Origin of the sequence: Streptomyces sp. NPDC005181 (assembly GCF_040608395.1) — a bacterium.
Lineage (GTDB): Bacteria > Actinomycetota > Actinomycetes > Streptomycetales > Streptomycetaceae > Streptomyces.
Genome location: NZ_JBEXID010000037.1, coordinates 1 through 57,671, shown reverse-complemented (window position 1 = coordinate 57,671; position 57,671 = coordinate 1). Strand labels below are relative to the sequence as shown.

Below are 57,671 nucleotides of genomic sequence, written 5' to 3'. Positions count from 1 at the left end.
AGGTTGTCGCAGGCCAGACCGAAGCCGCGCTCCAGCCAGCCGGAGCCGCCGCCGAGCACGAAGCCGCCCACGCCGGTGGTGGATACCCGGCCGCCGGTGGTCGCCAGGCCGTACGCCTGGGTGGCCCGGTCCAGATCCCTCATGAGGGTGCCACCGCCGATACGTGCCGCCTGGTCGGCCGGGGAGACGGTCACGTCGTTCATACGGCGCAGGTCGACCACCAGGCCGCCGTCCGTGGACGACATGCCCGCGACGCTGTGGCCGCCGCCACGGACCGCGATCTCCAGACCGTGCTCGCGCGCGTACCGCACGGACCGTGCCACGTCGGACTCCGACGCGCACTGGGCGACCACCGCGGGCCGCCGGTCGATCATGCTGTTGAAGACCGTGCGCGCCGCGTCGTATCCGGGGTCACCGGGAGCGAAGGCCTCGCCGGTGAAGTCCCGGCGCAGACCGTCCAGGGCGCTGTCCGTCGTACTGCTGATGCCGGTGGTGCGGGGCGTCATGATGCCCCCTTCCGAGGGCGTGACAGGTCCTTTCCATCCTAGGTCCGTGTCCGCGAAGTCTCGCCCGGCCCAGGCCGGCGCACACGGTCCTGCCACGCCGTCCGTCGGTCAGCCCACGTACGCCCCGCTCGCGGTCAGCCGCAGCGCCGTGTCGATCAGAGGGACGTGGCTGAATGCCTGCGGGAAGTTCCCCACCTGACGCTGCAGCCGCGAATCCCACTCCTCCGCCAGCAGCCCCAGATCGTTGCGCAGCGACAGCAGCCGCTCGAACAGCTGGCGTGCCTCGTCGACCCGCCCGATCATCGCCAGGTCGTCCGCCAGCCAGAACGAGCACGCCAGGAACGCTCCCTCGTCGCCCTCCAGGCCGTCGACGCCCGCGTCCTCGCCCGTGGTGGGGTAGCGCAGCACGAACCCGTCCTCCGTGGACAGCTCCCGCTGGATCGCCTCGATCGTGCCGATCACACGCTTGTCGTCCGGCGGCAGGAAGCCCATCTGCGGGATCAGCAGCAGAGACGCGTCCAGCTCCTTCGACCCGTAGGACTGGGTGAAGGTGTTCCGTTCCTTGTCGTAGCCGTTCTCGCAGACGTCGCGGTGGATGTCGTCGCGCAGCTCGCGCCACCGCTCCAGCGGCCCGTCGGTGTCCCCGGACTCGATCAGCTTGATGGTGCGGTCGACGGCGACCCAGGCCATCACCTTGGAGTGGACGAAGTGGCGGCGCGGCCCGCGCACCTCCCAGATGCCCTCGTCCGGCTCGTCCCAGTGGTTCTCCAGGTACTCGATCAGCTTGAGCTGGAGCCCTGTTGCGTAGTCGTTGCGGGTCAGGCCCGTCATGTGCGCGAGGTGCAGAGCCTCGGTGACCTCGCCGTACACATCGAGCTGCAGCTGGTTCGCCGCGCCGTTGCCGACCCGGACCGGGCCGGAGTTCTCGTAACCGGGCAGCCAGTCCAGCTCGGCCTCGCCCAGCTCGCGCTCGCCCGCGATGCCGTACATGATCTGCAGGTTCTCCGGGTCGCCCGCGACCGCCCGCAGCAGCCACTCACGCCAGGCGCGGGCCTCCTCGCGGTAGCCGGTGCGCAGCAGCGAGGAGAGGGTGATCGCGGCGTCGCGCAGCCAGGTGTAGCGGTAGTCCCAGTTGCGCGAGCCGCCGATGTCCTCCGGCAGCGAGGTGGTCGGCGCGGCGACGATGCCGCCGGTCGGGGCGTACGTCAGGGCCTTCAGAGTGATCAGCGAGCGGACCACCGCCTCCCGGTACGGGCCGTGGTACGTGCACTGCTCGACCCACTCGCGCCAGAAGTCCTCGGTCGCCTCCAGCGCGCCCTCGGGGTCCGGCAGCGCGGGCGGCTCCCGGTGCGAGGGCTGCCAGCTGAGGGTGAACTCGATCCGGTCGCCCGGTGCGACGGTGAAGTCGGAGTACGTCGTCAGGTTCTCGCCGAACGTGTCGGCGGGCGTGTCCAGCCAGACGGAGTCCGGGCCGGCCACCGCGACGGTACGGCTGTCGACCCGGTGCACCCACGGGATCACCCGCCCGTAGCTGAACCGCATCCGCAGCTCGGAGCGCATCGACACCCGGCCGCTGATCCCTTCCACGATCCGGATCAGTTGCGGTGCACTGTCACGTGGGGGCATGAAATCGGTCACCCGGACCGTGCCGCGCGGCGTGTCCCACTCCGATTCCAGGATCAGGGAGTCGCCGCGATAGCGCCGCCGGTCCGCGCGCGGCGGTTCGGACCCCGCCGCGTGCGCGGGGCCCAGGCGCCAGAAGCCGTGCTCCTCGGTACCCAGCAGTCCCGCGAAGACGGCATGCGAATCGAAGCGGGGCAGGCAGAGCCAGTCCGCCGTACCGTCCCGGCAGACCAGGGCGGCGGTCTGCATGTCTCCGATGAGTGCGTAATCCTCGATGCGCCCGGCCACGTGCATCTCCAGTCGAACGGCCACGTCGCCCCGTGGGGCGCTTACTGCGGGTAAAAAGGTCGTTGCAAGGGGTTGTTGTGGGGAGCCGAGGGCTCGAATGGGTCGCCCGGCTGCGAGTGTCCGAGCAGGATACGACGCACGCCCATGATCCGCGCGACGGTCCAGGTAACACCTCTGAGCCGATCGGGTGGGGCCCGAACACAATGTGGTGATCTTGCGAGGCCGGTGCGCCGGGCGTGGCCGGAAGCAGGCTCCCCGAGTCGCTGATACCCTGGTAGCCCGTGGACCGGTGGTCGTCAGCAACAGCGGACGAGGCCCCCGAACCGCAGCGACGGCACCTTCGGAGTCTCCGGATGGCAACGCCGGTACGCACCTCAAGATCCGCGACCACGGGAGCCCCCTTTGGCTATGCAGCCCACATCCACGACGACCAAGCACATCTTCGTCACCGGGGGTGTCGCCTCCTCCCTCGGCAAGGGTCTGACTGCCTCCAGCCTGGGTGCCCTGCTCAAGGCGCGGGGCCTTCGGGTCACGATGCAGAAGCTCGACCCGTACCTCAACGTCGACCCGGGCACGATGAACCCGTTCCAGCACGGCGAGGTGTTCGTCACCAACGACGGCGCCGAGACCGACCTGGACATCGGCCACTACGAGCGCTTCCTCGACGTCGACCTCGACGGCTCCGCCAACGTCACGACCGGCCAGGTGTACTCGCAGGTCATCGCCAAGGAGCGGCGCGGTGAGTACCTCGGTGACACCGTCCAGGTCATCCCGCACATCACCAACGAGATCAAGCACCGCATCCGCCGCATGGCGACCGACGACGTCGACGTCGTCATCACCGAGGTCGGCGGCACGGTCGGCGACATCGAGTCGCTGCCTTTCCTGGAGACCGTCCGCCAGGTCCGTCACGAGGTCGGCCGGGACAACGTCTTCGTCGTGCACATCTCGCTGCTGCCGTACATCGGCCCGTCCGGCGAGCTGAAGACCAAGCCCACCCAGCACTCGGTCGCGGCGCTGCGGAACATCGGTATTCAGCCGGACGCGATCGTGCTGCGCGCCGACCGTGACGTACCGACCGCCATCAAGCGCAAGATCTCGCTGATGTGCGACGTCGACGAGGCCGCCGTGGTGGCCTGTGTGGACGCCAAGTCGATCTACGACATCCCGAAGGTGCTGCACACCGAGGGCCTGGACGCGTACGTCGTGCGCAAGCTCGACCTGCCGTTCCGCGACGTCGACTGGACCACCTGGGACGACCTGCTGGACCGTGTCCACAACCCCGACCACGAGGTCTCCGTCGCGCTCGTCGGCAAGTACATCGACCTGCCCGACGCGTATCTCTCGGTCACCGAGGCCATCCGGGCCGGCGGCTTCGCGAACAAGGCCCGCGTCAAGGTCAAGTGGGTCGCCTCCGACGACTGCAAGACCCCGGTCGGCGCCGCCAGGCAGCTCTCCGACGTCGACGCGATCTGCGTGCCCGGCGGGTTCGGCGACCGCGGTGTCAACGGCAAGATCGGCGCCATCCAGTACGCCCGCGAGAACAAGGTGCCGCTGCTCGGTCTCTGCCTCGGCCTGCAGTGCATCGTGATCGAGGCGGCGCGCAACCTCGCCGAGATCCCCGACGCCAACTCCACCGAGTTCGACGCCGCCACCTCCCACCCGGTCATCTCGACGATGGAGGAGCAGCTCGCGTACGTCGAGGGCGCCGGCGACCTGGGCGGCACCATGCGGCTCGGCCTGTACCCGGCGAAGCTCGCCGAGGGCTCGCTGGTCCGTGAGGCGTACGACGACCAGCCGTACGTGGAGGAGCGTCACCGCCACCGCTACGAGGTCAACAACGCCTACCGTGCCGAGCTGCAGAAGAAGGCCGGTCTGGTCTTCTCCGGCACGTCCCCGGACAACAAGCTCGTCGAGTACGTCGAGTACCCGCGCGAGATCCACCCCTACCTGGTCGCCACCCAGGCGCACCCGGAGCTCCGGTCCCGGCCGACCCGCCCGCACCCGCTCTTCGCGGGCCTGGTCAAGGCGGCTGTCGAGCGCAAGACCGGCAGCAAGCAGGGCACCACGTCGGGCAAGTAGTCCGACGGCAGGCAGGCGTTACCGTTGACCGGGGTACGGATCCACTGAGGGTCCGTACCCCGGTTTCTGTTTTTTTGTGGGAGGACGTAGATGGGTATCCAGGACACGCCCGAGGAGTGGCCGGTCACCGCGACCGAGACCCCTTTCACGGGCAACAAGACCAGCGTCCGCACCGACGACGTGGTGATGCCCGATGGCTCCGTCGTACGCCGCGACTACCAGGTCCACCCCGGATCGGTCGCCGTGCTCGCGCTGGACGACGCGGGCCGGGTCCTCGTACTGCGGCAGTACCGGCACCCCGTGCGGCACAAGCTCTGGGAGATCCCGGCCGGACTGCTCGACATCCCCGGTGAGAACCCGCTGCACGCGGCGCAGCGCGAGCTCTACGAGGAGGCGTACGTCAAGGCCGAGGACTGGCGGGTGCTGACCGACGTCTACACCACGCCCGGCGGCTGCGACGAAGCGGTACGGATCTTCCTCGCCCGGAATCTCTCCGAGGCCGACGGCGAGCGCTTCGAGGTCTCCGAGGAGGAGGCCGACATGGAGCTGGCCCGGGTGGAGCTCAAGGAGCTCGTGCGGGGGGTGCTCGCCGGGGAGCTGCACAACAACTGTCTGGTGGTGGGGGTCCTCTCGCTCGCGGCGGTGCTCGGCGGCGACGGGATCGACTCGCTGCGGCCGGCGGAGGCGCCATGGCCGGCCAGGCCGTTCGAGGTCTGAGGTCCCGTCGGTTCGTCGGCCGCGACGGTCAGTTGCGACGAACGGGGGTCCTTTGATCGGACAAAATGCTGATCCGATCGGGGGACCTCCCCGCCGCGCTCCACCCTGCTCGCACATCCGCCTGAACTACGCTCGGAACGCCCTGGCCGGAGTCCCGGCGGGCAACGCGTGCAGCGAAGTGGAGCGTGGCCCGTGACGGATCAGGCGGTGGACACCAGCGGCCCGGCAACGGCAGCGGGGACCGAGGGGCCGTCCGTCGCCGCCCCACGCCAATTCTTCGGCCGCGAACGCGAGTTGAAGGCACTGAAGGCCGACATCGAACGCGCCGGACTGGACACCCTGGCCGGTCGCAAAGCGGCCCGTGCCCGAGTCCTGCTGATCGCCGGACGCCCCGGCTCCGGGCGCACCGCACTCGCCGAGGAACTCACCCGCGTACTGCTGGACACCGGCGACTACCCCGACGGGCTGCTCCGGGCCCGGCTCACCGACCTCGGCGGCGCCCCTGTCCCCACCGAGCGCATCGCCCGCGACCTGCTCGACCAGCTGGAGGTCGCCGGCCCGCCCGGCGCGGACGGGGACGAACTGTCCCAGCTGGTCCGCGAGGCCCTCGTCGGCCGCCACGTCCTGCTGCTGCTCGACGACGCGGCCGACGCCGAACAGGTCGACCCGCTGCTGCCGGACAATCCGGACTGCCTGGTGGTCGCCACTGCCCAGGGCCCGCTCACCGGCATCCCCGGTGTCCGCCCCTGCACCATCGGCGGCCTCGATGCGGCCTCCGCGGTCCAGCTGCTGGCCGGCGCCATCGGCCAGGTCAGGATCACGGTGGACCCGCGGACCGCCGAGAGCCTCGCCGAGGAGTGCGGCGGACAGCCCGCCGCTCTGGTCATGATCGGCGGCTGGCTCGCCGCCCACCCCATGGCATCGGTCGCCGATGTCACCAAGCAGCTGCGCGAGCTGCCGGACGACGAGCAGCCCACCGGCGCCCGCCCGCTGGCCCGCGCCTTCCGGCTGGTCTACGAGTCCCTGCCGCAGACCGCGGGCCTGATACTGCGACTGCTCGCGCTCGCCCCCGCCGGGCTCGCCGACGCCCACACCGCGTCCGCGCTGGCCGGCTGCTCGGTCTCGGCCGCCCAGTCGACCCTCGACGACTTCGTCCGGCTGGGCCTGCTGCGTACCAATGGCGCGGAGCTGCCGCAGTACGAGGTGCCCGGCTGCCTAGCCCCGCTGCTCCGGGCGCTGCTCGCCGACCGGGACCGGCCGGCCGAGATCCAACTCGCCAGGGCCCGGATGCTGGAGCGGACCGTGCGCCAGCTCCAGTCCTGCCGGGCCATCACCGAACCGGATAGTTCCACGGCCCGTCGGAAGCTTGCCGGCCTGCCGAGCTCGCTGCGCTTTCCGCACCCCGAGGCGGCCGCCGCCTGGCTGCGGATCCGCCGGCCTGCCCTGCTCGCCTCCGCCCGGATCGCCGTCGAGGACGGTGAACTCGACACCCTGGCGCGAAGGCTGGTGGCCGCGCTGGTGCGGGCGCTGGCCGTGCACCAGGGCACCGAGGCCGCCGCATCCGATCTGTACGGACTGCACGGACTGGTCCTGGCCGTCGCCGAGCGGCGCGAGCTGCCCCGCGAACGGGCCGCCGCACTGCTCAATCTCGCCGATCTGGACGCCAGGACCGGCCGTACGCGGGAGGCGCTGGCCCGCTACCGGGCGGCGCTGGACGCCGGACGGACGGCGAAGGACCCGTACGCGACCGGCAGGGCGATGGAATCCGTAGGCGGCGCCTACGCCGAGCTGGGGGACTTCCACCGGGCCTCCGACTGGTACGGCCGGGCGCTCGCGCAGCGGCTCACCCATGGTGAGCTCGCCGACGAGGCGCGGCTGTACGGGCGGCTCGGCTCCGTCCACACCTACGCCGGGCGGTACGGCGAGGCGCTGCGGAACTGGCGGGCCGCGGCGGCCGGGTACCGCAGGCTCGGCGACCTGGCCGCCCAGGCGCGGGCGCTCAGCGAGGCCGCGCGGGTGCAGGAGTACGCGGGGCGGCCGCAGGAGTCGCTGCGCACCTGTCAGGAGGCCGTCGAGTGGGCTCGTCAGGCCAAGGACGTACGGCTGCAGGCCGCGCTGGAGCTCCGGCTGGCGGACACGCTCGACCGGCTCGGCGACCCGGCTGCGGCCCGGTTGCACCGCGGTACGGCGCAGAGACTGCTGGACAAGGAGGGGTCCACCTACGAAATCCGTAGTGTGCCCACTGAAAATTAATGCTTTGTAAGGCTAGACAGCGGGAAGCCCTTCATTAAACTGGCCCTGCCGCGTACGATCGCGGTGTCTCCATTTACACTGTGTGTATCCGGGTATGCACCTCTATGCCCGGAGAGCCCTCTGAGTCAAGGACCGTGATCGACGTGAAGGTCGGTATCCCCCGCGAAGTCAAGAACAACGAGTTCCGCGTGGCCATCACGCCCGCCGGTGTGCATGAGCTCGTCCGCAACGGCCACCAGGTCGTCGTCGAGCAGAACGCCGGTGCCGGGTCCTCGATCATGGACGAGGAGTACATCGCCGCGGGGGCGCAGATCCTTCCCACCGCCGACGAGGTCTGGGCCACCGCCGACCTGCTCCTGAAGGTCAAGGAGCCGGTTGCCGAGGAGTACCACCGCCTCCGCAAGGACCAGACGCTCTTCACCTACCTGCACCTCGCCGCCTCCCGCGAGTGCACGGACGCGCTGCTGGAGTCCGGCACCACGGCGATTGCGTACGAGACCGTCGAGACCGCGAACCGCGCGCTGCCGCTGCTCGCCCCGATGTCCGAGGTCGCGGGCCGGCTGGCCCCGCAGGTCGGTGCGTACCACCTGATGCGCTCGGTCGGCGGCCGCGGCGTACTGCCGGGCGGCGTCCCGGGTACCGCGCCCGCCGAGGCCGTCGTCATCGGTGGCGGCGTCTCCGGCTGGAACGCCACGCAGATCGCCGTCGGTCTCGGCTTCCATGTCACGCTGCTCGACAAGGACATCAACAAGCTGCGCGAGGCCGACAAGGTCTTCGGTACCAGGGTGAAGACGGTCGTCTCCAACGCCTTCGAGCTGGAGAGGGCGGTCATCGAGGCCGACCTCGTCATCGGTGCCGTGCTGATCCCCGGCGCGAAGGCCCCGAAGCTGGTCACCAACGAGCTCGTCGCCAAGATGAAGCCCGGAAGTGTACTTGTCGACATTGCAATCGATCAGGGCGGCTGCTTCGAGGACTCGCACCCGACGACGCACGCCGAGCCGACCTTCACGGTCCACAACTCGGTCTTCTACTGCGTCGCCAACATGCCGGGTGCGGTGCCGAACACCTCCACGTACGCGCTCACCAACGCCACGCTGCCGTACATCCTGGAGCTCGCCAACCGCGGCTGGACGGAGGCGCTTCGCCGCGACGCCGCGCTCGCCAAGGGCCTCAACACCCATGAGGGCCAGGTCGTTTACCGCGAGGTGGCGCAGGCGCACGGTCTGGAGCACGTCGAGCTGAGCACGCTTCTCGGCTGACGGGTCAACACCTTTCGTCAACCTCACGCGTCCGGCCGGACCTTGCCGAGCAAGGTCCGGCCGGACGCGTGTCGGGCCCCTGTGGGAGCATTGTCCAACTCGCCTCGAACGTAACCCTTTACCCGTTTCGTGCAGCGGTGAAATGTGCGCCGGAGTGACCTTGCGCCCTTGACAGAGGGGTGTTCGATTGCCGACACATCGGGCCGGGTCCGGCGGATTGTGTTGCTGCGAACCGGTGACACGCCATAGAGTCGCCAATCGTCGGCATGGTGTCACGCTGACCTATCGATAAGTTTCCTGGTCACGTCCAAGGAGGTAAGACGACTTGTGAATGAGTCGACATTTACTCCCGGGGGTGTTCAACCAGGGATGCCTGCACGGGGCCAGAGCCCGATCGGGCTGGAGGCTGTCGGCTCCGTCGCTGTCCGCACCTTCGCCACCCACCAGCACATGACGACAGCCCCCCAGATGATGGACGGCCTAAACGTGAACGCCATGGCCGGCAACGAGAGTGGCCGAGAGACCGCCCACTTCGCCGACTTCGACGAGGTGCCCCAGGGGCACTTCTACGACCCCGACGCCGAGTACGAGCCCGATCCGGAGTACGCGGCCACCCTCGCGCCCGACGCTGCCCGTCAGCGCCGCGAGCGGATCGGCCCGACCGGCCGGCCCCTGCCCTACTTCCCGATCCCGGGCCCGCTGACCGATCACGGTCCCGCGAAGATCATCGCGATGTGCAACCAGAAGGGTGGCGTCGGCAAGACCACGTCGACCATCAACCTCGGTGCCGCACTCGCGGAGTACGGACGCCGTGTCCTGCTCGTCGACTTCGACCCGCAGGGAGCCCTGTCGGTCGGTCTCGGCGTCAACCCGATGGAGCTCGACCTCACCGTCTACAACCTGCTCATGGAGCGGGGCATGGCGGCCGATGAGGTCCTCCTGAAGACCGCCGTGCCCAACATGGACCTCCTGCCGAGCAACATCGACCTGTCGGCCGCCGAAGTGCAGCTGGTCAGTGAGGTGGCCCGGGAGTCCACGCTGCAGCGCGCCCTGAGGCCGCTGATGGCCGACTACGACTACATCGTGATCGACTGTCAGCCCTCGCTGGGCCTGCTCACGGTGAACGCCCTGACGGCGGCTCACAAGGTGATAGTGCCGCTCGAGTGCGAGTTCTTCGCACTCCGTGGTGTGGCGCTGCTCACCGAGACCATCGAGAAGGTGCAGGAGCGGCTCAACCCGGAGCTGGAGCTCGACGGCATTCTCGCCACCATGTACGACTCCCGTACGGTGCACAGCCGCGAGGTCCTCGCGCGGGTCGTCGAGGCCTTCGACGAGCACGTCTACCACACGGTGATCGGGCGCACGGTGCGCTTCCCGGAGACCACGGTCGCCGGTGAGCCCATCACCACGTACGCCTCCAACTCGGTCGGTGCAGCCGCCTATCGCCAGCTCGCCAGGGAGGTGCTCGCCCGGTGTCACGCCGAGTGAGTCTGCCCGGGGCCGACGAACTGTTCCGCACCACCGGGGGGATGGGGCTGCAGTCCTCGTCCCCCGCGGACCGGCGGCGCAAGGCGAACGGCGAGGCGCGGGTGCCGGCTCCGGCCGGTGAGAGCGATTCCGCGGCGGACGGATCCGGGGCGTCCGGGAGCGCGACCGAGACCGGTCGAGCCGGGACCGTACCGTCCGGGGAGGAGCACTCGGCGGCGGACGCCGACGCGGGGGACTCCCGCAGCCGGGGCGGGGAGAACGACCGGGGGGCGGCCGCTCAGGCGGGCCGTCGGCCCCAGCCCTCGTCCGGGACACCGTCCGCCACGCAGCAGGAGGCCGTTCCGGCCGTCCAGCAGCAGCGCAGGCGCGGAGGCGGACGCGGGGCGAACCGGCGGCCCAGCGGCCGGGAACGCCACGACGAGAAGATCACCGTCTATGTCTCGGCCGAGGAACTGATGGACCTCGAACACGCGCGGCTCGTACTGCGCGGCGAGCACGGGCTCGCCGTCGACCGCGGGCGGATCGTCCGCGAGGCGGTCGCCGTCGTTCTCGCGGACCTGGAGTCGCGGGGCGACGCGAGCATCCTCGTACGGCGGCTGCGCGGCCGCTGACCGGTACGGCGGGCCGGTAGCCTGCCCGGGGGGCCGTCGCCGAGCGGCCCGGCCTCCGTACGGCCCACCGCCCGCCCGTATCCGCCGCCGCACCCTGGACCCCCATGCCGACGACCGACGAGCCCGCCCGCACGCCCCGGCGCCCCCTGGGGCGCGGTCCGGGGGACCGGCCTGCGCCGTCCGCGGCCGGGGCCGCGGTGGTGGAGGGCTCCGCAGGTGTGTCCCCCGCCCCGGCCCTCCCCGGCACCGTGGAGGCGTCCCCGGGCCCCTCGACCGCCGTCACGGAGGCCGCCGCGACGCCTGCGGCCCCCGCCGACACCGTCGGCCCTTCGGCCCCCGCTGAAACCGCCGCCTCCGGGGCCCCCGCCGACGACGGACGGTTCACCGTTCGGCTGGCCAACTTCGAGGGGCCGTTCGATCTTCTTCTGCAGCTCATCTCCAAGCACAAGCTCGATGTGACCGAGGTCGCCCTCTCCAAGGTCACCGACGAGTTCATGGTCCACATCCGGGCCATGGGGGTGGACTGGGATCTCGACCAGACCACCGAGTTCCTCGTGGTCGCCGCGACTCTGCTCGATCTCAAGGCCGCGCGGCTGCTGCCCACCGCCGAGGTGGAGGACGAGGCCGATCTCGCGCTGCTCGAAGCGCGGGACCTGCTCTTCGCGAGGCTCCTGCAGTACCGCGCGTACAAACGCATCGCGGAGATCTTCAGCGCCCGCCTGGAGTCCGAGGGGCGGCGCTTTCCCCGGACCGTGGGGCTGGAGCCGCACCATGCCGAGCTGCTGCCCGAGGTGGTGATCAGCATCGGCGCCGAGGGGTTCGCCCGGCTCGCCGTGAAAGCGATGCAGCCGAAGCCCAAGCCGCAGGTGTACGTCGATCACATCCACGCCCCGCTGGTCAGCGTGCGCGAGCAGGCCGAGATCGTCGTGGCGCGGCTGCGGGAAGCGGGGGAGATCACTTTCCGGGGGCTCACCGAGGACGCCCCGGACACCCTCACCGTCGTCGCCCGGTTCCTGGCGCTGCTGGAGCTGTACCGGGAGAAGGTCGTCACCCTCGACCAGGAGGAGGCGCTCGGCGAGCTCATGGTGCGCTGGGCCGGGGGAGAGGAGGCCGAGCCCGTGGTGACGGACGAGTTCGATCAAGAGGTGCAGGACATGGACGTACAAGAGGATGTGCAGGCATGAGCGAGCAGCGCCCCACCGGTGCGAGCACCGTCGCGGATCTTGAGCTCAAGCCCGCCCTGGAGGCCGTTCTCATGGTCGTCGACGAACCCGCCACCGAGGAACACCTCGCCAAGGTGCTGGAGCGGCCCCGGCGGGCCGTCGCCGACGCGCTGCGGGAGCTGGCCGACGAGTACACCGTGCAGCGCCGCGGTTTCGATCTCCGGCTGGTCGCGGGCGGCTGGCGCTTCTACACGCGCCCGGAGTACGCGGAGGCCGTCGAGGGCTTTGTGCTGGACGGCCAGCAGGCCCGGCTCACCCAGGCGGCTCTGGAGACCCTCGCGGTGGTCGCCTACCGCCAGCCGGTCAGCCGTTCACGCGTCTCCGCGGTGCGCGGTGTGAACTGTGACGGCGTGATGCGGACCCTCCTGCAGAGGGGCCTGGTCGAGGAAGCGGGCGCGGAACCCGAAACAGGTGCGATCCTGTACAGGACGACGAACTACTTTCTGGAGCGGATGGGCCTGCGTGGCCTGGATGAGCTCCCGGAGCTCGCGCCCTTCCTCCCCGAGGCGGACGCGATCGAGGCTGAGACGCTAGAGGGTGTGCCGTCGTTCGATCCGGACGCACCGGACACCCCGGATACTCACGCAGACGACAAGACGGAATTTTGATGCGAAGCAGTGGCAGGAACAGCGGAAGCGGCAGCGGCAAGAGCGGCGGCAACCGGAACCCCCGGGGTGGCGGCGCCGGGCGCGACGACAGGCAGGACAAGCGTCCCCGCCGGCCCCGCCCCGAGGAGCGCCGCTACGACGTGGGCGGCACCGGCGCCGGCGAGCAGAGCGGTGACGGCCCCCGCAAGGGCCGCGGCGCCACGGCCCGCGGTGGCGCCAAGGGCGGCCCGAAGCCCCCGCAGGGCGGCGCGCGGACCGGCGGCCCGCGGCGCGGACCGCAGGGCGCCCCGTCCCGCTCGCGCGAGCTCGACGCCAAGATCGAGCAGCGCAACCGGGACAGGTACGCGAACAAGCCCGACATCAAGACGCCCAAGACCCACCCCGGCGCCGAGCAGGAGGGCGAGCGTCTGCAGAAGGTCCTGGCCAGGGCCGGCATGGGCTCGCGCCGTGCGTGCGAGGAGCTGATCGAGCAGTCCCGCGTCGAGGTCAACGGCGAGATCGTCGTCGAGCAGGGCATGCGCGTCGATGTGCACAAGGACGAGATCAAGGTCGACGGCCTGACCGTCGCCGCCCAGTCGTATCTCTTCTTCGCGCTGAACAAGCCCGCAGGTGTCGTCTCCTCGATGGAGGACCCGGAGGGCCGCCAGTGCCTCGGCGACTACGTCACCAACCGTGAGACGCGGCTCTTCCACGTCGGCCGGCTGGACACCGAGACCGAGGGCATCATCCTGCTCACCAACCACGGCGAGCTGGCCCACCGGCTGACCCACCCGAAGTACGGCGTGAAGAAGACCTACCTGGCCGCCATCCAGGGACCGCTCCCGCGCGACCTGGGCAAGCAGCTCAAGGACGGCATCCAGCTGGAGGACGGGTACGCCCGCGCCGACCACTTCCGCGTCGTCGAGAACATCGGCAAGAACTACCTGGTCGAGGTGACCCTCCACGAGGGCCGCAAGCACATCGTCCGCCGGATGCTGGCCGAGGCCGGCTTCCCGGTCGAGCGACTGGTGCGGACGTCCTTCGGGCCGATCCCGCTGGGCGACCAGAAGTCCGGCTGGCTGCGCCGCCTCACCAACACCGAGGTGGGCATGCTGATGGGCGAGGTCGGTCTGTAGTCCACGTCCGGCGTCCGCTGTACGGCCCGCGGCCGGTTCCTGGTTTCGAATTTCGAACAGGAAACCGGCCGCGGGCCTTTTGCTGCCCCCGGATCGCCTTTATAGTCAGAATGACTATTAAGGAGGCGGGTGTGAGTCTCGCGGACATCCTCGATCCCCTGCAGCAACCCCTGGTGACAGTCCTGGGCACCCCGGTCAGCTGGACCGAGGTGCTCGGCTTCGGCAGCGGAGCGCTGTGCGTCTGGCTCGTGGCCCGCCAGCATCTCGCCAACTGGCCTATCGGCATCGCCAACAACCTCTTCTTCATCCTGCTGTTCACCCAGTCCGGTCTGTACGCCGACGCCGGCCTGCAGATCGTCTTCATCACCCTTGCCGCGTACGGCTGGTGGACCTGGACCCACGGGGGTGGACCAGGCTCCCCGGACCTGCCGGTGCGGAGCACCACCCGCACCGAATGGATCCGGCTGTGCGCGGCAGGGGTGTTGGGGACTGGCTCACTGACCGTTCTCCTCAGCCACGCCACCGACTCGACCGTGCCGTTCTGGGACGCCCTGACGACCGCGCTGTCCTTGGCTGCGACGTACGGGCAGTGCCGGAAGCTCGTCGAGTCGTGGTGGCTGTGGATCGCCGCCGATGTGGTGTACATCCCGCTGTACGCGTACAAGGAGCTCTATCTGACCTCCCTGCTGTACGCCGGCTTCCTGACGCTGTGCCTGGTCGGGCTGCGCAACTGGAAGCGCGATCTCTACGTCCCGCAGCGGGAGTTGGCGGAGGTGGCAGGGTGACGCGGTTCCGGCACGGGCTCGTGCTCGGCAAGTTCTATCCGCCGCACGCCGGGCATCACCACCTCGTCCGCACCGCCCAGGACCGCTGCGAGCGGCTGACCGTCCTGGTCTGCGCCGCCTCGGTCGAGTCCGTCCCCCTCGCCGACCGGGTGGCCTGGATGCGGGAGGTGCACCCGGACGTACGGGTCGTCGGCGCCGTCGACGACATCCCGATGGATCTCCATGACCCGGCGATCTGGGACGCCCATATGACTGTCTTCGAGGGAGCCGTCCCGGAGAAGGTCGACGCCGTCTTCACCTCGGAGCCGTACGGGAACGAACTGGCCCGCCGGTTCGGTGCCGAACCCGTCTGCGTCGACCCCGGCCGTACGGTCTTCCCGGTCTCCGGCACCGCCGTCCGCAAGGACCCGGTCGGCTGCTGGGACTTCCTCGAGCCGCCCGTACGGGCCGCGCTCACGCGCCGCATCGTCGTCCTCGGCGCCGAGTCCACCGGCACCACCACGATGGCCCGCGCCCTCGCCGACCACTACCGCCGGCGCGGTGGCGTCTGGGCGCAGACCCGGTATGTCGCCGAGTACGGGCGGGAGTTCAGCGAGCAGAAGCTGGCCGCGCTGCGCGCCGGGTGGCCCGGGGCCCAGTGGGAGGACGTCGCCTTCACCACCGACGACTTCCCGCTGATCGCCGCGACCCAGAACGCCAAGGAGGAGGCGGCCGCCCGGACCGGGTCCCCGGTGCTCTTCTGCGACACCGACTCCTTCGCCACCACCGTCTGGCACGAGCGGTACATCGGCGGCCGCAACCCGCGCGTCGAGGAGACCGCCGACCGGGTCGCCCACCACCTGTGGCTGCTCACCGACCACAAGGGCGTCGCCTTCGAGGACGACGGGCTGCGCGACGGTGAGGAGCTGCGGCCCTGGATGACCGACCGCTTCCGGGCCGAACTCATCCGTACGGGACGAGAGTTCATCGAGCTCACCGGACCCCGTCGGCAACGCCTGGACACCGCGGTCGCCGCCGTCGACGCCGTGCTCGCCGCGGGCTGGGACTTCGCCGCACCCCTCCCGGAGCGACGATGAGCACCGGCGCCCCCGAGGGCTACGACCCGCATGCTTTCGAACCGTTCGCGGTCACCGTCGACCTCGCCGTCTTCACCGTCCGCGACGGCCGGCTGCACGTCCTGCTCGTCGAACGCGGCGAGGACCCGTACAAGGGCCACTGGGCCCTGCCCGGCGGCTTCGTGCTGCCCCGTGAGTCCGCCGAGACTGCCGCCCGTCGGGAGCTCGCCGAGGAGACCGGGTTGACCGAGGCCACCGTGTCCGCCCTTCACCTGGAACAGTTGCGTACCTACAGCGATCCGGACCGCGACCCCAGGATGCGGGTCGTGTCCGTCGCGTACACCGCACTCGTTCCCGATCTGCCCGAGCCGCGCGGCGGCGGGGACGCGGCCAACGCCCGCTGGTGGGACGCCGGAGCCCTCGGCGCGCTCGCCTTCGACCACGACCGCATCCTCACCGATGCGCACGACCGGATCGGCGCCAAACTCGAGTACACCTGCCTGGCGACAGCCTTCTGCCCGGCCGAGTTCACCCTGGGCGAGCTCCAGCAGGTGTACGAGACGGTCTGGGGCGTCGAGCTCGACCGGCCCAACTTCCGGCGCAAGGTCCTCACCACGCCCGGCTTCGTCCAGGCCGTGGAGGGATCACCGCGCCGCACCGGCGGACGGGGGAAACCGGCCGCTCTGTACCGGGCGGGTGTCGCCACCGCCCTGCACCCTCCACTTCTGCGACCGGACGGACGAAGCGCATGATCGTGACCCGGACCATCACCAAACAGGCCGCCACCGGCGCACTGACGGGCCTCGCGCTCGGCGACGCGCTGGGCTTCCCGACCGAGTTCAACAACGTGCCGTCGATCCTCGCCAAGTGCGGGCCGTGGCGGCAGATGCGGCTGCCGAACCCCGCGTTCGTCAGCGACGACACCCAGATGACGCTGGCCCTCGCGCGGGGCATCCGCACCGCCATGGACCGCGGACTGCTCACCCCGCTGCGGCTGGTCCGGCCGGTACGTGAGGAGTTCGTCGACTGGTACCACTCGCCGGACAACAACCGCGCCCCCGGCCGCACCTGCATGAGCGCCTGCCGGCTGCTCGACAGCGACCGGCCCTGGCAGGAGGCCAGCCAGACCGGCTCCAAGGGCTGCGGCGCCAATATGCGGGTGGCGCCGGTCGGGCTCGTACCGGGACTGAGCGAGGAACAGCGCTCCGGTGCGGCGCAGTTGCAGGCCGCCCTCACGCACGGCCACCCCACGGCGCTCGCCGCCTCCGACCTGATGGCGCGCGCGGTGTACCTGCTGGCGCAGGGCGCGGAGCCGACGGGGCTGATCGGGCAGCTGCGTTCGTACGCGTACGAGAACAGCAGCCGCTACCCGACGCGCTGGCTCGGCGACCTGTGGCGGTACGCGGGCGACGACTCGGGCGAGAGCTACATCCAGCGCGGCTGGGACGAGTGCCTGACCGCACTGGCCCGTGTCCAGGACGCCCTGCGCGACCCGTCACCGGAGACCGACCCGTGCGAGGCGACCGGCGACGGCTGGATCGCCGAGGACGCTCTCGCCACGGCTCTGCACTGCTTCCTGCTCTTCCCCGACGAACCGGTCACCGCACTGCGCCGGGCCGCCTGCACCCGCGGTGACTCGGACTCCATCGGCTGCCTGACCGGGGCGCTGGCCGGGGCGCATCTGGGGGCCGGGGCGTGGCCCAAGGAGTGGTCGGAGCGGATCGAATACCGGAGCGATCTGCTCTCGCTGGGGGCGCTCTGGGACTCTTGACCCATGCGTACGGAAACGATTCACCTCCACGCGGCCGGGCTGCCGGTCACGGACTTCGGCCCGGTCCTCGCCGAAGAGGCCGGCCCGCTGCTGTTCGCCACGGTTTCCGGGGCGCACCTGTACGGGTTCCCGTCCCGGGACTCGGACGTGGACCTGCGGGGGGTCCACCTCCTGCCCGCCGAGGAGCTGGTGGGACTGCGCGAACCGGACGAGACGCGCTCGCGGATGTGGGACCGGGATGGGGTCGAGATGGACCTCGTCACCCACGATCTGCGGAAGTTCGTCCGGTTGATGCTGAAGCCGAACGGCTACGTGCTGGAGCAGCTGTTGTCGCCGCTGGTGTTGCACACGAGTGAGCTGCACGCGGAGCTGGTCGAGCTGGCGCCCGCGGTAGTGACGCGCAACCACGCGCACCACTACCGGGGGTTCGCGAACACACAGTGGCGGCTGTTCGAGAAGACCGGCGAACTGAAGCCGCTGCTCTACACGTTCCGGGCGCTGCTGACCGGAATCCACCTGATGCGCAGCGGCGAGGTGCTGGCGCATTTGCCGACGCTGCTGGGGAAGGTGACGTCGCCGGGATATCTGCCCGATCTGATCGCGGCGAAGGCGGAGGCGGAGCACGCGGGTGCGCAGGGCCTGAGCGGGGGAGCCGTGCAGGGGGACGTGGAGGCGCTGCACCAGGTGCTCGACGAGGCACAGGGGGAGTCGGGGCTGCCCGATGCGGCGGGCGGGTTCGACGGGCTGCACGAGCTTGTGGTGCGTGCGCGGTTGGGGGCGGGTCCGGTCAGCCGGTGACGGGTGACTGCGCCGACGCCCGGCGGGTGCGGACCAGGAAGTCCTCCACCCGGGCCCGGTCCGGCTCCGGTGGGAGCGGGGAGCCCGGTGCCGACTCGTCGTTCTCCTCGGCCAGCCGCGTCATGCGGCGCTCCACCTCCGGCCACGGAATCTCGCCCCGTTTCACCGCGAGCAGTTCCTCCCTGGCCTCGCCCACCTCGATCGTCAGCTCGCCCGTGCGCAGCAGATCCCGGCCGCTCGCCAGCAGCCGCAGCAGATGCATGGCGTGCTTCCAGCGCGGCGCACCGTGTTGCCGGACATCCGCGTCCAGCTTCTTGCGCTGCCCCAGCGCATAGCGGATGAAGGTTTCGTGGGCGAGCCGGGACAGGAACGCGCCGCGCAGGGAGAGGAGTTCACGGCCCACCGCGTCGGTCTGTTCCACCAGGGGCGAGTGGAGGCACTCCAGCACATTGGGGTTGGCGCGCAGCGCCAGTTCACAGAACCGCTCCAGCTCCCAGGAGAACTGCTCCTGCGCCGGGCCCTCGACATGCGTCGGCGGCTTGTCGAACCGCCAGAACAGCGGGGTCGGCGCCAGGAAGACACCGCGCCGGTCGGTGTCGCTGTCGTCCGTGGCGAGCCCGAACGCGCGTGAGCCCATCACACAGGAGTAGACCGTGTGATCGCGTACGAGAGTCTCGGCATCGGGAGTGATCATGCGGGCGAGGGTACGCGAGGGGCTTCGGGGGGAAGCGCGTTGCGGCAGGGGAGTTCCGCACTGGACACCAGGGATCCCGATGAACGCCCGATCGCCCTGTTCCTGGCCGGCCCCGAGTGGCAGAAGCCCTGGTTCTGATCGACATTGTCGATAATCCATCCCCTTCGGAAGGGAAGAGCCATGGCAGGAAACGACCTCGGCAGTCTGCTGGGCAGCTTGCTGGGTGGCGGGAGCCAGGGCGGAGGTTCCGGGCAGTGCCGGGAACATCCTCGGAGTGCTGCTGGGCACGCTGGGCGGCAACACGGGCGGCGGGGCCGGGGGCGGTGCGAACGCTCTTGAGGGCCTGATCGGGATGCTCACCAAGTCCGGCCTCCTCGACCAGGCCCAGTCCTGGGTCGGCACCGGCGAGAACAAGCCGGTGAGCGGTGCCCAGATCGCGCAGGCGCTGCCGGACGAGACCCTGCAGAAGGTTGCGCAGGAGGCGGGTGTGTCGACGGAGCAGGCGGCCGACGACATCGCCAGGTCGCTGCCCGAGGCGGTCGACAAGCTGACCCCCGCGGGCGAGGTCCCGAAGGGCGGCTCGCTCGAGGACCTGATTCGCGCGCAGGCGCTCTGAGCGTCCCCGGGCGGCCGGACCCGGTATCGAGTTCCTGTACAGTTGTCCAGGAACTCGATACGGGAGGCCGTCCGCCATGCACACCGCAGCCCAAGTGCTGGTCGCACTGGTCGCGCTGATCCACGCCTATTTCCTGGTCCTCGAAATGTTCCTGTGGGACACCACGCGCGGCCGGAAGGTCTTCGCCACCACCCCGGAGTTCTCCCGGGAGAGCGCCCCGCTCGCCGCGAACCAGGGCCTCTACAACGGGTTCATGGCCGCCGGACTCGTCTGGAGTCTGATCGCGGGCGACCCTGTCGCGTACCAGGCGCAGATCTTCTTCCTCGGCTGCCTGATCGTCGCCGGGGTGTACGGAGCGGCCACCGTGAACCGCAAGATCCTGTTCGTCCAGGCGGTCCCCGCCGCCGCGGCCCTCGTCCTCGTCCTGCTCGCGGGCTGAGCCCATGACGCCCGCAGTGACGGCAGGCAGCGGCGACCCCCGCACCGCACGCACCCGCGGCAAGCTCCGCGAGGCGCTCCTCGCGGCCTGCGAGGAACAGCCACTCGACCAAGTCAGCGTCTCCGACGTGGCCCGCAGGGCCGGCGTCGGCCGGGCCACCTTCTATCTGCACTACGACGATCTGCGCGCCCTGGCCGTCGACGCCTGCGCGGAGCTCGTCCGGCAGGCGGTCGAGGCCCTGCACGCCTGGGACGAGGTGCCGCCCGGTCCCGAGGCGCCCCCTGCCGACCTCGTCACCCTGCTGGATACCGTCCGCACCCGGGCCGAGGTCTACCGGAGCCTGCTGCGCGCGGGCGGCGGCGGACCGCTCGGCGAGCTGCTTCACCAGGAGCTGCGGCAGCGCAGCATCGGCGAACTGCACCGGCGCCGCCCGCCGGACTCCGGGGAGGATCTGATCGCGAGCGCCGTCGCCGGACTGTTCACCGGCGTCCTGGCCGACTGGGTGCACGGCCGGACCGACGCCACACCGGCGCAGCTGGCGGGCGGGATCTGGAAGATGCTGCTCGCCGTGCACACCGCCGCCGCCCCCGCTGACCTCGCGTCTCACCCACAGAGCACCCCGGTCGCCCATCGCCCTGCCCCTCTAGGCTGAAATCGCGCAGGCGGGCACAGAGCAGGCGCGACGAGTACGAAGCGGCACGAAGAGAAGCGCACGAAGAAGTGAGGAGCCAGACGTGGCGGTACGAGCGGTCCGTGGAGCAGTCCAGCTGGAGCGGGACGAAGCCGGACACATGGAAGAGCAGGTCAGCGCCCTGCTCACCGCCGTCCTGGAGCGCAATGGCCTCGTTGCCGACGACCTGATCAGCATCTGGTTCACCGCCACCCCCGATCTGCACAGCGACTTCCCGGCCGCCGCCGCCCGGGGCATCGGCATCGTCGACGTACCGCTGATCTGCGCCCAGGAGCTCGACATCGTGGGGGCGATGCCCCGCGTGGTGCGCATCCTCGCCCATGTCGAGACGTACCTTGCCAAGTCCGAGATACAGCATGTCTACCTCGGTGCCACCGCCTCCCTCCGCAAGGACATTGCCCAGTGAGAACCGCCGTCGTCATCGGAACCGGCCTGGTCGGCACCTCCGCAGCCCTCGCCCTCGCCGGGCGTGGCATCCACGTCCACCTCGTCGACCACGACCCGGCATCGGCCCGTACGGCGGCCGCGCTCGGCGCCGGTACGGACGAGGCGCCCGAGGGACGCGTCGACCTGGCGATCGTCGCCGTACCGCCCGCCCATGTGGCCTCGGTGCTCGCCACCGCCATGCGGGACGGCATCGCCCGCGGCTACCTCGACGTCGCCAGCGTCAAGGGTGGCCCCCGCCGCGAGCTGGAAGCCCTCGGCGTCGACCTCACGCCGTACATCGGTACGCACCCGATGGCGGGCAAGGAGCGTTCGGGCCCCCTTGCCGCCACCGCCGACCTCTTCGAGGGCCGTCCCTGGGTCCTCACGCCGACCCGGGACACCGACACCGAGGTCCTCAACCTCGCCCTGGAGCTGGTCGCGCTCTGCCGCGCCGTCCCGGTCGTCATGGACGCCGACGCCCACGACCGGGCCGTCGCCCTCGTCTCCCACACCCCGCAGCTGATCTCGTCGATGGTCGCCGCCCGCCTGGAGGAGGCCGACGAGACGGCCGTACGCCTCTGTGGCCAGGGCATAAGGGACGTCACCCGGATCGCGGCCTCCGATCCGCGGATGTGGGTGGAGATCCTCTCCGCGAACCCCGGACCGGTCGCCGATGTGCTCGCCGGGGTCGCCGCCGATCTGGAGGGGACGGTCCGGGCGCTGCGCAGCCTCCAGTCCGGTGACGACGACAAGCGCCGCGAGGGCACCGACTCCATCGAGGACGTCCTGCGCCGCGGGAACGCGGGCCGGATCAGGGTCCCCGGGAAGCACGGGGCGGCCCCGGCGGCATACGACATCGTGGCCGTGCTCATCAGCGACCGGCCGGGCGAACTGGCCGGGATCTTCGCGGACGCGGGCAAGGCCGGGATCAACGTCGAGGACGTCCGTATCGAGCACGCCACCGGGCAGCAGGCCGGCCTGGTGCAGCTGATGGTCGAGCCGAGCGCGGCCCCGGCACTGGCCGCGGCGCTTCGCGAGCGGGGCTGGTCGATCCGCCAGTAGGCCCCCGGCCGCCGGGGTACGCGGCAGTTGTCCACAGGGGTGCAAAGGACCGTCCCGACACTCGGTAACCTTGTGCGGGGCGGGTTCGCGCGCCCTTGTCCCGCCCACCCCGTGTACCAGGAAGGTGTCCACCACCGTGGAAACCGTAAGCGCCGCAGCCCGGACGGCCCCGGCCGCAGTGATCGTCGCCATCGACGGGCCCTCGGGCACCGGCAAGTCGAGCACGTCGAAGGCCGTCGCCGCCAAGCTCGGCCTGAGCTACCTGGACACCGGCGCCCAGTACCGGGCCATCACCTGGTGGATGCTGAACAACGGCATCGACGTGCAGGACGCCGTGGAGGTCGCGACCGCCGCGGCGAAGCCGGTCATCGTCTCCGGCACGGACCCGGCCGCCCCGACGATCACGGTCGACGGCGAGGACGCCGCGGGCCCGATCCGTACGCAGGAGGTCACCTCGAAGGTCAGCGCCGTCAGCGCGGTCCCCGAAGTGCGTGCCCGGATCACCGAGCTGCAGCGGTCCATCGCCGCCGGCGCCGAGATCGGCATCGTCGTCGAGGGCCGTGACATCGGCACCACCGTGCTGCCGGACGCCGACCTCAAGATCTTCCTGACCGCCTCCCCGGAGGCCCGCGCGGCCCGCCGCAGCGGAGAGCTGAAGGGCGCCGATCTCGCCACCACCAAGGAGGCGCTGATAAAGCGGGACACCGCGGACTCCAGCCGCAAGACCTCGCCGCTCGCCAAGGCGGACGACGCGGTCGAGGTGGACACCACCGACCTGACCCTGCAGCAGGTCATCGAGTGCGTCGTCACCCTTGTCGAGGAGAAGCGGGCCGCGAAGTGACCGCAGCCTCTGGCACGCCCACGCTGCGCGGAGCGGCGGTCGGGCGCGGGATCGGGATCGGGCTGATGTACGGGCTGTGGAGGCCCCGCGTCCTCGGTGCGTGGCGGGTACCCGCCTCCGGACCCGTCATACTCGCGGTGAACCACTCCCACAACATCGACGGGCCGATGCTGATGGGCACCGCGCCCCGGCCCGTCCACTTCCTGATCAAGAAGGAGGCGTTCGTCGGCCCCCTCGACCCGTTCCTGCGCGGAATCGGTCAGCTGAAGGTGGACCGTACGAGCGCCGACCGCACCGCCATCACCCAGGCCCTCGGTGTGCTGGAGAACGGTGGGGTGCTCGGGATCTTCCCGGAGGGCACCCGGGGCGAAGGAGACTTCGCGTCGCTGCGGGCCGGGCTCGCGTACTTCGCGGTACGCAGCGGGGCGCCGATCGTGCCTGTGGCCGTCATGGGAAGCACCGAGCGCCGCGGACGGTTGATATCGGCACTGCCGCCGTTGCGCAGCGGGGTCGATGTCGTCTTCGGCGATGCCTTCGACGCGGGCGACGGAAGTGGCCTGCGGACCCGGAAGGCGCTGGACGAGGCGACCGTGCGGATCCAGGCACGGCTGACCTCGCACCTGGAGAACGCCAGACGTTTCACCGGGCGCTAGGTAAGACTTGAGTAGTGGGCCGCGTGATCGTGGTCCATCGATGATGATGCAAAGAGGAACGGACTTCATGAACGACCAGATTCACTCCGACGGCTCGGACCACGAGCACGGAGCGCTTGGCGACGCCGAGTACGCGGAGTTCATGGAGCTCGCCGCGCAGGAGGGCTTCGACGTCGAGGACGTCGAGGGCGCGATCGACGAAGCGGGTCATGGCCCGCTGCCCGTCCTTGCCGTCGTCGGCCGCCCCAACGTCGGCAAGTCGACCCTGGTGAACCGGATCATCGGCCGCCGTGAGGCGGTCGTCGAGGACAAGCCCGGCGTCACCCGGGACCGTGTCACGTACGAGGCCGAATGGGCCGGCCGCCGCTTCAAGGTCGTCGACACAGGCGGCTGGGAGCAGGACGTGCTGGGCATCGACGCCTCCGTCGCCGCCCAGGCCGAGTACGCGATCGAGGCCGCCGACGCGGTCGTCTTCGTCGTCGACTCGACCGTCGGCGCGACCGACACCGACGAGGCCGTCGTCAAGCTGCTGCGCCGGGCCGGCAAGCCCGTCGTGCTGTGTGCCAACAAGGTCGACGGCCAGAGCGGCGAGGCCGACGCCACCGCGCTCTGGTCGCTCGGTCTCGGCGAGCCGCACCCGGTCTCCTCGCTGCACGGCCGTGGCACCGGCGACCTGCTCGACGCCGTCCTCGAAGCACTGCCCGAGGCCCCGGCCCAGCGCTTCGGCATCGCGCTCGGCGGCCCGCGCCGCATCGCGCTCATCGGCCGTCCGAACGTCGGCAAGTCCTCGCTGCTGAACAAGGTGGCGAACGAGGACCGGGTCGTCGTCAACGAAATGGCCGGCACCACCCGTGACCCGGTCGACGAGCTGATCCAGCTCGGCGGCATCACCTGGAAGTTCATCGACACGGCCGGTATCCGCCGCCGCGTCCACCTCCAGGAGGGCGCGGACTACTACGCCTCGCTGCGTACCGCGGCCGCCGTCGAGAAGGCCGAGGTCGCCGTCGTCCTGATCGACGCCAGCGAGTCCATCAGCGTCCAGGACCAGCGCATCATCACCATGGCCGTGGAGGCCGGGCGCGCGCTCGTGGTCGCGTACAACAAGTGGGACACCCTCGACGAGGAGCGCCGCTACTACCTGGAGCGCGAGATCGAGACGGAGCTCGCGCAGATCGCGTGGGCCCCCCGGGTCAACGTCTCGGCCCTCACCGGCCGCCACATGGAGAAGCTGGTCCCGGCGATCGAGACCGCGATCGAGGGCTGGGAGACCCGGATCCCGACCGGTCGGCTGAACGCCTTCCTCGGTGAGATCGTCGCCTCCCACCCGCACCCGGTCCGCGGCGGCAAGCAGCCCCGCATCCTCTTCGGTACCCAGGCAGGCACCAAGCCGCCGCGGTTCGTGCTCTTCTCCTCCGGCTTCCTGGAGCACGGCTACCGCCGCTTCGTCGAGCGTCGGCTGCGCGAGGAGTTCGGCTTCGAGGGCACCCCGATCCACATCTCGGTGCGGGTCCGCGAGAAGCGAGGCCGCAAGAAGTGACGCTGGCCTGATCCGTCCCGTCCCGGCCATGGCGCCGGACATGACGAAGCCCCGCACCGTTCCTGTTGTGGACGGTGCGGGGCTTCGTCATGTCCGGGCTTCGCCGTGCGGTCAGGCTCCCCGGGATCCCGGGGGCAGCGCCGCCGGCTGGGGGCGCCCTGCGTGCCGGCCGACCCGCTGCCAGGACCCGAGGCTTCCGGTGTGCGTACCCGGGCTGGAGTGGCCTGAATGACCCGAGTGGCTGGAGTGGCTGCTCAGCGGGACCCGGCTGCCGAACATACCGGTCCCGAACGTCACAAAGGCCAGGTTCTCCTCGCCGCTCCGATCACCTGGCAGCGCCCGGAACGACCTGCGGTACTCGGAGTACAGCGCGTCGTAGATGGGGGTGGGGGACTGACCGCCCGAGGGGTCCTGCGACGGGCGCATGGCAGGGATCGGGCTCGGACGCTGGTGGGAGGGGTCGTATGCGTGCACGTATGTGCCAACGACCCCATCAGCCGTCGGATGCGGGCCCGGCGGAGAAATAGCTGATCGCCGGGGGTGCGAGGAGCGTACGGACACGATCAGGTCCCGGCCAGCGGCATCGCGGCCGCGACCAGGAGGCCGCCGGCCGCGGCCTTCTCCAGGGCGTCGCGCAGCAGGTCCTCACGGGGCTGCTGGCCGATCGATCCGGCCGGGGCGGCGAAGACGAGCACGGTCTGCGACTTGTTGGCCGCGGCCCGCCAGCCCTCGGTGACCTGCAGTGGTGCATGGGCCTGCCACCAGGCGACCGGGGCGCCGCCGCCCGTACCCGGCTGGAGCACGGCGTGCAGCTGGCCCATGGCGAGCAGGATCGACCAGCCGTGCAGCACGGCGGGCACCCGGTCCATCCGGTGGACCGGGTGGAAACCCTGCTCCAGCAGGAGCTGCAGGAACTCGTCGCCCCTGCTGCCGTCCGTGCCGGGTCGGGCGATCGCGCCGGTCGGCTCGACGACCAGCGCCGGGTGGAGCTCGTCGTCGATCAGGACGAGTCCGCTGGTGATGCCCAGGACGGCCTGCTCGGGCATGAGGCCCTCCGGGGTCTCCGGCTCGCTTCCGGTGATGCTGCGCACAGCGCCCTGCAGCTGCTCCTCGGAGACCTGGACGACCTGGGAGGGGATGCAGGTCGCGTGGGCGAAGGCGAGCACGGCGGTCTCGTCACCGACGAACAGCACCGTGCTGGTGCGCTCCTGCCCCGAGTCGCCGGGGGTGCGGCAGGAGGTGCAGTCGTAGCTGCCTGGGGCGTTGTCGCCGACGAGCAGCCGGTCGGCTTCGGCATCGCCGATCTCGGCGCGTACGTCCTCGCTGACGTCGAGCATGCGCGGCACGGGTGGCTCCTCGAACTCGGTGCGTGCGCCGGGTGGTTCCCGGCTCATGAACAGACAACGGGTGACCCGCGGCCGGGGTCACGCGGGAAAAGGAACGGAATCGAACCATCCGGCGCAGAGGGTGAATCGGGGGACCGATGGGTTTGCTCCCGGTCAATACCCGCTGATCGAACCCGCATCGGCGGGACTGGGCGCGGTGGGCGACAGGTGTGACGACAGGTCGACAAATCAGGAAATCTAGGAACGTATCCAGTGGCTGAAACTCGTCTGTACGTCGAGTGGAACGGCAGCTGGTTTGTCGCCGTCCTGCTCGCCCGGCAACGACCTCTGCGTGGGCCGGGACCGGCCGTGCAGCAGGCCGATGCGGATCGCGGACGGTAGCTGTCCGCAACCGCTGGCAGACTCGTCCCATGTTGGAGACCTCGGCACGGCTGCTGCGCCTGCTCTCACTGCTGCAGGCCCATCGGGACTGGTCCGGCGCCGAGCTCGCCGACCGGCTCGGCGTCACTCCCCGGACCGTCCGGCGCGACGTCGACAAGCTTCGGGAGCTCGGCTATCCGGTCAACGCGAGCCCCGGCACCGGCGGCGGCTATCAGCTCGGTGCCGGGGCCGAGCTGCCGCCCTTGCTCCTCGACGACGAGGAGGCCGTCGCGGTCGCAGTCGGGCTGCGCACGGCGGCCGGCCACGGCGTGGAGGGCATCGGGGAGACCTCCGTACGCGCACTCGCCAAGCTCGAACAGGTACTGCCGAACCGGCTGCGCCGCCGGGTGAGCGCGCTGAGCGCCTTCACCGTGCTCATGCTGCGCGGACCCGAGGCGTCGACCGTCGACCCGGGCGTTCTCACCGAGCTGGCCGGGGCCTGCCGGGACAGTGAGCGGCTGCGCTTCGCGTACCGCACCCATGACGGCTCCGTATCGCGCCGGACCGTCGAACCCCACCGGCTGGTGTGCACCGAGCGCCGCTGGTATCTCGTCGCCTGGGACCTGGACCGCGCGGACTGGCGAACCTTCCGGGCGGACCGGATCACCCCCACGCCGCCGCACGGCCCCCGCTTCGTCCCGCGCCGCCCGCCCGCCGAGGACCTGGCCGCGTATGTCTCCAAGAGCGTCTCCACCACGGCGTACGCGGCGCACGCCGTGATCCGGCTGAAGGTGCCCGTCGAGCGGGCGGCCGAGCGTATCTCGCCGTCCTCCGGCGTGCTGGAGCGGATCGACGCGGACAGCTGCCTGCTGCATACCGGGGCGGCCAGTCTGGACGTTCTGGTGATCCATGTGATGCTCATGGGCTTCGACTTCGAAGTCGTCGAACCGCAGGAGCTCACCGACGCGATCCGGACCGCCCGGGACCGGCTGTCCCGGGCGCTCGACTGAACCGTGCCGTGCTCTTTCGGCTGTCAGCTTGCTGTGTCCGGTATACGGGTGGATGTGGGCGGCCGTCCCGGTCCGATGGTGTGGATATCGTGACCAAAAGATAAGGCCGCCATAAGTAAGCGTGAATTCCCGGTGGCCGACTCATTTTCCCGACACCGTCCCGGACGGAAATTTCGACTGCCTGGTAAACCGAAATTCGTTTGGTTCCGTCGCCTGTTCCGTGATCATTCTTCGGCGTCTGCGATTACTGTGCGTCGGCTTACGGACCGCACGATCGAGTGAGGCGGTTCGAGCAAACGCATGTGGTGATCCTGTGACACAAGCGTGACCGGTGGCGTACGTGAGGATGCCGCGCCGGCACCGGAGCCAGGCTTCCGAACCCGCCCGTGGCCGCCTACGGTGAGAGACATGGCACCTATACCGACCCCTCCCGCACAGCCCGACGACACGCCCGGCGCGTATGTCGGCCTCGCCGCCGAAGCCGCCGAGCGGAGGGCCCGCGCGCGTGGCTGGAGCAGTGTCAGATCCCTGCCGCCGGGCGCGATCATCACCATGGAGTACCGGGCCGGACGGATCAACTTCGAGGTCGACGACGCCGTCGTGACCCGCTGCTGGGTGGGCTGAGACCGCACCGCCGCCGGACGGCTGCGACACACACGACATGAGCAAGGCCCCGACCGAGGTCGGGGCCTTGACGGTGCGGGGTGAGGCTGTGCGTACCGTCCCCGGAGTGTGGGGTGCGGTCCGTCAGCCGCCGCTCAGCGGGCGGGCCGGGCTGGTGCCGCCGCGGGCCGTACGGTCCGCGTGCGGCGGGCGGCGACTGCCGGCCGGGGTGATGGGCGTCCGCTCCGAGCGCAGCGTGTGGGCCCGTTGCCGGGTCCCCCCTGCTGCGGCCGCCGGGCGGCTTCCCGCAGATACCGGTTCGAGCACCGGGTCCTCGTCCGTGGCGCCGACGCCGTCCGGCTGCGGCGGCAGGGTCCGGGGGCCGCCGACCGCGACAGGCATCGAAGGCACTGCCCTGCCCCGCGCGCGCCACTGCTCGCGCACCGCGAAGATCCAGTCCTCGGCGCGGGTGATCAGCGGCTCGACCCACGGGAGGCCCAGCAGGATCAGCAGCCCTGCGGTCCAGCCCAGCAGCACATCGCTGAGCCAGTGCGTGCCGAGATAGACGGTCGTGAGCCCGACCCCGAGCGAGACGACTGCCGATACGGCCGACAGATAGCGCCTGGCCCTCGGGGTGGTGGCCAGGTAGGCGAGGATTCCCCAGGTCACGACCGCGTTGGCGGTGTGTCCCGACGGGAATATATCGCCGCCGGCGAAGAGTTCCGCGGAGCCGATCTGCGTCGCGTAGTGCGGGCCGAGCCGGCCCAGGCCGAGCTTGACCGCACCCACCGTGAGGTTGAGCAGCAGCAGCGAGGCGCCCAGTGTCAGCAGGGGCCGCAGCGTGTGCTGCCGCCAGGAGCGCCAGCCGAGCCAGCAGGCGACCATCACGGCCGTGGGTCCTCGCTGGCCCAGCACGACGTAGTAGTCGAGGAAGGCATGGATTCCGGGCCACTGCTGGTAGGGCCGGAACAGCATGACCTTCCAGTCCAGGGTCACCAGCCAGGAGCCGATCAGCACGGCAAAGACGATGGCGAGATAGAACGCCAACGTCCCGCCGAAGAGAGCGATGCGGTGACGGCTCATCCGCGGTGGCTCTATCTTCGGCGGTTCCGGCTCCCGGTCCAGCCGGGCAAAGATGTCGGTACGCACCCAATCGACGTTACAGCGAGTGAGTGTGCGTTCCGGTCCATCCGGCTGCTTTGTGATGACGATGTGATGTGGACTATGTCTCAGCCGGGCATCTTTTCCTGACCGTTCGGGGAATCCCGATGACCTTCTGATCTCTTTTTTCCGGACTCATTTCGGAAGGGTGTTTGGGTATCCGTGAATAACAAAGAGTGATGCCCGTATGCATTTCTCCGGCCGTCGGGGCCGGGTGAACGGACGGTACCGGGCCGGTCACGGGGCGAGTGCGGCGGGCGCCCACGGCGGCGACGGGCGCCCTCCGGCCGGGGCCACGTGCGGGGCCCGGCGTGGCGTACGCCACACTCCGTGGTCCGCCGGGGTATGAGATGGACCACGTATGGCCACACCGAACTCGCGTACGCTGACCGATCACTCGCCCGTCGATGCCGGGCCTGGAGGGGCAGCAGACGCTGCATCCCCGGTTGGCCTGCCGAGCGCGAGGCCTTTTGGGAGGTACATGCATGTCCGGGACGACCACAGCCCGACTCCGGCTGCGCGCAGCCGCCGACGGTGCCAACCGATGGGTCGTCCTTGTCGTCCTCTGCCTCAGCCTGTTGCTCGTGGCGCTCGACGCGACCGTGCTCCACGTCGCCGTCCCCGCCGTCACCGAGGATCTGCGGCCGAGCGCCGTCGGCCTGCTGTGGATCGTGGACGCCTATCCGCTGGTCTGCGCCTCACTGCTGATCCTCTTCGGCACCCTCGGTGACAGGGTCGGCCGCCGCCGCATACTGCTGCTCGGCTACGCCCTCTTCGCGGTCGCCTCCGCGGTTGCCGCGATGGCCGACAGTCCGGGCGTACTCATAGCGGCGCGCGCCCTGCTCGGCGTCGGTGGTGCGATGATCATGCCGGCGACACTGTCGATCCTCCGCCAGGTCTTCCCCGACCGGCGTGAGCGGGCCGTCGCCATCGGGGTGTGGACCGCGGTCGCCGCTGTCGGCGCGGCCATCGGACCGGTCATCGGCGGCTTCCTCGTCGAGCACTTCTGGTGGGGCTCGGTCTTTCTGATCAACATTCCCCTGTTGGCCCTGATTCTTCCGGTCGGCCGGCTGCTGCTGCCCGAATCGCGGGGCAGCAATGACGGCCCCTGGGACGTGTTCGGCGCGCTGATGGCCGCGGGCGGAGTGCTCGGTGTGGTTCTCGGCGTGAAGCGCGCGGGCACCGGCGAGGGCATTTTCGGCCCCGCCACTCTCGTACCGCTGTTCCTGGGCGGTGCGCTGATCGTCGCGTTCGTACGCCGTCAGAAGCGCCGTCCGCATCCACTGATCGACGTAGGGATGTTCGCCAGGCCCGTCTTCTCCACCGCGGTCGGCTGCATCGTCCTCGCCATGCTGGCCCTGGTCGGTCTGGAACTGATCGCCGTCCAGTACCTCCAGCTGGTCCTGGATCTCAGCCCGCTGGAGACCGGTCTGCGGCTGCTGCCGCTCACTTTCGCGGCGATGGCGGCGGGCGCCACCGGCTCGTACACCCTGCGCCGGATCGGCCCGCGCCGGATGGTCGGCTGGGGCTTCGTGCTCACGGCGGCCTCGGTGCTGATCCTGACCCTGATGGGGCAGCACGACCGGCCCGGTCTGCTGACCGTGGCGTTCGTCGTGCTCGGCTTCGGGCTCCAGTCCACGCTCTTCGGTGCATACGAATCGATGCTGAGCGAGGCCCCCGCAGACCGGGCCGGTGGCGCGGCGGCCATCGGCGAGACCTCGTACCAGCTGGGTGCGGGCATGGGAATCGCGCTGCTCGGCAGCGTGATGAACGCCGCCTACGCCCCCGGGCTGGCCAGGCTCCCCCGGGCGGGCGTGTCCGCCGAGGCCACCACCGCCGCGTCCCACTCGCTGGGCGAGGCCTATCAGGTGGCGTCCCGGCTGGGCGGTCCGCTGGGCGAGGTGCTGCGGAGCACCGCCCGGCGCGCCTTCATCAACGGTCTGCATGTCACGCTGCTGGTCAGCGCGGGCCTGCTGCTGCTCGGCGCGCTCGCCGCGCTGCGGCTGCCGCGGGTGATGGAGTGCCCGCCGCTGGATCTCTGCGATCCGTGCGAGGCGCAGAACGACCGCGACTCCCGCGAGGCCCAGGCGTTCCACGGTCCTCAGGGGGCCCCGGGGCAGGACCGTCCGAACCGGCCCCTCTCGCTGCCTGCCCGGCGGCAGCCTGCCGAGGCCACCGGCTCTGGACGAGCGGCACACTGAGCCGTAACGTCAGCACGACGCCATAACTAACACTGCTAGTTTTAGTACCGTGCGAGCCGCCGGAGGCACTCTCATGTCCACCACCGAGTCCGCTGAGTCCGCGAAGCCGTCGAAGCTGCCGCCCTTCGACCCCGCCGACCCGATCGGCATCGACGATCTGCTCGGCCCCGAGGACCTCGCGATCCGCTCCACTGTCCGCGCCTGGGCCGCCGACCGGGTGCTGCCGCACATCGCCGAGTGGTACGAGAACGGCGAGCTGCCCGGCATCCGCGAGCTGGCCCGCGAGCTCGGTTCGATCGGCGCCCTCGGCATGTCTCTCGAGGGGTACGGCTGCGCGGGCGCCACCGCCGTCCAGTACGGACTGGCCTGCCTGGAGCTCGAAGCGGCGGACTCCGGGATCCGCTCGCTCGTCTCCGTCCAGGGCTCCCTCGCCATGTACGCCATCCACCGTTACGGCTCGGAGGAGCAGAAGCAGCAGTGGCTGCCCGGGATGGCAGCAGGCGAGATCATCGGCTGCTTCGGGCTCACCGAGCCGGACCACGGCTCCGACCCGGCAGGGATGCGGACGTACGCCAAGCGCGAGGGCGAGGACTGGGTCCTCAGCGGCCGCAAGATGTGGATCACCAACGGCTCGGTGGCCGGGGTGGCCGTCGTCTGGGCACAGACCGACGAGGGCGGTGGCGGCAGCGGCATCCGCGGCTTCGTCGTGCCGACCGGTACCCCCGGCTTCTCGGCACCCGAGATCAAGCACAAGTGGTCACTGCGCGCCTCCGTCACCAGTGAGCTGGTCCTCGACGAGGTACGGCTGCCCGCCGATGCCGTACTCCCCGGGGTCACCGGCCTGCGAGGCCCGCTCAGCTGCCTCAGCCACGCCCGCTACGGCATCGTCTGGGGAGCCATGGGCGCGGCACGCGCCAGCTTCGAGGCGGCGGTCGACTACGCGAAGACCCGGGAACAGTTCGGGAAGCCGATCGGCGGCTTCCAGCTCACGCAGGCCAAGCTCGCGGACATGGCCGTCGAACTGCACAAGGGCATCCTGCTCGCCCACCATCTGGGCCGTCGGATGGACGCGGGAAGGCTTCGCCCGGAACAGGTCAGTTTCGGAAAGCTCAACAATGTGCGGGAGGCGATCGAGATCTGCCGCACCTCGCGCACGATCCTCGGCGCCAACGGGATTTCGCTCGAATACCCGGTGATGCGGCATGCGACGAATCTGGAGTCGGTGCTCACCTACGAGGGAACCGTGGAGATGCACCAACTGGTGCTGGGCAAGGCGCTCACCGGTCTGGACGCATTCCGGTAGAACGGGACGCCGGCCGGACCGATCCGGCGAGCGCCCTGCTCAGCTCTGATTGAAGAAGCCGTCGGCCGGCCGGCCGGCGGCTTCGCCGCTGACCACCTGGGTGTCGGCCGGGGTCAGCAGGAAGACCCGGGTGGCCACGCGGTCGATCGACCCGCGCAGCCCGAAGATCAGCCCCGCGGCGAAGTCCACGACACGCTTCGCGTCCGAGGGGTCCATGGCCGTGAGGTTCATGATCACCGGGACGCCGTCCCGGAAGAGCTCGCCGATGCTGCGCGCGTCCCGGAAGCTGTCCGGGGTGACGGTGGCGATCCGGCGGCCCGTCTCCTCGGCCGCCTCGGACGCCACCTGCACCCGTGGGTCGGTCACCCAGGCACTGCCGGTCCCGGTCCGTGCACCCTCGGCGTACTCGTCGTCGTCGTCGTAGTAACGCTCGTCGTTGTCCTCTACGAGGCCCAGCCAGGCACTCGCCTTGCGCACCGATCCCATGGACGCCTCCTCTCACCGCGGTTCCTTGGTGTTCCGCATCTCATTCGTATCCCTATGGTCGACCATGATGCGGATCGTGCGCCAAGTGGATAGTCGGCGCGCAGGGGATTCGTGACGTTACTGGTGCAGAAGATGTGGCGATTCGTCAAGGTTCCTCCTGCATAGGGCCCCTGGCGAGAAGAAAATATGATGCTCCGGTCCGTATGGGTGACATGGGGCACGTACGGGTGAACGGGTCACTCGATACGATGCCCGTCGCGCACACGCACGAGCGCGGCGCACAGCGGAACGACTCTCGGGGGATCGTCGTGTTCGGAATAGTCAGGCCCTGCGCCCATCGGCTGTCGGAGGGCCTCAAGACCGAGTGGATGGCCCATCTCTGCGGGCTCTGTCTCGCACTTCGCTCGGACCATGGGCAGTTCGCCCGCATCGTCACGAACTATGACGGCCTGATCGTCTCGGTCCTGACGGAGGCTCAGGCGGAGCGCACCACCGGATGGCGACGCACCGCGGGGCCCTGTCCGCTGCGCTCCATGCGGACCGCCCCGGTCGCCCGCGGCGAAGGGGCCCGACTGGCAGCCGCCGTCTCGCTGGTGCTCGCCTCGGCGAAGGTGCGGGACCACGTTGCGGACCGGGACGGGCTGTTGAAGCGCCGCCCGGTCGCCGCGGCCGCCCGCCGGGTCGCCGCGGGCTGGGACCGGGCCGGGGCGCGCACCGGTGCAGAGCTGGGGTTCGACACCGCGGTCCTCGTCGACGCCGTCGACCGGCAGACCGGCATCGAACAGCTCGCCGGGCCCGGCACCCCGCTCCTGACGGTCACCGAGCCCACCGAGACGGCCACCGCGGCGGCCTTCGCCCACGCCGCCGTACTCGCGGGCAGACCGCAGAACGCCGAGCCCCTCGCCGAGGCCGGCCGGCTCTTCGGGCGGCTCGCGCATCTGCTGGATGCCGTGGAGGACCAGGAAGCTGACGCTGCGTCGGGTGCCTGGAACCCGATCACCGCCACCGGTACCTCGCGCGCCGAGGCCCGGCGGCTGTGCGACGACGCGCTGCGTGGTGTGCGGCTGGCGCTGCGCGACGCGGAATTCACCGACGACAGGCTGACGCATGTGCTGCTCGCGCACGAACTGCGCCGTTCGGTGGACCGGGCCTTCGCTACGCAGACGTGCTCGCACCAGGCGGATGCGCAGTGCGCCGGCGAGGATCTGATGGACCGTCGGCAGACGCGGTCCGCCGCGAAGGTGCCGGGCGACGCGGCGGGGCTGCGGCAGACCGGGTCCTTCGGGCCGCCGACGGGCAATCCGTACGCGCCGAATCACCCAGGCAGCCCGTTCGGCCCGCCTCAGCCCCCGCCGGAGCCGCCGCGCGACCGGCGTGGGCTGATCACGGGATGCCTGGTGTGGGCGGGCCTCGCCTGCACCTGCCAGATGTGCTGCGGGACCTTCGAGGACCCGTGGAGCCGGCAGAGGCGCGAGGGGCTGTGCAGCCAGTGCGACTGCAGCGACTGCTGCGATGCGTGCGACTGCTGCAGCAACTGCGGGGACTGCTGCAGCTCCTGCGACTGCTGCGACTGCGGGTGCGACTGCTGAGCCACCTCCCGGGCGCGGCTCACCAGCCCCGGGGGGTCATGTGATCTCGGGCGGCGATATCTGCGAGGACTCGATCGCCGACGCGCCGATGCCCCACTTCTTCAGGATGCGGTCGTACGTCCCGTCCGCCTTGAGCCCGTTGACCGCCGCCTGGAAGGCCGGCGCCAGTGGGGTGCCCTTCTTGAACGCGAAGCCGACATCGAGCCGCTTGAACTCATTGAGGAAGCGCACGCTCTCCTGCTGGTCCACCGCGTAGCGCAACCCGTTGATGGTCGACATCACCACATCGCTGCGGCCCTGCTGGAGCGAGGCCCAGACGGCCGCCAGATCGGAGTAGGTCTTCACGTCGTACGGCTTCTTGCCCGCCTCGGCGCACCGGTGCTTGTTCTCCTCCAGCGTCACCTCGAAGGTGGTGCCCGCGGCGGTGCCCACGGTCCGGCCGCAGAGCTGGGTGAGATCGGTGACTTTCGCCAGCTTGCTGTCGCCGCGGACCGCGAAGCCCTGCCCGTCATTGAGGTACGTGACGAAGTCGATCGTCCTGCGGCGCTCGTCGGTGACCCCGAAGTTCCCCGTCCCCAGGTCGTACTTCCCGCTGCCCAGCGCGGGCAGGATCGCCTCGAAGGCGGCCACCTCGCGCTTCAGTTTCAGGCCCAGCGCCCTGGCCACGGCGTCCGCGACGTCGATGTCGGTGCCGGCCACGGTCTTCCCGTCGGGCAGATAGGTGGCGCCGGGCGGCGTGCCGACGCTGGAGGCGATGGTCAGCGTGCCGGAGGCACGGACATCGGCGGGCAGCAGCGCGGCCGCGGCGTTGTTCTTCTTCACCGACGACACGACGTCCCGCGTCGGGATCGTCCCCTTGGCGGATGCGGCCGGCGCGGCCGGCCCGGCCGCCGGATCGCCGGACCCGCACGCGGTGAGAGCGAATGCGGCGACGGTGATCAGCGCGAAGGCGGCGGTGTGCCGGGTACGGGGCATGAGGTGTGGTTCTCCAGGTTCGTCGACCGTGCGCGGGCAGCCGGGCAGCGCCGAGCGGCGCGCCACGGCAGCACGGCCACGGGCGGGGCGAAGGAAGTGCGGAAGAGGCGCGGAACGGCGAACAGCCTGAGGGGAGGGTGCAGCGATGTTGTGTACGTGAAGACGCGCAGGGAACGGTGCTCAGGCGCCGGACACGGCGCGAGGCACGGACGCGAGGAACCGCAGGGGGTCAGCTCAACAGGAGGAGGACCACACGCGACCGAAGTCGATGTGGGAGCGCTTGACCAGCCACTGCTGCGAATACATGCCCTCAGTGGAACAGGCGATCCACTGGTCCGTCAACTGAGCTGAGACGTATGGCTCACAGTGTGGACAGGCTTGACAATGCGTTGTGAACAGCGATTACCTCGAAGCGGATCGTGCTGAGGGACCCGGTCCACGTTGTGTTTTCCGTGAAGGCACGTCCCGTGCTCGATCTCTGCATCCACGGAGCCTTCGCATGTCTGCGCAGACAGATGCCTTCCCTCAATCACGCCCGGCCCCGCTCTCGAAGAACAGCGGCAAGGACAATGACGCCGACCACCTGCGGATCGTCCCGGTACGCCGAACAGGCCAGTGGACAGCGGCCGTTGTGGTCCTGCTGCTGCTCGCCCTGGCGCTGAACTCCGTCATCCGCAACGACGCCTTCCAGTGGGACGTCGTCGGCGACTACTTCACCACCGCCTCCGTCCTGTGCGGCCTCGGCCTCACCCTCTGGCTCACCGCCCTCGTCATGGCGCTCGGCTTCGCCCTCGGCACCCTGCTGGCCGTACTCAGGCTCTCCACCAACCGCGTGCTGCAGTCGGTCAGTTGGGGCTATGTGTGGCTCTTCAGATCCACCCCGATCCTGGTCCAGCTGCTCTTCTGGTTCAACATCGGCGCGCTCTACCCGGAGGTCCTCGGCGTCCGTACGGTGAATCTCCTCGGGCCCGTCACGGTCGCCGTCATCGGACTCACCCTGCACGAGGCCGCGTACGCGGCCGAAGTGGTCCGCGGCGGCATCCTGTCCGTCGAGCACGGACAGATCGAGGCTGCACAGTCGCTGGGCCTCGGCGCCTGGCGCCGGTTCCGCCGGATCGTGCTGCCGCAGGCGATGCGCTCCATCGTCCCGCCCGCCGGGAACATGCTGATCGGCACCCTCAAGGGCACCTCGATCGTCAGCATCATCGCCGTGCAGGACCTGCTGTACTCGGTGCAGCTCGTCTACCACCGCACCTACCAGGTCATTCCGCTGCTGCTCGTCGCCACCCTCTGGTACGTGGTGGTCACCTCGCTGCTCAGCGTCGGCCAGCACTACATCGAACGGCACTACGCCCGTGGCACGGCGGGTGCCCGATGAGCGACGGGCCGGCCCTCGTCATCGTCGGCGCCGGACCGCGCGGCACCGGCCTCATCGAGCGCATCGCCGCCAACGCCCCCGAGCTGTACGAGGGCCGGCGGCTGGACATCCATCTCATCGATCCGCACCCGCCCGGCGGCGGCCGGATCTGGCGGCACGACCAGTCCCCGCTGCTCTGGATGAACTCCATGGCCGAGGACGTCACCATGTTCACCGACGACACGGTCCAGCAGGAGGGGCCGATACGACCGGGGCCCGCCCTGCACACCTGGGCGGCCGACGTCCGTGAGGGCCGGGTCGCCCTCAATGCCGAGCCCGAACTCCTCGCCGACATATGGGCATTGGGCGACCAAGACTTCCCCAGTAGACGGCTGCAGAGCGCCTATCTGGGATGGGTGTACGAGCAGGCGGTGGCCGCACTCCCGGCGGGCATCACCGTGCATGAACACCGCGGGCACGCACTGCGCGTCACCGGGCAGCGCAGCGGCCGTCAGGATGTCTGGCTGGAGGGCCGCGACGAACCGCTGACCGCCGACCTCGTCGCACTCACCATCGGGCACCTCGATGCCGAACCCGCCCCCGAACAGAACGAGTTGACCGAGTTCGCGGACCGGCACGGGCTTGTCCACCTGCCGCCCGACTTCACCGCCGACAGCGACCTGACCGCCCTGCCTGCCGGTGAACCGGTCGTCGTCCGGGGCTTCGGGCTCGCCTTCATCGATCTGATGGTGCTGCTCACCGAGGGACGCGGCGGACGGTACGAGAACGGCGAGTACCTGCCCTCCGGCAAGGAGCCCGTGCTGCACATCGGATCGCGGCGCGGTGTCCCGTACCACTCCAAGATCGGCTACGGCTGGCAGGGCGAGCGGCCGCCACTGCCGCGCTTCCTCGGCCCGGACCGGACCGAAGAGCTGCTGAGCCGGCCCGGCCCGCTCGACTTCCGGCGTGATGTGTGGCCACTTGTCGACAAGGAGCTCGGATACGCCCACTATCATCGGCTCTTCACCGCCCATGCCGAGCGCACGACCGTCGACTGGCAGGTCTTCGAGGAGAAGTACGCGGCCGCCGACCCGGGCAGCCCCGAACTGCGCGCTCTCGTCGCCGCTGTCCCCGACCCCGCCGACCGGCTCGACCTTGCAGCGCTCGACCACCCGCTGGACGGGGTGCGCCACCCGTCGTACGACGCACTCCAGGACGGTCTGCGCGACTACATCACCGCCGACCTCGACCGCCGCCACGACCCTGCCCACAGCGAAGACCTCGCCGTCTTCCTCGGCCTGCTCTCCGTCTACGGGCAGTTGATGCGGCTCGGTGACATCGGCGGCTGGTGGCACGGCTTCTTCAGCTACCTCGCATCCGGTCCGCCGGGACCACGGCTGCACCAGCTGCTCGCCCTCTCCCGGGCCGGGGTCGTCCGCTTCCTCGGTGCGGGGATGACCGTCGAGGCGGACGAGGAACGGGGCATCTTCCGGGCCGGCAGCGCCACTGTGCCGGGGGAGTGGATCGAGGCCCGCACACTGGTCGAGGCCCGGTTGCCGGATCCGACACTGGAGCGCACCCGCAGTTCGATCCTTCAGGCGCTGTACGAGGACGGAGCCGCCGCCACCGCCACCGGACTGCTCTCCGTCGACCCCGACGACGGCCGGATCCTGGGCCGCGACGGCCGCCCGCACCCGCGGCGCTTCGCCCTCGGCCCGCACACCACCGCACGGGTGAGCGGCGCCTTCACCCGGCCGCGCACCGGCGGCCCGGCGTTCCGGCAGGACGACGCCACCGCACGGACGGCGCTGGCGTTCCTCCGCGACCTGCTCTGTAGCGACGGCGACGGCCGCGGCGACCGAACAGCCGGCAGCGACCGCCGCAGCGCCTGACCGCGGCACCGTCCCCCCGAATCCCCTTACCCCCGTAGCCCGTATCCCAAGGAACCCTCATGTCGCTCACCAGCGATCCACCCGTCGACGAAGCGACTGGTCCACGGGCCGATGACGCTTCCGCCATCGACTACGGCGCGCTCACCGTCGTCCCCGTACGCCACCCCTGGCGCTGGGCCGCCGTCGTCGCCACTGCCGTCCTGCTAGCCCAGTTCCTGCACGGTCTGGTCACCAACCCCGGCTGGGAGTGGGACGTCTTCGCCCGCTTCTTCACCACCGAGACCATCCTCAAGGCCGTCTGGATCACCCTCCAACTGACCTTCTACGGAACGGTGCTCGGCTTCGCGCTCGGCATTGTGCTCGCCTTCATGCGGCTGTCGGCCAGTCCGTTCCTCGGCGCGGTCGCCTACGCGTACATCTGGGCGTTCCGCTCCATCCCGCTCATCGTCCAGCTGCTCTTCTGGTTCAACCTCGCCTACCTCTACAAGGAGTTGCAGTTCGGCATCCCGTTCGGGCCCGGCTTGTTCTCCTTCGACACGATGAACCTCGTCGGTGCGATGAGCGCGGCCGTCCTCGGGCTCGCACTGCGCCAGGCGGCCTACGCGGCGGAGATCGTCCGCGGTGGCGTACTCGCGGTGGACAGCGGCCAGTTGGAGGCGGCCGCCGCGCTCGGGATCCCCCGGCACCGGCAGCTGTGGCGGATCGTGCTGCCGCAGGCGATGCGTTCCATCCTGCCGAACGCCGCCAACGAGATCATCTCGCTCTTCAAGGGCACCTCGATCGTCTCCGTGATGGCGATCGGCGAACTCTTCTACCAGGTGCAGGTCGTCTACGGGCGCAACGGCAGGGTCGTGCCGCTGCTGATGGTCGCCACCGTCTGGTACATCCTCCTGACCACCGTGCTCTCCGTCCTCCAGTACTACGTCGAACGTCACTACGCCAAGGGGGCCGCGCGATGAGCGCCACCACTACCGATCCCGCGGGCGCCGTCCCGGACGCCATGGTCGAGATCCGCGCCGTGCACAAGAGCTTCGGCACTCTCGAAGTCCTGCGCGGCATCGATCTGTCCGTACGCGCCGGAGAGGTGACCGTCGTCCTCGGCCCTTCCGGGTCCGGCAAGTCCACGCTGCTGCGCACCATCAACCACCTGGAGAAGGTCGACAACGGCTGGATCAGCGTCGACGGCACCCTGGTCGGCTACCGCAGGGACGGAAACAAGCTGTACGAGCTCCGCGAGCGCGAGGTGCTGCGCCAGCGCACCCGGATCGGCTTCGTCTTTCAGAACTTCAATCTCTTCCCGCACCTCACGGTCCTGGAGAACATCATCGAGGCGCCGGTCTCCGCCCTGCGCCGCCCCCGCAAGGACGCGGTCGCCGCTGCCGAGAAGCTCCTCACCCGGGTCGGGCTCGCCGACAAGGCAGGGGCGTACCCGAAGCAGCTCTCCGGCGGGCAGCAGCAGCGCGTGGCCATCGCCCGCGCGCTCGCACTCGAACCGAAGCTGCTGCTCTTCGACGAGCCGACCTCGGCGCTCGACCCCGAACTGGTCGGCGAAGTCCTCGATGTCATCAAGGACTTGGCACACGGCGGCACCACGATGATCGTCGTCACGCACGAGATCGGCTTCGCCCGTGAGGTCGCCGACACCGTCGTCTTCATGGATGAGGGACGGATCGTCGAGCAGGGCGCCCCCGCCGACGTACTCGACCGTCCCGAGCATCCGCGCACCCGCGCCTTCCTCTCCAAAGTCCTGTGACCCCTTCCCTGTCCTTCGCCACTCCTTCGGCATCGTCTGCAAGGAGCACCCACGTGTCCGTCCGCCGTACCCTCGCCGCCACCCTCGCCACCCTGACCGCCACCGGACTCCTCACGGCCTGCGGTACGAGCGACGCCGCCACCGACGAGATCGCCCCGAAGGGGCAGCGGGGCACCGGCATCAACATCGGGCCCGACCAGCACCGGATCACGGAGAAGAAGATCGACGCCATCTCGGCGAAGGTGCCGGCAGCCGTCCGCGAACGCGGCACGCTGCGGCTGGGCGCGAGCGCCGACGCCTCGCCGCCGCTCGGCTTCTACGCCACCGACGACAGGACCCGGATCGGCTCCGAGATCGACATGGCGACCCTGATCGCCGACACGCTCGGGCTGAAGCCCGAGTTCGAGGAGGTCTCCTGGGAGAACCTCTTCGTCGGCCTCGACAGCTCCAAGTTCGACGGAGTCCTGTCGAACGTCACGGTCACCGAGGAACGCAAGGAGAAGTACGACTTCGCGACCTACCGGCTCGACAACATCGCCTTCGAGGCCAAGAAGGGCTCCGGCTGGAAGGTGAAGGGCCCCAAGGGCGTGGCGGGGAAGACCGTCGCCGTCGCGTCCGGCACCAACCAGGAGAAGATCCTCCTCGACTGCAGTCCGGCCGGATCGACGGCTATCTCGGCCCCAGCCCGTCGGTCAACTACCACGTGGCGTCGGCCGGCCAGTCCGAGGTCGTCGGCACGCTGTCGGGCGGCGGCGACGGGCTCCAGGGGAAGATCGCCGCCACCACGAAGAAGGACAGCGGCCTGGTCGAGGCGTACGCGGCCGCCATCGACCACATCATCGACGACGGCTCGTACGCCAAGGTGCTGAAGCGCTGGGGGCTCTCCAACGAGGCCGTCGAGAAGTCGGAGATCAACCCGCCCGGCCTTCCCAAGCCCAAGAACTGAGCCCGAGAGGTACGCACCGCAATGTCTGCCACCACCGCTCTTCATCTGGCCGCCGAGATCGGCGGCCCACCCCACTACGTCGCCCGGCACTACGTCGAGCTCGCCCGGCTCGCCGAGCGCGGGACACTCGACTTCGTGACCCTCGGCGACTCTTTCGCCCGCCCCGGGCTCGACGCGCTCTCCGTGCTCTCCCGGGTCGCCCCCGCCACCCGCAGGATCGGGCTGGTGCCGACCGTCACCACCACCCACACGAGCCGTTCCATGTCTCGTCCGCCGTGGCCACCCTGGACTGGGTGAGCCGCGGCCGGGCGGGCTGGAGCGCCGAGGTGTCGACGACCGATGCCGAGGCCCGGCTGTTCGGCCGACGGTCCGCCGCACCTGCCGCCGAGCTGTGGCGCGAGGCGGGCGAGACCGCCGATGTCGGCGCCCGGCTGTGGGACAGCTGGGAGGACGACGCGGAGATCCGGGATGTCGCCACCGGCCGCTTCATCGACCGCGACAAGCTGCACTACGTCGACTTCGAGGGCGCGACGTTCACCGTCCGCGGACCGGCCATCGTGCCCAGGCCCCCGCAGGGCCACCCGGTCACTGTGATGGACGGGACGGGCGGACCGAGCCAGGAGGCCGCCGCGCGCCACGCCGATGTCGTACTCGTACGGGCCACCGGGCCCGAGCAGGCCGCGGGCATCCGGGCCGACGTACGGCGCCGCGCCGCGGCGTTCGGTCGCGACCCCGACACCCTGCGGGTGCTGGTCGCGCGCACCGTCGACCTCGGGGACGCCGAGACCGCGCCGGAGCCCGGTCTGGAGAGCGGACCGCCGCTCTCCGCCGGGGGCTCGTACTACCGGGGCGGCCCGGTCGACCTCGCCGAACTGATCGCCCAGTGGCACCGGGCCGGAGCCGTCGACGGCTTCCACCTCATGCCCATCACACCGGAGCGCGATCTCGAACGGATCGTCAACGGAACCGTCGCCCTGCTCCAGCACCGCAGCCTGTTCCGTACCTTCTACCCGGGGGGCACGCTCCGCGAGCACCTGGGACTGGCACGCCCGGCCAACCGATACGCCCTCGCGGAGGGACGAGCATGACCGCACCGACGCAGAAGCAGATGCATCTCGCCGCCCACTTCCCCGGCGTGAACAACACCACCGTCTGGACCGACCCCCGCTCGAAGAGCCAGATCGACTTCTCCTCCTTCGAGCACCTCGCCCGCACGGCGGAGCGCGGCAGGTTCGACTTCTTCTTCCTCGCGGAGGGGCTGCGGCTGCGCGAGCACAACGGGCGGATCCACGATCTGGACGTGGTCGGCCGACCCGAGTCCCTCACGGTGCTGAACGCCCTGGCCGCCGTCACCGACCGGCTCGGCCTCGCCGCCACCGTCAACGCGACCTTCAACGAGCCGTACGAACTGGCGCGCCGCCTCGCCACCCTCGACCATCTCAGCGACGGCCGGGCCGCCTGGAACGTCGTCACCTCCTCCGACGCCTTTACCGGGGAGAACTTCCGGCGCGGCGGCTTTCTCGACCGGGCCGACCTCCACCAAGTTCTCGGCGTCGCTCGAACAGGGGGGACCCCCTACACCCGGGCCGCGGAATTCGTCGCCACCGCCCGCGAACTGTGGGACACCTGGACCCCCGACGGAACCCCGCGCCCGTTCCGTCACCAAGGACAGCACTTCACCATCGAGGGCGAGTTCACCGTCCCGCGCTCCCCGCAGGGCCACCCGGTCGTCATCCAGGCCGGGGACTCACCGGAGGGCCGCGAGTTCGCCGCATCCGCCGCCGATGTCATCTTCACCCGGCACGGCACCCTGGAGGCGGGCCGCACCTTCTACACCGACGTCAAGGCGCGGCTGGCGAAGTACGGCCGGCGGCCCGACGATCTGAAGATCATGCCCGGGGTCACCTTCGTCCTCGGCGAAAGCGACGCCGAGGCGCAGGAGCGGGCGGCCGGGATCCGCCGTCAGCAGATCTCCCCGCAGAACGCGATCCTCGCCCTGGAACAGGTCTGGGGCCGCGACCTCTCCGCGTACGATCCCGACGGGCCGCTCCCCGAGATCGACCCGGACCCCGATTCCGGGCTGGTCCAGGGCCGGGTCCGGATCGGCGACCCGCTCGCCGTCGCGGCCCGCTGGCGCGCGCCGTCCGAGGCCAAGGGACTGTCCATCCGGCAGACGGTCATCCAGACGACCGGGCGGCAGTCGTTCATCGGCAGCCCGGAGACGGTTGCGTCGGAGCTCATCGAGTTCGTCTCGACCGAAGCGGCCGACGGCTTCATCCTCGTACCGCATCTCACCCCGGGCGGCCTCGACGACTTCGTCGACCAGGTCGTCCCGCTCCTCCAGGAACGCGGAGCCTTCCGCTCCGAATACACCGGTTCCACTCTCCGGTCCCATCTCGGGCTGGCCGATCCGGTAAGGAAGGATTGATCGCATGAGTACGGACGCACCACAGATACAACAGGCGGAGCAGGACTGGCTCCGCTGGCACAAGGAGCGCAGCGCCACGGTCTCGGCACCGTACGGACCGCTTTCCCTCACCGGTACCCACTGGCTCGCCGACCACCCGGAGGGTCGAATTCCGGCCGTTCCCGGGCAGTGGCGGGCGGACGGCGACGAGCTGGTGCTCACGGCCACCGCCGAGGACGGGCTCACCGTCGACGGGAAGCCCTTCACCGGCGAGGTGCGGCTCACCGCGGACGGCGGCGCGATCGACGCCTCCCGCGTCGCACACGGCGAGCGGCGGCTGGTCGTGCTGATCCGCGAAGGGCTGTGGGCGGTACGGGACTTCGACCCGGACTCCGTGGCGCGGAAGGCTTTCCGGACCATCGACGCGACGCCGTACGAGGCACGCTGGGCGCTGACGGGCACCTTCCGTCCGTACGACACCACCCGCACGGTCCGGGTCGAGAACGCCGACGGAGTCGAGCGCGGGCTCGGTCTCGGCGGCGAGATCGCCTTCGAGGTGGAGGGCACGGAGCACACCCTCCAGGTCGCGGTCGAGCAGGACGGCTCGCTCTGGGCGGTCTTCGCCGACGCCACCAGCGGGGACAGCAGCTTCCGCTTCCGTTTCCTGCGGCCCGCCGCCCCGGCCGAGGACGGCAGTGTGACGGTCGACCTCAACCGCGCCCTGCTGCCGCCGTGCGCCTTCGCCGATCACTTCGTCTGCCCGTTCCCGCCCCCGGGCAACACCCTTCCGGTCGCCGTCGAGGCGGGGGAGCGGAACCGGATCGACCACTGACCCACTGCACCACCGCGTCACCGTCCCATCCGACCGGATCGGGCCCCGGCAGCCCGTGTGCTGCCGGGGCCTGCCGCGTGCGCGGGACGGCGACCTCAGGCCAAAAGGCCCTCTTGCGCCAGAAGTTGACGCCTTGAATACTCCCGAGCAGCGCTTGTCAGGAGCACGTCGTATCCGGAATGCGGACCACGGCCGTGCGCCCGACTGCGCCTCACGGGTCCGACCACCCCACGGGCGGACCCCCGTTTCCCCTCGGGAGGAATCAGAAGTGAGGATCAAGCGCACTACCCCCCTCAGCGGCACGGCGAGACGAAGCAGGGCCGTCGCGATCGCCGCAGGCCTCGTCGCTGTCGCCGCACTCGCCGTACCCAGCGCCCACGCCAACTCCACCGGGACGTTCAGCGCCAACCAGCTCACCGCCGCGAGCGATGCCGTGCTCGGCGCGGACATAGCCGGCACCGCCTGGAATGTCGACCCGGCGACCAAGACCCTGATGGTCACCGTCGACAGCACGGTCTCCCGGGCCGAGATCAACCAGATCAAGAAGTCCGCGGGAGCCAACGCCGGCGCTCTGCGGATCGAGCGCACGTCCGGCACGTTCAACAAGCTGCTCTCCGGCGGCGACGCCATCTACGCGCCCGGCTGGCGCTGTTCGCTGGGCTTCAACGTCCGCAGCGGCAGCACCTACTACCTCCTGACCGCCGGTCACTGCACCGATGGCAACCCGCCGTGGTACACCAACTCGTCGAACTCCACAAGCATCGGCCCGACGGTCGGATCGAGCTTCCCGACCAATGACTACGGCATCGTGCGGTACGACAACGCCTCGGTCGCCCACGCGGGCACCGTCGGCAGCCAGGACATCACCAGCGCGGCCAACGCCACGGTCGGTATGGCCGTCACTCGCCGCGGCTCCACCACCGGCATCCACAGCGGGACCGTCACCGGTCTCAACGCCACCGTCAACTACGGCGGCGGCGACATCGTCTACGGCATGATCAAGACGAATGTGTGTGCGGAGCCCGGCGACTCCGGCGGCCCGCTCTACTCCGGCACCAGGGCGATCGGACTCACCTCGGGCGGCAGCGGCAACTGCAACTCCGGCGGTACGACGTACTTCCAGCCGGTCACCGAGGCGCTCAGCGCATACGGCGTCAGCGTCTACTGACGGCCGGCACCCCGCGCACCATCTCGAAACCGCGTTCGGCAACGCAGGAGCCCCCGCCCGAATTCCGGGCGGGGGCTCCCGTTCACCCCGCGGCTTTTGAGAGGATGTGGGGAGGACGGTCGCGCAGGAAAACGGGGGCGGATGCTGTGCCTTCCCGGAGGGATGCCCTCCGGGAACCCCCGGCTGACACTCCAGGGGGTTCCAGTCCGTGAAACGCATCGGAGTGACCGGCCATCGCAGCATCCCCGAGGAAGCGCACGCCCATGTACTGGCCGGGATACGAGCCGTGCTCTGCGGCCTCGACGGCTCCCTGGAAGCCCTCTCCAGCCTGGCCGTGGGCGCGGACCAGCTCTTCGCCGACCTGGCACTCGCCTGCGGGGCGGAACTGACCGTGGTCATCCCCAGCGGTGACTACGAGGCCTGCTTCGCCGACGGGCCCGAACTGGCCCGCTACCGAAGCCTCAAGGGCCGCGCGGCCCGCGAGGTCCGGCTGGACTTCCCGCACTCCACCGACGAGGCGTACTACGCGGCGGGCGCCTATATCGCCGACCACTGCGACCGGCTGCTCGCGGTGTGGGACGGCCGGCCGGCCCGCGGCTTCGGCGGCACGGGCGACATCGTGACGTACGCCCGGACGCTCGGCCGCCCGGTGACGGTGATCTGGCGCGACGGCGTCGAGCGCGCCTGATGCTACGTCGACTCACTGAGATGGCCTCACATGCGGTGCCGGGCCAGCCAGTCGGTGTGCTCGGGTGAGACGATGCGTTCGGTCTCGAAGACAGCGACCGGCCACTGTCGTTCGGTCAGACTGGTCTCCATCGCGGCCTGCATCGACTCCAGGTCCTTCTCGACCAGCGAGTGCGCGGAGATCAGCGGATGATGGCGGCGCATCTCGTTCCAGGCGAGGCAGGCGGCCGCTACCGCCGAGAACGCCCCTGTCAGAGCGAAGGACCGGGCGGCCCCGAACGTCTGCAGCAGGCTGAGCGTCAGCGCCGGCGTGGTCAGTGCGGCGATGGCGCTCGACCAGACGAGCGCGCCGCGCCGCGAAACCTGCTGGCGCCTGCGGTACCAGCGCCGTTGTTCGATGAGCCGGTCCCGTACGTAGGTCTCCTTGCGGACCGTGAACGCCCTGCTTCGTAACTCCCGCATGGACTCCGTTATGAGCCCGCTGCCGGCATCGTTCATCTCGTCCCGGGGGTCCTCCCAGCCGACCTTCCTGAGCTCCTGCAGACCCTCTTCGAGCCGGTTGGCGAACACCGCTTCCGGGTGCTGGGTCCCGGTGTCGAACGGGGTGCCGTGCACGGCGTAGCGCCAGCACATCGATTTGATGAACTCGGCGGCGGAGCGGTTCAGTTGCCAATGCGACTTTGCTTTGCGTCGGGAAGCGACATACGTCGTGACCAGAACTCCGAAATAGGCCAACGCTCCGATGCCGTCGAGGAGTTGAAATGAGCCACCGATTCCGCCGTGCCAGGGCAGGGCTGCCGGCACGGCACCCACCACGAGCAGGATCAGCTGGCCGCGGGTCGTATTGACCGCCTCCCGCTGGCGTGCGATGGCGATGGCGTCCGTGTGGTGGAAGAGCGCCGGGAGGTCCTCGCTCCTGAAGACCATGGACTGGAGCGGTCCGGGAATCGCCGTCATGTTCACCCCGTCTGCAGTTTTGGACATGCTCGTTCAGCCAGGCGGATGGCCTGTCCGGTCCGGCCGGAAGCTCTGGAAGGCCCCTGTGCGATGCCCGGGACGCACGCATGCGTGGGCGGAGGCCGACCGGGTGCACGAGAGTAGAGTCGCGCGCCCGGACACTGCAATGGTGCCGTGGGCGTCGGCAGCTTCCCGTGGGCCGGATCTGCTCGCTCGTGCGATCCCAAGTGCTGTGGCATGGTTGGGCAACAGGCCTTTATTTCAGGCGAGTTGACTCTTGGGTGTCTTCGGGTCTCGCCTCTCGCTGGGGGAGCGAACGTGCAGGATGCGAATCAGGACGATGTGCAGTCGCCGGCCGGTGCCCAACGGAGGGTCCGGCGGAGCCCACTGCTGTTCACCACACCCCTCGCGCTCCTCGCACTGCTCACCGCGATCCTTCTCTGGGAAGTGATCCGGGCCAACATGGCGGACGGGGCGCGGTCGGCATGGCCGTGGCGCCTGCACCTGCTCGACATGGATGCCCTGGGCAGTCTGCTGGCCGTCGCCGGCGGAGCGGTCCTGGCCAGGGCGCAGTACGCCCGCACAGTGCGGCCGTACCTGGGCTGGCGCGGATCCTGGCAGAAGGGGTTTCTGAAGGGGGATGCATCCGGGTGGCGCGTCGGCGTGCTCAACGGCGGGCAGCACCTGGCCGTAGTCGACACCTGGGACTGTCGCCTGGTCCTGGCCGGACAGGCCGATTCCGCCAGTGCGCCCTGGGGCGACCTCGACGAGGCCGCGGCCCAACTGACAGCTGCCGGGCTTGTCGTCGCGCTGGACTTCCAGATCATCCACTTCGGTGCGGGCTTCCCTCTCGTGAGCACCGGAGGGTACGACACGGTGCTGATGGGTGCCTTCTCGAAGCGGTTCGTCCGTGACGTCGAGGCGTTGTACATACGGTTCAGGGTCACCGACGTCGTAGGTGACACCCACGAGCGCATCCTGGACTGCATGAAGGGGGCGAGGACGGACCTCAGTGCCCCGCTCGACTGAGATCCGGCAGGACCCGCCCGTCCTCTCGGTGGCCGCCGGTGCGGGGCGTTCGCGGACGGAACCGGCAGAACGTGGCGCCGGGCGGGTGAACGGAGGGGAAGTGAACACGCGGCGTCGGTCAGCTGTCCTGAAGTCAAATCTGTGTACCTTTCGCCGTAATCGGGGTGGCGCATCGGCCGTCCTTGATGCAAGGGCGTCCCATCGGCCCGCGCACAGGCCGGCCAAGGGGGGAGCGCGATGTTTCGGAACTTGCTCGTGTCACCCCCTCCCGCCTGCGCTTTCTCTCCTCACTCCGACGGGGGAATGGCGAGTCGCGTTCCGTCTGGCCTAATGCTGTGTGACGGCTGCGTTTCGCACGACGTCGGCATTTGCCAAGCGCTGTCAGCGGAGTAAAGTCGTGCCGCCGGACACTGCATTTATGCAGTAGCCGGAAGCGTTTCAGTGTCCGGAACAATCCCATCAAGGACGGCCGTGAAGACCAACGAATCCACCTCATCCTTCGCCAATGCGAAGAGCCGTGTGCCGCTCGCCGAGATCGACTCCCGTGGTGCCGAAGCCACCAGGAAGCTTGATCGGGTATTCAGCACGTCAACCGGCCGCTCCACCAAGGCGTCAACCTTCAGCTCGGCTCTCTGAGTCGCGCCGTAAGGTCGCTAGACTGACGGAATGACAGGACCCCTGGTCCCCTTCCGCGAAATTGTGCTCAAAGTGCACAGCAGGTGTGATCTTGCCTGCGATCATTGTTACGTCTATGAACATGCTGATCAGAGCTGGCGTACCCGCCCTAAGGCAATCTCTGATGAGGCTATTTCGTGGACCGCTCAACGCTTGGCCGAGCATGCTCTGACGCATGCGCTGCCCTCCGTGTCAGTGATCCTGCACGGAGGGGAGCCTCTCCTGGCGGGCCCCGCGCGTCTGCGCCGCGTCTGCGAGGAGTTGACCTCGGCACTGAACGGCATCGCCGCTCTCGATCTGCGGATCCATACCAACGGCCTGCAGCTCAGTCCGCGCTATCTCGACCTCTTCGACGAGTTCGGGGTCAAGGTCGGCATCTCGCTCGACGGCGACCGGACCGCCAACGACCGGCACCGCCGGTTCGCCGACGGACGCACCAGTCACCCCTTGGTCCTCCGAGCCGTCGAGCTTCTGCGCCAGGAGCGCTACCGCCACCTCAATCTCGGCCTTCTGTGCACGGTCGACATCCAGAATGATCCGCACGCGGTGTTCGACGCCCTGGCCGAACTCGAACCGCCGCTCATCGACTTCCTTCTTCCGCACGCCACCTGGGACCAGCCGCCGCCGCGTCCGGACGCATCGCCCACGGCCTATGCCGACTGGCTCCTCGCGATCTTCGACCGCTGGAGGGAACGGGGTCGGCCGGTGCCGGTGCGGATCTTCTCCTCGGTCCTGTCCAGCCTGAGCGGTGGCCCCAGTCTCACCGAGTCCCTGGGCCTGGCCCCCACCGACCTCGTCGTCGTCGAGACCGACGGACAACTGGAACAGGTGGACTCACTCAAGAGTGCCTACGAAGGTGCGGCCTCCACCGGGTTCGACGTCTTCACTCACGCCTTCGACGAGGTCGCGGCCCATCCCGGGGTCCAGGCGCGGCAGCTCGGACTGGCCGGGGTCAGCGAGACCTGCCGCCGTTGCCCTGTCGTACGTTCGTGCGGCGGAGGGCTCTACACGCACCGCTACCGTTCGGACAGCGGATTCGACAACCCCTCGGTGTACTGCGCGGATCTCGAAGCACTGGTGCAGGGCATCGAGGTGCGGACGGCTGCGGAAACCGAGTCGGCCGCGGTCGCGGAGCCGTACCAGTTGATCGCAGCAGACCAGGACCTGACGCGCACTCTGCTCGCCCGGCTCCACGCAGACCTCGACGGCCGGGGCGGGGAGCGCTGGGCCGAGGCCTGGGAGCTGGTGCAGGCCTTGGAGGGGACAGAGGCGGGCGCCGCCGGCCTGGACGGTGTACTGGCTCATCCCTACACCCGCACCTGGTTGCTCGATGCGCTGGACGCCGTGTATGCCGAACGGCCCGGAGCCGACCGGGCGGCGCCGCTGCGGCTGTCGTCGTCCGTGGCCGCTGCCACCGTACGCGCTGGACTCGAACGGGACGTCCCCGTCGCCTACCGGGACGGGAGTATCTACCTTCCTGCTCTCGGAGAGGTGAGGATCGGTGGGCCGGGGGAGCACGGCAATGTCCTCGTACGCGCCACCGGTGACGGATTCCTGATCCGGCGGGAAGGGCACGCCGCCGAACGGCGGATCGTACGGAACTCGGCGGAGGAGCCCGGCTGGCTTCCGGTGCGCCGCGTGGGTGGCGACGGGGCGCCCGGCTTCCTGCTCGACGATCTCGACCCGTACCGCGACTGCTTCGGTACGCCCGTCGCTCCCCGGCTCGGGCAGTCCGAGGCCGATGCGTGGAGCGCGCGCCTCGCCGGGGCCTGGGAACGGCTGATGGCGGTCGTACCGGATCAGGCGGACGAGATGGCGCGCAGCCTGATCGTGCTGACGCCACTCACCACCGGACACCCCGTGGTAGGGCGGCACGGCTACGGAGCGTTGGGGATCCGGGTGGACGCGGATGGCGGGGAACCGGCGCTCGGTCTGCTCCGCGGATTCCGGCGGGCCAAGCTGAGGGCTCTTGTCGATGTCACGGATCTGTACGCGTCGGACGGAGCCTGGGACCATCGGACGCCCTGGCAGGAAAAGTCCGTTCCCTTCTCACGACTGCTGTCTTCGACCTATGAGCGGGTGGGACTCGGGCTCTTCGACCCCCGGTTCCTGGACGGAGTGCCGCAGGCACTCGACACACTGGAAGCGGCGGCCGAACTGACCATCGACGGAAAGCAGCTCCTGACCGCAGTGCGAAAGGAGATCAGCGGCACACACGGGACATCCGGGAAGAACAGTTGCAAGACTGGTTCGATCAAGAAGCTGATTGACCGGACGTAAGGATGGATGACTGAAAAGCAGCGGTGAATGACCGAACGCCATGGGGGTGGAGCAAGGTCCGCTCCGGAATGATGAATTCGCTCGCATTCTCTCCATACTCCTCGGATGCGAGTGCTCACACAGGACGGGGGTCGTGTGCACGCATCACCGCAAGCGCGAGCGGCGGACCATCGGCCGTACTTCTTCTTGAGCTATGCGCATACACCGGGGTACGGCGGTGGAACGGACCCGGATATGTGGGTCGAGCGACTGTTTCAGGATCTCTGCGGCCACGTAATGGCCATGACCGACCTCCCGGCGGGTGCCTCCGCCGGGTTCATGGACCGGGAGATACGGTCCGGCGAGGGGTGGTCGGAACGTCTCGGCAGCGTGCTGGCCACCTGCCGGGTGTTCGTTCCGCTCTTCTCGCCGCGCTACTTCGCCAGCGAGATGTGCGGAAAGGAGTGGCACGCTTTCGAACAGCGTGCCATCGCCCACCGGGCCCGCAGCAATCAGCCGGCCGAGGCGATCGTGCCCGCTCTCTGGGTTCCGGTTCCACCGAACCAGCTGCCCGGGCCCGCAGAACGGCTGCAGTTCAACCACCGTGATTTCGGGGACCGTTACGTCAGCGACGGCCTCTACGGGCTGATCAAACTCAGGCTCTTCGCCCAGGAGTATGAACGGGCTGTCTATGAACTTGCGAAACGTATCGTCAGCGTCGCGGCCACCGCCCGGATCGAAGTGGGTCGTCCCGTCGACTACCGGCTGGCCCCCAGCGCCTTCGGCTCGCTGAGCAGTGGTGCCGGTGCACCCCGCCCGATGAAGGTGACCATCGTGGCTCCCACCCGGCACGACCTGCCCGAGGGGCGCAGCGCCGACTACTACGGAGACAACCCGCAAGACTGGAACCCTTATCACCCGGCCTCCGTACGTTCTCTGGCTTATGTCGCCGAGGACCTGGTGCGTGCCCTCAACTATCAGGCCACCATCACCTCCTTCGACGAGGAGTCCGGCCACGCGGAGAGCAAGGGGCCACCGAACAGACCGGAGATCCTGGTCGTCGACCGCTGGGCGCTGATGGACGAGGACCGACGCCGCAGACTCGCAGCCTTCGACGCCGAGAACCGCCCATGGGTGACCATGGCGGTGCCCTGGAACCGCGAGGACCCCCAGAGCAGAGCCGCCGAAGCCGAGCTGACCGAGAAGCTCGAACAGACCATGCCGTCCAAGATTCGCCAAGGGCGCGCCTTTTGCCGCGCCGCGGCAAGGGGAGTGCCGAGCATGGACGCCTTCGGACAGGTCCTGCCTCAGGTCGTGGAGGCGGCGGCCCAGCAGTATCTGCGCCACGCGGCGGTCTATCCGCCGGCGACGGGCGGCGGCCACACTGAACGGGCACGACTGATGGGGCCCATGGGCAACACGCAGTTCATACCGGACATGCACGACCCTGCGACGGATGCGGAGGACGTATGACGGCCGGGCGTGACGGACGCATCGTCACTTTCTACTCGTACAAAGGTGGTACCGGGCGCACGATGGCCCTGGCCAACACTGCCTGGATCCTGGCTGCCAACGGCAAACGGGTACTGGCCGTCGACTGGGACCTGGAGGCGCCCGGGCTCCACCGGTTCTTCCATCCCTTCCTCGACCCGTCGACACTCGGTGCCACCACCGGTGTCATCGACCTGATCACCGAGTACGCCTGGGCCGCGACCAGTCCGGTCCAGCGCGCCGACGACTGGCACCGCGACTACGCTCGCATCCAGCCGCACGCCGTCTCCCTCGCCCCGGAAGCGCTCGGCTGGGAGTTCCCGCAAGGGGGCACCCTCGACTTCGTTTCCGCCGGGCGCCAGAACCGCGAATACTCCGCGACCGTCTCCACCTTCGACTGGGACAACTTCTACGACCGGCTCGGCGGCGGGCACTTCTTCGACGCCCTGCGCGACGACATGAAGGCCAACTACGACTACGTCCTCATCGACAGCCGGACCGGCCTCAGCGACATCGCCGACATCTGCACCGTCCACCTTCCGGACCTGCTCGTCGACTGCTTCACGCTCAGCGACCAGTCCATCGACGGTGCGGCATCCGTCGCCCGGCAGATCTCCGAGCGCTACACCGGCCGCCCCATCTCCATCTTCCCCGTCCCGATGCGGATCGACGAAGGCGAGAAGGAGAAGGCCGACGCGGGCCGGGCCCTGGCCCGACTGAAGTTCGACCGGCTGCCCCGAGACCTGTCCAGTGACGAACTCACCGCCTACTGGGGAGCGGTGGAGATTCCGTACCGTCCCTACTACGCGTACGAGGAGACCCTGGCCACCTTCGGCGACGAGGCAGGTCTGACCAACTCGCTGCTCTCCGCCTTCGAGCGGCTCACCGCCGTCATCACCGACCGGCAGATCACCTCCATGCCCCCCGTGGGGGAAGAAGTACGGCTCCGCATCCGCGACGCCTTCACCCGGCGCAGGCCCGCACTGCCCGCCGATCTCTTCCTCAACTATGTGGCGGAGAACCGGATGTGGGCCGACTGGATCGAATCGGTCCTCACCCGGGCAGGGTTCCGCGTTGTCCCGCGTGATGTCTCCGCCGAACGGGGCGCGGCCGACCCGGCGAACGCCGCGGCCGAGACCGCCACCCGTACCGTCGTCCTGCTCTCCAGCGCCTATCTCAAGTCCCAGCGGGCCGTCGGCCTGTGGGACAGGGCGGTCGCCGAGGACCCGGGCGGCGGCAGGCGTCAGCTGCTGCCACTCAGGGTCGGGGACGTACGCCTCTCCGCGCCCTACATCGACCGCAACCCTGTCGATCTCTTCCGGCTCGACGAGGTGCACGCCACCTCGGCGCTGTTGCGTGCCCTGGACCGCCCGGTGCAACTCGTCGACGGGGTCGCGCCGGGGCCCCGTTTCCCCGGCACCGTGCCGAAAATCTGGAACGCGCCGCCCCGCAACCCCGGCTTCACCGGCCGCTCCCTGGTCCTGGAGCGGATGCGCGACCAGCTCGGCGGCGGGATGGCCGTCGTACTGCCCCAGCCACAGACCCTGTACGGGCTCGGCGGCGTCGGAAAAACCCAGGTGGCCCTGGAGTACGTGCACCGCTTCATGGCCGACTACGACCTGGTCTGGTGGATATCCTCCGAGCAGACCGACGATGTGGTGGCCGGCCTCGCCGAACTCGCCGTCCGGCTCGGAGCCCAGGGCGGCGACGACATGGCCGCGGCCTCCCAGGAGGCCGTCGACCTGCTGCGCCGCGGAGTTCCGTCGGATCGCTGGCTGCTGGTCTTCGACAATGCCGACGACCCCGAACGGCTCAGGCGCTACTTCCCTCAGGGTGGTTCCGGTCACATCCTGGTCACCTCCAGGAACCAGACCTGGTCCCAGCACGGTGACGCACTGCCCGTCGACGTCTTCCTGCGGGAGGAGTCCATCGAGCACCTCCAGCGCCGCGCCCCGGGGCTGAGTGTCGAGGACGCCGCGCAGGTGGCTACCGCTGTCGGTGACCTGCCGCTCGCCGTCGAACAGGCGGCGGCCTGGATCGCGGAGACCGCCACCCCCATCGACACCTATCTGGAACAGCTCGCCCAGCAGGCTCCTCAGGTCCTGGCCCTCAACCAGCCCGCGGGCTACCCGGAACCCGTCGCCGCCACCTGGAACATCTCCATCCAGCGCCTCAAGGAGCGTTCGCCCGCTGCGGTGCGGCTGCTGCAGCTCTGCGCCTTCTTCGCCCCCGAGCCCATCTCGGGGGACCTCCTGTACAGCAAGGAGATGATCGAGGCGCTGAAGCCATACGACGCCTCGCTCCAGGAGAAGCTGGTGCTGGGACGGGTCATCCGGGAGATCGGCCGGTTCGCCCTCGCCAAGGTCGACCAGGTCTCCAACTCCATCCAGGTGCACCGCCTCGTCCAGGCCGTCATCCGGGCGCAGCTGAGCGAGGAGGAGCAGCGCGAAGCCCGGCATGTCGTCCACCGCATTCTGGCGGGTGCCCGGCCCGATGACGACGAGCCGATCGACAACCCGTTGACCTGGCCGCGGTTCGCCACCATCTGGCCGCACCTCGGCCCGTCCGATGCCCGCAACTGCAAGGAGCCCGAGACCCGCAGGCTCCTGATCGACCGAGTGCGCTACCTGTGGAAGCGCGGTGACTTCAGGACGGCCGGCACCCTCGGCGCCGAACTGCGCGAGGCATGGGGGGAGATGCTCGGCGAGCGGGATCTCCAGTACCTCTACCTCTGCTTCCACCTCTCCAACATCTATCGCTCGCGCGGACGCTACGTGGAGGCGAGGGAGCTCGACGAAATCACCCTCGCGCGTCAGCGGGAGGTACTGGGTTCGGAGCACCCGCACACGTACATGACCACCAGTAGCCTCGCGACGGACCTCGGCACGCTCGGCGAGTACGGCCGGGCGATCGAGCTGGCGACCGAAGCCACCGAGGGGTTCAGCCAGATCTTCCACGAAGCGCACCCCAGGACGCTGGCGGCGGCCAACAACCTGGCGCTGAATCTGCGCCTCGTCGGACAGTACGCCAGGGCCAGGGAGATCGATCAGGACGTCTACGACCGGCGCACCGAGGTGCTCGGCGCGAACCACCCGTACAGCCTGTCCTCCGCCATGAACCTGGCCCGCGACCTGCGGGACGTAGGACGATACGAGGACTCCGTCGGTCTGCTCAGCCGCACCTACGACAGTTACAAGGCGCACCTCGGGCGTGCCTTCCCAGGCACGCTGAGCGCGGCGAAGAGCCTGGCAGTGTCGCTGCGCAGGGCGGGCCGGCTGGAGGATGCCCGCAGACTGACGGTCGCCACCCGTGCCAGGTACCGGGCCAAGTACACCTCGGCCAACCCCGAATCGCTGGCCTGTGATCTCAATATGGCGGCCGACCTGTTCGCGGCCGGTGAGGCGATCGAGGCCAGGGACACAGCACAGGAAGTCGTCGACCAGTACATGAAGGTGCCGGGGGAGAAGCACCCGTACACCCTGGCCGCCCAGAACAACCTCGGCGTCTATCTCTCGGGGGCCGGTGCGGCGGAGGAGGCCGAGAAGCTGCTGACGCGGGTGGTCGCCTCAATGCGGGAGGTGTTCGGCCGCGAGCATCCGCACACGCTGTTCTGCGTCATGAACCTGGCCAATGCAACCGCGGACCTCGGTGGCCTCGACATCGTGCTGGAGACGGAGCGGCGGGTGTCCGCGCAGCTCCGGGAGGCCCTCGGGGCGCACCATCCGGAGACCTTGGCCATGGCGTCGAACATCGCTGTCACGCTCGATGAGATGGGGCGCAAGGACGAGGCGTTGCAGGTGCGGGCGGAGGTGGTCGAGGAGCTGACCCGACAGCTCGGCGACGAGCATCCGCTGACCAGGATCGCCCGGGACGACAGCCGGTTCCAGCGCGAACTGGAACCGATCACGATCTGAGCAGGCCGGGGCCCGCCGATGGCGGGCCCCCCCCCCGCTGAGGCCAGCAAAACCGCGGCGGTGTGAGTATAAACAAACAGGCAAATGAATAATAGGGGGAGGAAAGAGCTAACATAAAATATAGGCCCC

General features: G+C 69.8%; 50 protein-coding genes and 2 pseudogenes (1 of these 52 running past the window's edge). 43 read left to right on the top strand and 9 right to left on the bottom strand.

The window, feature by feature from the left end:
* Together ABZV38_RS23205 and ABZV38_RS23200 are read right to left on the bottom strand one after the other, a co-directional pair.
* Window positions 1-506 carry the 5' end (the start) of an FAD-binding oxidoreductase gene (locus ABZV38_RS23205; protein WP_356329784.1) on the bottom strand. Its footprint begins 904 nt before the window's first position, so 506 of the gene's 1,410 nt are visible here — the first part of the coding sequence; its start codon is at window positions 504-506; its stop codon lies beyond the left edge, outside the window.
* 108 nt (window positions 507-614) lie between these two features.
* A complete protein-coding gene (locus ABZV38_RS23200) occupies window positions 615-2,417 on the bottom strand; it encodes a glycoside hydrolase family 15 protein (RefSeq protein ID WP_356329782.1) in 1,803 nt (600 codons plus the stop codon).
* A gap of 408 nt (window positions 2,418-2,825) precedes the next feature.
* Here ABZV38_RS23200 and ABZV38_RS23195 point away from each other — a divergent pair, with 408 nt between their 5' ends.
* The 14 genes from ABZV38_RS23195 (at window position 2,826) to ABZV38_RS23130 (ending at window position 18,182) form a co-directional block, all read left to right on the top strand.
* Window positions 2,826-4,499, top strand: a complete 1,674-nt coding sequence (locus tag ABZV38_RS23195; RefSeq protein ID WP_356329780.1) for a CTP synthase — start codon at window positions 2,826-2,828, stop codon at window positions 4,497-4,499.
* 90 nt (window positions 4,500-4,589) lie between these two features.
* Window positions 4,590-5,216 (top strand): NUDIX hydrolase, encoded by a 627-nt coding sequence (locus ABZV38_RS23190; protein ID WP_356329778.1) that lies wholly within the window; start codon window positions 4,590-4,592, stop codon window positions 5,214-5,216.
* A gap of 192 nt (window positions 5,217-5,408) precedes the next feature.
* On the top strand, window positions 5,409-7,469 hold the full coding sequence (locus ABZV38_RS23185; RefSeq protein WP_356329776.1) for a tetratricopeptide repeat protein: 2,061 nt from the start codon (window positions 5,409-5,411) through the stop codon (window positions 7,467-7,469).
* A gap of 143 nt (window positions 7,470-7,612) precedes the next feature.
* Complete coding sequence (gene ald / locus ABZV38_RS23180; RefSeq protein ID WP_356329812.1) at window positions 7,613-8,728, top strand: alanine dehydrogenase; 1,116 nt, start codon at window positions 7,613-7,615, stop codon at window positions 8,726-8,728.
* A 369-nt stretch (window positions 8,729-9,097) separates the two neighbouring features.
* Window positions 9,098-10,216, top strand: a complete 1,119-nt coding sequence (locus ABZV38_RS23175) for a ParA family protein (protein WP_356329774.1) — start codon at window positions 9,098-9,100, stop codon at window positions 10,214-10,216.
* Window positions 10,213-10,827, top strand: a complete 615-nt coding sequence (locus ABZV38_RS23170; RefSeq protein ID WP_356329811.1) for a hypothetical protein — start codon at window positions 10,213-10,215, stop codon at window positions 10,825-10,827. The genes ABZV38_RS23175 and ABZV38_RS23170 overlap by 4 nt, the downstream gene beginning before the upstream one ends.
* A 104-nt stretch (window positions 10,828-10,931) precedes the next feature.
* The gene (locus ABZV38_RS23165; protein ID WP_356329771.1) at window positions 10,932-12,011 is read left to right on the top strand and encodes a segregation/condensation protein A; all 1,080 of its coding nucleotides are present in this window, start codon (window positions 10,932-10,934) and stop codon (window positions 12,009-12,011) included.
* Window positions 12,008-12,658, top strand: coding sequence for an SMC-Scp complex subunit ScpB (scpB, locus tag ABZV38_RS23160; protein WP_030977295.1), 651 nt, complete (start codon window positions 12,008-12,010; stop codon window positions 12,656-12,658). Before ABZV38_RS23165 ends, scpB begins: the two co-directional genes overlap by 4 nt.
* Window positions 12,658-13,773 carry a pseudouridine synthase gene (locus tag ABZV38_RS23155; RefSeq protein ID WP_356329769.1) on the top strand — a complete coding sequence of 372 codons (1,116 nt, stop codon included), beginning with the start codon at window positions 12,658-12,660 and terminating at the stop codon, window positions 13,771-13,773. Before scpB ends, ABZV38_RS23155 begins: the two co-directional genes overlap by 1 nt.
* Before the next feature lie 131 nt (window positions 13,774-13,904).
* Window positions 13,905-14,558: a nicotinamide riboside transporter PnuC gene (gene pnuC, locus ABZV38_RS23150; RefSeq protein WP_356329767.1), complete on the top strand. Its 654-nt coding sequence runs from the start codon at window positions 13,905-13,907 to the stop codon at window positions 14,556-14,558.
* Window positions 14,555-15,634, top strand: coding sequence for an AAA family ATPase (locus ABZV38_RS23145; RefSeq protein WP_356329766.1), 1,080 nt, complete (start codon window positions 14,555-14,557; stop codon window positions 15,632-15,634). Before pnuC ends, ABZV38_RS23145 begins: the two co-directional genes overlap by 4 nt.
* Window positions 15,631-16,365, top strand: a complete 735-nt coding sequence (locus tag ABZV38_RS23140) for an NUDIX domain-containing protein (RefSeq protein WP_356329764.1) — start codon at window positions 15,631-15,633, stop codon at window positions 16,363-16,365. The genes ABZV38_RS23145 and ABZV38_RS23140 overlap by 4 nt, the downstream gene beginning before the upstream one ends.
* Window positions 16,362-17,384 carry an ADP-ribosylglycohydrolase family protein gene (locus ABZV38_RS23135; protein ID WP_356329763.1) on the top strand — a complete coding sequence of 341 codons (1,023 nt, stop codon included), beginning with the start codon at window positions 16,362-16,364 and terminating at the stop codon, window positions 17,382-17,384. Before ABZV38_RS23140 ends, ABZV38_RS23135 begins: the two co-directional genes overlap by 4 nt.
* A gap of 3 nt (window positions 17,385-17,387) precedes the next feature.
* Window positions 17,388-18,182, top strand: a complete 795-nt coding sequence (locus tag ABZV38_RS23130; protein WP_356329760.1) for a nucleotidyltransferase domain-containing protein — start codon at window positions 17,388-17,390, stop codon at window positions 18,180-18,182.
* On the opposite strand, the gene ABZV38_RS23125 is transcribed toward ABZV38_RS23130, so the two are convergent.
* A complete protein-coding gene (locus ABZV38_RS23125; RefSeq protein WP_356329758.1) occupies window positions 18,172-18,876 on the bottom strand; it encodes a nucleotidyltransferase domain-containing protein in 705 nt (234 codons plus the stop codon). The two genes, ABZV38_RS23130 and ABZV38_RS23125, sit on opposite strands and share 11 nt — an antisense overlap.
* A 223-nt stretch (window positions 18,877-19,099) precedes the next feature.
* On the opposite strand from ABZV38_RS23125, the gene ABZV38_RS23120 reads away from it, so the two are divergent.
* From ABZV38_RS23120 to der, 8 genes are all read left to right on the top strand, one after another.
* Window positions 19,100-19,492 carry a YidB family protein gene (locus ABZV38_RS23120; RefSeq protein ID WP_356329757.1) on the top strand — a complete coding sequence of 131 codons (393 nt, stop codon included), beginning with the start codon at window positions 19,100-19,102 and terminating at the stop codon, window positions 19,490-19,492.
* 76 nt (window positions 19,493-19,568) lie between these two features.
* Entirely contained in the window at window positions 19,569-19,931 is a 363-nt protein-coding gene (locus ABZV38_RS23115) for a DUF1304 domain-containing protein (protein WP_356329755.1), read from the top strand.
* Window positions 19,932-19,935: 4 nt separating this feature from the next.
* Complete coding sequence (locus ABZV38_RS23110) at window positions 19,936-20,583, top strand: TetR/AcrR family transcriptional regulator (protein ID WP_356329754.1); 648 nt, start codon at window positions 19,936-19,938, stop codon at window positions 20,581-20,583.
* A gap of 82 nt (window positions 20,584-20,665) precedes the next feature.
* Window positions 20,666-21,028 (top strand): chorismate mutase, encoded by a 363-nt coding sequence (aroH, locus tag ABZV38_RS23105; RefSeq protein WP_356329753.1) that lies wholly within the window; start codon window positions 20,666-20,668, stop codon window positions 21,026-21,028.
* Window positions 21,025-22,110 (top strand): prephenate dehydrogenase, encoded by a 1,086-nt coding sequence (locus tag ABZV38_RS23100; RefSeq protein ID WP_356329752.1) that lies wholly within the window; start codon window positions 21,025-21,027, stop codon window positions 22,108-22,110. The genes aroH and ABZV38_RS23100 overlap by 4 nt, the downstream gene beginning before the upstream one ends.
* A gap of 124 nt (window positions 22,111-22,234) precedes the next feature.
* On the top strand, window positions 22,235-22,951 hold the full coding sequence (gene cmk, locus ABZV38_RS23095) for a (d)CMP kinase (protein WP_356329750.1): 717 nt from the start codon (window positions 22,235-22,237) through the stop codon (window positions 22,949-22,951).
* Window positions 22,948-23,604: a lysophospholipid acyltransferase family protein gene (locus tag ABZV38_RS23090; RefSeq protein WP_356329748.1), complete on the top strand. Its 657-nt coding sequence runs from the start codon at window positions 22,948-22,950 to the stop codon at window positions 23,602-23,604. Before cmk ends, ABZV38_RS23090 begins: the two co-directional genes overlap by 4 nt.
* 67 nt (window positions 23,605-23,671) lie before the next feature.
* Window positions 23,672-25,141, top strand: a complete 1,470-nt coding sequence (gene der / locus ABZV38_RS23085; protein WP_356329746.1) for a ribosome biogenesis GTPase Der — start codon at window positions 23,672-23,674, stop codon at window positions 25,139-25,141.
* A 111-nt stretch (window positions 25,142-25,252) separates the two neighbouring features.
* Here the strand turns inward: der and ABZV38_RS23080 are convergent, their stop codons facing one another.
* Both ABZV38_RS23080 and ABZV38_RS23075 read right to left on the bottom strand, forming a co-directional pair.
* Complete coding sequence (locus ABZV38_RS23080) at window positions 25,253-25,567, bottom strand: hypothetical protein (RefSeq protein WP_356329744.1); 315 nt, start codon at window positions 25,565-25,567, stop codon at window positions 25,253-25,255.
* 137 nt (window positions 25,568-25,704) lie between these two features.
* The gene (locus tag ABZV38_RS23075) at window positions 25,705-26,487 is read right to left on the bottom strand and encodes a hypothetical protein (RefSeq protein WP_356329743.1); all 783 of its coding nucleotides are present in this window, start codon (window positions 26,485-26,487) and stop codon (window positions 25,705-25,707) included.
* 252 nt (window positions 26,488-26,739) lie between these two features.
* On the opposite strand from ABZV38_RS23075, the gene ABZV38_RS23070 reads away from it, so the two are divergent.
* The 3 genes from ABZV38_RS23070 (at window position 26,740) to ABZV38_RS23060 (ending at window position 28,481) form a co-directional block, all read left to right on the top strand.
* Window positions 26,740-26,868: a hypothetical protein gene (locus ABZV38_RS23070; protein WP_356329741.1), complete on the top strand. Its 129-nt coding sequence runs from the start codon at window positions 26,740-26,742 to the stop codon at window positions 26,866-26,868.
* Window positions 26,869-26,897: 29 nt separating this feature from the next.
* A complete protein-coding gene (locus tag ABZV38_RS23065; protein WP_356329739.1) occupies window positions 26,898-27,857 on the top strand; it encodes a YafY family protein in 960 nt (319 codons plus the stop codon).
* A gap of 408 nt (window positions 27,858-28,265) precedes the next feature.
* A complete protein-coding gene (locus ABZV38_RS23060; RefSeq protein WP_030917974.1) occupies window positions 28,266-28,481 on the top strand; it encodes an I78 family peptidase inhibitor in 216 nt (71 codons plus the stop codon).
* 123 nt (window positions 28,482-28,604) lie between these two features.
* Here the strand turns inward: ABZV38_RS23060 and ABZV38_RS23055 are convergent, their stop codons facing one another.
* Window positions 28,605-29,609 carry a phosphatase PAP2 family protein gene (locus tag ABZV38_RS23055; RefSeq protein WP_356329738.1) on the bottom strand — a complete coding sequence of 335 codons (1,005 nt, stop codon included), beginning with the start codon at window positions 29,607-29,609 and terminating at the stop codon, window positions 28,605-28,607.
* 497 nt (window positions 29,610-30,106) lie between these two features.
* On the opposite strand from ABZV38_RS23055, the gene ABZV38_RS23050 reads away from it, so the two are divergent.
* Together ABZV38_RS23050 and ABZV38_RS23045 are read left to right on the top strand one after the other, a co-directional pair.
* Complete coding sequence (locus ABZV38_RS23050) at window positions 30,107-31,822, top strand: MFS transporter (RefSeq protein ID WP_356329737.1); 1,716 nt, start codon at window positions 30,107-30,109, stop codon at window positions 31,820-31,822.
* A 73-nt stretch (window positions 31,823-31,895) separates the two neighbouring features.
* A complete protein-coding gene (locus tag ABZV38_RS23045) occupies window positions 31,896-33,125 on the top strand; it encodes an acyl-CoA dehydrogenase family protein (RefSeq protein WP_356329735.1) in 1,230 nt (409 codons plus the stop codon).
* A gap of 39 nt (window positions 33,126-33,164) precedes the next feature.
* Here ABZV38_RS23045 and sepF read toward each other — a convergent pair whose 3' ends face one another.
* Window positions 33,165-33,611 (bottom strand): cell division protein SepF, encoded by a 447-nt coding sequence (sepF, locus tag ABZV38_RS23040; protein WP_356329733.1) that lies wholly within the window; start codon window positions 33,609-33,611, stop codon window positions 33,165-33,167.
* A gap of 248 nt (window positions 33,612-33,859) precedes the next feature.
* On the opposite strand from sepF, the gene ABZV38_RS23035 reads away from it, so the two are divergent.
* A complete protein-coding gene (locus ABZV38_RS23035) occupies window positions 33,860-35,200 on the top strand; it encodes a DUF5685 family protein (protein ID WP_356329731.1) in 1,341 nt (446 codons plus the stop codon).
* A gap of 36 nt (window positions 35,201-35,236) precedes the next feature.
* On the opposite strand, the gene ABZV38_RS23030 is transcribed toward ABZV38_RS23035, so the two are convergent.
* Window positions 35,237-36,175, bottom strand: coding sequence for an ABC transporter substrate-binding protein (locus tag ABZV38_RS23030; protein WP_356329730.1), 939 nt, complete (start codon window positions 36,173-36,175; stop codon window positions 35,237-35,239).
* A gap of 499 nt (window positions 36,176-36,674) precedes the next feature.
* On the opposite strand from ABZV38_RS23030, the gene ABZV38_RS23025 reads away from it, so the two are divergent.
* The 10 genes and pseudogenes from ABZV38_RS23025 to ABZV38_RS22980 all read left to right on the top strand — a co-directional run bounded on the left by ABZV38_RS23025 (window position 36,675) and on the right by ABZV38_RS22980 (window position 47,218).
* Complete coding sequence (locus tag ABZV38_RS23025) at window positions 36,675-37,553, top strand: amino acid ABC transporter permease (protein ID WP_356329727.1); 879 nt, start codon at window positions 36,675-36,677, stop codon at window positions 37,551-37,553.
* Window positions 37,550-39,424 carry an FAD/NAD(P)-binding protein gene (locus ABZV38_RS23020; protein ID WP_356329725.1) on the top strand — a complete coding sequence of 625 codons (1,875 nt, stop codon included), beginning with the start codon at window positions 37,550-37,552 and terminating at the stop codon, window positions 39,422-39,424. Before ABZV38_RS23025 ends, ABZV38_RS23020 begins: the two co-directional genes overlap by 4 nt.
* 59 nt (window positions 39,425-39,483) lie before the next feature.
* Window positions 39,484-40,383: an amino acid ABC transporter permease gene (locus tag ABZV38_RS23015; protein WP_356329723.1), complete on the top strand. Its 900-nt coding sequence runs from the start codon at window positions 39,484-39,486 to the stop codon at window positions 40,381-40,383.
* Between the two features lie 41 nt (window positions 40,384-40,424).
* The gene (locus ABZV38_RS23010; RefSeq protein WP_356329810.1) at window positions 40,425-41,177 is read left to right on the top strand and encodes an amino acid ABC transporter ATP-binding protein; all 753 of its coding nucleotides are present in this window, start codon (window positions 40,425-40,427) and stop codon (window positions 41,175-41,177) included.
* 53 nt (window positions 41,178-41,230) lie between these two features.
* A pseudogene (locus ABZV38_RS23005) lies at window positions 41,231-42,123 on the top strand (transporter substrate-binding domain-containing protein).
* Window positions 42,124-42,144: 21 nt separating this feature from the next.
* Window positions 42,145-43,211 (top strand): annotated as a pseudogene (locus tag ABZV38_RS23000) (LLM class flavin-dependent oxidoreductase).
* Window positions 43,208-44,551 (top strand): NtaA/DmoA family FMN-dependent monooxygenase, encoded by a 1,344-nt coding sequence (locus ABZV38_RS22995; protein WP_356329722.1) that lies wholly within the window; start codon window positions 43,208-43,210, stop codon window positions 44,549-44,551. The pseudogene ABZV38_RS23000 and the gene ABZV38_RS22995 overlap by 4 nt, the downstream one beginning before the upstream one ends.
* A gap of 4 nt (window positions 44,552-44,555) precedes the next feature.
* Window positions 44,556-45,362: a DUF1684 domain-containing protein gene (locus ABZV38_RS22990; protein ID WP_356329720.1), complete on the top strand. Its 807-nt coding sequence runs from the start codon at window positions 44,556-44,558 to the stop codon at window positions 45,360-45,362.
* Window positions 45,363-45,630: 268 nt separating this feature from the next.
* Entirely contained in the window at window positions 45,631-46,530 is a 900-nt protein-coding gene (locus tag ABZV38_RS22985; RefSeq protein ID WP_356329719.1) for a S1 family peptidase, read from the top strand.
* A 208-nt stretch (window positions 46,531-46,738) separates the two neighbouring features.
* Window positions 46,739-47,218, top strand: coding sequence for a hypothetical protein (locus ABZV38_RS22980; RefSeq protein WP_356329717.1), 480 nt, complete (start codon window positions 46,739-46,741; stop codon window positions 47,216-47,218).
* A 26-nt stretch (window positions 47,219-47,244) separates the two neighbouring features.
* On the opposite strand, the gene ABZV38_RS22975 is transcribed toward ABZV38_RS22980, so the two are convergent.
* Complete coding sequence (locus ABZV38_RS22975; RefSeq protein WP_356329808.1) at window positions 47,245-48,174, bottom strand: DUF4231 domain-containing protein; 930 nt, start codon at window positions 48,172-48,174, stop codon at window positions 47,245-47,247.
* A 318-nt stretch (window positions 48,175-48,492) separates the two neighbouring features.
* On the opposite strand from ABZV38_RS22975, the gene ABZV38_RS22970 reads away from it, so the two are divergent.
* The 5 genes from ABZV38_RS22970 (at window position 48,493) to fxsT (ending at window position 57,542) form a co-directional block, all read left to right on the top strand.
* Window positions 48,493-49,203 (top strand): hypothetical protein, encoded by a 711-nt coding sequence (locus tag ABZV38_RS22970; protein WP_356329715.1) that lies wholly within the window; start codon window positions 48,493-48,495, stop codon window positions 49,201-49,203.
* A 471-nt stretch (window positions 49,204-49,674) separates the two neighbouring features.
* A complete protein-coding gene (fxsA, locus tag ABZV38_RS22965; protein ID WP_356329713.1) occupies window positions 49,675-49,839 on the top strand; it encodes an FxSxx-COOH cyclophane-containing RiPP peptide in 165 nt (54 codons plus the stop codon).
* A gap of 30 nt (window positions 49,840-49,869) precedes the next feature.
* Window positions 49,870-52,158, top strand: a complete 2,289-nt coding sequence (gene fxsB, locus ABZV38_RS22960; protein ID WP_356329712.1) for a radical SAM/SPASM protein FxsB, inactivated metallohydrolase extension form — start codon at window positions 49,870-49,872, stop codon at window positions 52,156-52,158.
* Window positions 52,159-52,263: 105 nt separating this feature from the next.
* Window positions 52,264-53,610 (top strand): FxsC protein, encoded by a 1,347-nt coding sequence (fsxC, locus tag ABZV38_RS22955; protein ID WP_356329710.1) that lies wholly within the window; start codon window positions 52,264-52,266, stop codon window positions 53,608-53,610.
* Window positions 53,607-57,542 carry an FxSxx-COOH system tetratricopeptide repeat protein gene (fxsT, locus tag ABZV38_RS22950; RefSeq protein WP_356329708.1) on the top strand — a complete coding sequence of 1,312 codons (3,936 nt, stop codon included), beginning with the start codon at window positions 53,607-53,609 and terminating at the stop codon, window positions 57,540-57,542. Before fsxC ends, fxsT begins: the two co-directional genes overlap by 4 nt.
* Window positions 57,543-57,671: the final 129 nt, after the last annotated feature.

What these genes read in the sequence shown, in the direction of transcription:
- ABZV38_RS23080 (WP_356329744.1), bottom strand. Translation starts at nt 25,567, where the DNA reads ATGCGCCCGTCGCAGGACCCCTCGGGCGGTCAGTCCCCCACCCCCATC.
- ABZV38_RS23060 (WP_030917974.1), top strand. Translation starts at nt 28,266, where the DNA reads ATGGCACCTATACCGACCCCTCCCGCACAGCCCGACGACACGCCCGGC.
- der (WP_356329746.1), top strand. Translation starts at nt 23,672, where the DNA reads ATGAACGACCAGATTCACTCCGACGGCTCGGACCACGAGCACGGAGCG.
- ABZV38_RS23025 (WP_356329727.1), top strand. Translation starts at nt 36,675, where the DNA reads ATGTCTGCGCAGACAGATGCCTTCCCTCAATCACGCCCGGCCCCGCTC.
- ABZV38_RS23140 (WP_356329764.1), top strand. Translation starts at nt 15,631, where the DNA reads ATGAGCACCGGCGCCCCCGAGGGCTACGACCCGCATGCTTTCGAACCG.
- ABZV38_RS23155 (WP_356329769.1), top strand. Translation starts at nt 12,658, where the DNA reads ATGCGAAGCAGTGGCAGGAACAGCGGAAGCGGCAGCGGCAAGAGCGGC.
- fsxC (WP_356329710.1), top strand. Translation starts at nt 52,264, where the DNA reads ATGCGAGTGCTCACACAGGACGGGGGTCGTGTGCACGCATCACCGCAA.
- ABZV38_RS23130 (WP_356329760.1), top strand. Translation starts at nt 17,388, where the DNA reads ATGCGTACGGAAACGATTCACCTCCACGCGGCCGGGCTGCCGGTCACG.
- scpB (WP_030977295.1), top strand. Translation starts at nt 12,008, where the DNA reads ATGAGCGAGCAGCGCCCCACCGGTGCGAGCACCGTCGCGGATCTTGAG.
- ABZV38_RS23015 (WP_356329723.1), top strand. Translation starts at nt 39,484, where the DNA reads ATGTCGCTCACCAGCGATCCACCCGTCGACGAAGCGACTGGTCCACGG.
- ABZV38_RS23035 (WP_356329731.1), top strand. Translation starts at nt 33,860, where the DNA reads ATGCCCGTCGCGCACACGCACGAGCGCGGCGCACAGCGGAACGACTCT.
- ABZV38_RS23165 (WP_356329771.1), top strand. Translation starts at nt 10,932, where the DNA reads ATGCCGACGACCGACGAGCCCGCCCGCACGCCCCGGCGCCCCCTGGGG.
- ABZV38_RS23065 (WP_356329739.1), top strand. Translation starts at nt 26,898, where the DNA reads ATGTTGGAGACCTCGGCACGGCTGCTGCGCCTGCTCTCACTGCTGCAG.
- ABZV38_RS22995 (WP_356329722.1), top strand. Translation starts at nt 43,208, where the DNA reads ATGACCGCACCGACGCAGAAGCAGATGCATCTCGCCGCCCACTTCCCC.
- ABZV38_RS23010 (WP_356329810.1), top strand. Translation starts at nt 40,425, where the DNA reads ATGGTCGAGATCCGCGCCGTGCACAAGAGCTTCGGCACTCTCGAAGTC.
- ABZV38_RS23175 (WP_356329774.1), top strand. Translation starts at nt 9,098, where the DNA reads ATGCCTGCACGGGGCCAGAGCCCGATCGGGCTGGAGGCTGTCGGCTCC.
- ABZV38_RS23110 (WP_356329754.1), top strand. Translation starts at nt 19,936, where the DNA reads ATGACGCCCGCAGTGACGGCAGGCAGCGGCGACCCCCGCACCGCACGC.
- ABZV38_RS23135 (WP_356329763.1), top strand. Translation starts at nt 16,362, where the DNA reads ATGATCGTGACCCGGACCATCACCAAACAGGCCGCCACCGGCGCACTG.
- ABZV38_RS23195 (WP_356329780.1), top strand. Translation starts at nt 2,826, where the DNA reads ATGCAGCCCACATCCACGACGACCAAGCACATCTTCGTCACCGGGGGT.
- ABZV38_RS23115 (WP_356329755.1), top strand. Translation starts at nt 19,569, where the DNA reads ATGCACACCGCAGCCCAAGTGCTGGTCGCACTGGTCGCGCTGATCCAC.
- ABZV38_RS23125 (WP_356329758.1), bottom strand. Translation starts at nt 18,876, where the DNA reads ATGATCACTCCCGATGCCGAGACTCTCGTACGCGATCACACGGTCTAC.
- ABZV38_RS23030 (WP_356329730.1), bottom strand. Translation starts at nt 36,175, where the DNA reads ATGCCCCGTACCCGGCACACCGCCGCCTTCGCGCTGATCACCGTCGCC.
- ABZV38_RS23050 (WP_356329737.1), top strand. Translation starts at nt 30,107, where the DNA reads ATGTCCGGGACGACCACAGCCCGACTCCGGCTGCGCGCAGCCGCCGAC.
- ABZV38_RS22975 (WP_356329808.1), bottom strand. Translation starts at nt 48,174, where the DNA reads ATGACGGCGATTCCCGGACCGCTCCAGTCCATGGTCTTCAGGAGCGAG.
- ABZV38_RS23045 (WP_356329735.1), top strand. Translation starts at nt 31,896, where the DNA reads ATGTCCACCACCGAGTCCGCTGAGTCCGCGAAGCCGTCGAAGCTGCCG.
- sepF (WP_356329733.1), bottom strand. Translation starts at nt 33,611, where the DNA reads ATGGGATCGGTGCGCAAGGCGAGTGCCTGGCTGGGCCTCGTAGAGGAC.
- fxsB (WP_356329712.1), top strand. Translation starts at nt 49,870, where the DNA reads ATGACAGGACCCCTGGTCCCCTTCCGCGAAATTGTGCTCAAAGTGCAC.
- ABZV38_RS23190 (WP_356329778.1), top strand. Translation starts at nt 4,590, where the DNA reads ATGGGTATCCAGGACACGCCCGAGGAGTGGCCGGTCACCGCGACCGAG.
- ABZV38_RS22990 (WP_356329720.1), top strand. Translation starts at nt 44,556, where the DNA reads ATGAGTACGGACGCACCACAGATACAACAGGCGGAGCAGGACTGGCTC.
- ABZV38_RS23020 (WP_356329725.1), top strand. Translation starts at nt 37,550, where the DNA reads ATGAGCGACGGGCCGGCCCTCGTCATCGTCGGCGCCGGACCGCGCGGC.
- fxsT (WP_356329708.1), top strand. Translation starts at nt 53,607, where the DNA reads ATGACGGCCGGGCGTGACGGACGCATCGTCACTTTCTACTCGTACAAA.